The 54,626-nt window shown below is 74.2% G+C and carries 58 protein-coding genes (2 of these 58 running past the window's edge); 40 read left to right on the forward strand and 18 right to left on the reverse strand.

The window, feature by feature from the left end:
• Positions 1-1,657, forward strand: the 3' portion of a protein-coding gene (locus ACZ5GH_RS05840; RefSeq protein ID WP_464333637.1) for a protein kinase domain-containing protein. 131 nt of this gene lie to the left of the window's left edge; the window shows 1,657 of its 1,788 coding nt (coding positions 132-1,788); its start codon lies off the left edge, out of view; its stop codon occupies positions 1,655-1,657.
• Between the two features lie 206 nt (positions 1,658-1,863).
• Here the strand turns inward: ACZ5GH_RS05840 and ACZ5GH_RS05845 are convergent, their stop codons facing one another.
• The gene (locus tag ACZ5GH_RS05845; protein WP_387751358.1) at positions 1,864-4,107 is read right to left on the reverse strand and encodes a heavy metal translocating P-type ATPase; all 2,244 of its coding nucleotides are present in this window, start codon (positions 4,105-4,107) and stop codon (positions 1,864-1,866) included.
• A 246-nt stretch (positions 4,108-4,353) separates the two neighbouring features.
• On the opposite strand from ACZ5GH_RS05845, the gene ACZ5GH_RS05850 reads away from it, so the two are divergent.
• The 3 genes from ACZ5GH_RS05850 to ACZ5GH_RS05860 all read left to right on the forward strand — a co-directional run bounded on the left by ACZ5GH_RS05850 (position 4,354) and on the right by ACZ5GH_RS05860 (position 6,359).
• Complete coding sequence (locus ACZ5GH_RS05850) at positions 4,354-4,635, forward strand: metal-sensitive transcriptional regulator (protein ID WP_387751355.1); 282 nt, start codon at positions 4,354-4,356, stop codon at positions 4,633-4,635.
• Between the two features lie 57 nt (positions 4,636-4,692).
• Positions 4,693-5,643 carry a hypothetical protein gene (locus ACZ5GH_RS05855; RefSeq protein WP_464333638.1) on the forward strand — a complete coding sequence of 317 codons (951 nt, stop codon included), beginning with the start codon at positions 4,693-4,695 and terminating at the stop codon, positions 5,641-5,643.
• 80 nt (positions 5,644-5,723) lie between these two features.
• Positions 5,724-6,359, forward strand: coding sequence for an NUDIX hydrolase (locus ACZ5GH_RS05860; protein WP_387751350.1), 636 nt, complete (start codon positions 5,724-5,726; stop codon positions 6,357-6,359).
• A gap of 160 nt (positions 6,360-6,519) precedes the next feature.
• Here ACZ5GH_RS05860 and ACZ5GH_RS05865 read toward each other — a convergent pair whose 3' ends face one another.
• On the reverse strand, positions 6,520-6,681 hold the full coding sequence (locus ACZ5GH_RS05865; protein WP_387751348.1) for a hypothetical protein: 162 nt from the start codon (positions 6,679-6,681) through the stop codon (positions 6,520-6,522).
• Between the two features lie 147 nt (positions 6,682-6,828).
• A complete protein-coding gene (locus ACZ5GH_RS05870; RefSeq protein ID WP_464333639.1) occupies positions 6,829-8,262 on the reverse strand; it encodes an MFS transporter in 1,434 nt (477 codons plus the stop codon).
• 322 nt (positions 8,263-8,584) lie between these two features.
• Here ACZ5GH_RS05870 and ACZ5GH_RS05875 point away from each other — a divergent pair, with 322 nt between their 5' ends.
• Entirely contained in the window at positions 8,585-9,490 is a 906-nt protein-coding gene (locus tag ACZ5GH_RS05875; RefSeq protein ID WP_464333640.1) for an NADP-dependent oxidoreductase, read from the forward strand.
• Positions 9,491-9,554: 64 nt separating this feature from the next.
• Here the strand turns inward: ACZ5GH_RS05875 and ACZ5GH_RS05880 are convergent, their stop codons facing one another.
• Together ACZ5GH_RS05880 and ACZ5GH_RS05885 are read right to left on the reverse strand one after the other, a co-directional pair.
• The gene (locus ACZ5GH_RS05880; RefSeq protein WP_464333641.1) at positions 9,555-10,589 is read right to left on the reverse strand and encodes a CU044_5270 family protein; all 1,035 of its coding nucleotides are present in this window, start codon (positions 10,587-10,589) and stop codon (positions 9,555-9,557) included.
• Entirely contained in the window at positions 10,586-11,287 is a 702-nt protein-coding gene (locus ACZ5GH_RS05885) for an RNA polymerase sigma factor (protein ID WP_464333642.1), read from the reverse strand. The genes ACZ5GH_RS05880 and ACZ5GH_RS05885 overlap by 4 nt, the downstream gene beginning before the upstream one ends.
• A gap of 132 nt (positions 11,288-11,419) precedes the next feature.
• Between ACZ5GH_RS05885 and ACZ5GH_RS05890 the strand changes: the two genes are divergently transcribed.
• Positions 11,420-12,997: a serine protease gene (locus ACZ5GH_RS05890; protein WP_464333643.1), complete on the forward strand. Its 1,578-nt coding sequence runs from the start codon at positions 11,420-11,422 to the stop codon at positions 12,995-12,997.
• A gap of 178 nt (positions 12,998-13,175) precedes the next feature.
• Here ACZ5GH_RS05890 and ACZ5GH_RS05895 read toward each other — a convergent pair whose 3' ends face one another.
• Positions 13,176-13,895, reverse strand: coding sequence for an SDR family oxidoreductase (locus tag ACZ5GH_RS05895; RefSeq protein ID WP_464333644.1), 720 nt, complete (start codon positions 13,893-13,895; stop codon positions 13,176-13,178).
• Positions 13,896-14,009: 114 nt separating this feature from the next.
• Between ACZ5GH_RS05895 and ACZ5GH_RS05900 the strand changes: the two genes are divergently transcribed.
• From ACZ5GH_RS05900 to ACZ5GH_RS05920, 5 genes are all read left to right on the forward strand, one after another.
• Positions 14,010-14,582 (forward strand): TetR/AcrR family transcriptional regulator, encoded by a 573-nt coding sequence (locus ACZ5GH_RS05900; RefSeq protein ID WP_387751329.1) that lies wholly within the window; start codon positions 14,010-14,012, stop codon positions 14,580-14,582.
• A complete protein-coding gene (locus tag ACZ5GH_RS05905) occupies positions 14,579-15,412 on the forward strand; it encodes an SDR family NAD(P)-dependent oxidoreductase (protein ID WP_387751326.1) in 834 nt (277 codons plus the stop codon). Before ACZ5GH_RS05900 ends, ACZ5GH_RS05905 begins: the two co-directional genes overlap by 4 nt.
• Before the next feature lie 164 nt (positions 15,413-15,576).
• A complete protein-coding gene (locus tag ACZ5GH_RS05910; protein ID WP_464333645.1) occupies positions 15,577-15,894 on the forward strand; it encodes a heavy-metal-associated domain-containing protein in 318 nt (105 codons plus the stop codon).
• Between the two features lie 74 nt (positions 15,895-15,968).
• Positions 15,969-16,289 carry a metal-sensitive transcriptional regulator gene (locus tag ACZ5GH_RS05915; RefSeq protein WP_464333646.1) on the forward strand — a complete coding sequence of 107 codons (321 nt, stop codon included), beginning with the start codon at positions 15,969-15,971 and terminating at the stop codon, positions 16,287-16,289.
• A 247-nt stretch (positions 16,290-16,536) separates the two neighbouring features.
• On the forward strand, positions 16,537-16,830 hold the full coding sequence (locus ACZ5GH_RS05920; RefSeq protein WP_464333647.1) for a hypothetical protein: 294 nt from the start codon (positions 16,537-16,539) through the stop codon (positions 16,828-16,830).
• Positions 16,831-16,836: 6 nt separating this feature from the next.
• Here the strand turns inward: ACZ5GH_RS05920 and ACZ5GH_RS05925 are convergent, their stop codons facing one another.
• Both ACZ5GH_RS05925 and ACZ5GH_RS05930 read right to left on the reverse strand, forming a co-directional pair.
• The gene (locus ACZ5GH_RS05925) at positions 16,837-17,379 is read right to left on the reverse strand and encodes an MOSC domain-containing protein (RefSeq protein ID WP_387751318.1); all 543 of its coding nucleotides are present in this window, start codon (positions 17,377-17,379) and stop codon (positions 16,837-16,839) included.
• A gap of 141 nt (positions 17,380-17,520) precedes the next feature.
• Entirely contained in the window at positions 17,521-17,985 is a 465-nt protein-coding gene (locus ACZ5GH_RS05930) for a DUF4345 domain-containing protein (RefSeq protein ID WP_387751315.1), read from the reverse strand.
• A 111-nt stretch (positions 17,986-18,096) separates the two neighbouring features.
• On the opposite strand from ACZ5GH_RS05930, the gene ACZ5GH_RS05935 reads away from it, so the two are divergent.
• Together ACZ5GH_RS05935 and ACZ5GH_RS05940 are read left to right on the forward strand one after the other, a co-directional pair.
• A complete protein-coding gene (locus ACZ5GH_RS05935) occupies positions 18,097-18,735 on the forward strand; it encodes a TetR/AcrR family transcriptional regulator (RefSeq protein ID WP_387751312.1) in 639 nt (212 codons plus the stop codon).
• 101 nt (positions 18,736-18,836) lie between these two features.
• A complete protein-coding gene (locus ACZ5GH_RS05940) occupies positions 18,837-20,093 on the forward strand; it encodes a cytochrome P450 (RefSeq protein ID WP_464333648.1) in 1,257 nt (418 codons plus the stop codon).
• Between the two features lie 210 nt (positions 20,094-20,303).
• On the opposite strand, the gene ACZ5GH_RS05945 is transcribed toward ACZ5GH_RS05940, so the two are convergent.
• Complete coding sequence (locus ACZ5GH_RS05945; RefSeq protein WP_464333649.1) at positions 20,304-21,467, reverse strand: Dyp-type peroxidase; 1,164 nt, start codon at positions 21,465-21,467, stop codon at positions 20,304-20,306.
• A 97-nt stretch (positions 21,468-21,564) separates the two neighbouring features.
• On the opposite strand from ACZ5GH_RS05945, the gene ACZ5GH_RS05950 reads away from it, so the two are divergent.
• The 3 genes from ACZ5GH_RS05950 (at position 21,565) to ACZ5GH_RS05960 (ending at position 25,158) form a co-directional block, all read left to right on the forward strand.
• On the forward strand, positions 21,565-22,917 hold the full coding sequence (locus ACZ5GH_RS05950; RefSeq protein WP_387751304.1) for a right-handed parallel beta-helix repeat-containing protein: 1,353 nt from the start codon (positions 21,565-21,567) through the stop codon (positions 22,915-22,917).
• 269 nt (positions 22,918-23,186) lie between these two features.
• A complete protein-coding gene (locus ACZ5GH_RS05955) occupies positions 23,187-24,455 on the forward strand; it encodes an MFS transporter (protein WP_464333650.1) in 1,269 nt (422 codons plus the stop codon).
• A gap of 124 nt (positions 24,456-24,579) precedes the next feature.
• Entirely contained in the window at positions 24,580-25,158 is a 579-nt protein-coding gene (locus ACZ5GH_RS05960) for a hypothetical protein (RefSeq protein ID WP_387751298.1), read from the forward strand.
• Positions 25,159-25,243: 85 nt separating this feature from the next.
• Here the strand turns inward: ACZ5GH_RS05960 and ACZ5GH_RS05965 are convergent, their stop codons facing one another.
• Positions 25,244-25,672, reverse strand: a complete 429-nt coding sequence (locus ACZ5GH_RS05965; protein WP_464333651.1) for a hypothetical protein — start codon at positions 25,670-25,672, stop codon at positions 25,244-25,246.
• Between the two features lie 302 nt (positions 25,673-25,974).
• On the opposite strand from ACZ5GH_RS05965, the gene ACZ5GH_RS05970 reads away from it, so the two are divergent.
• Positions 25,975-26,193, forward strand: a complete 219-nt coding sequence (locus ACZ5GH_RS05970) for an MbtH family protein (RefSeq protein ID WP_387751293.1) — start codon at positions 25,975-25,977, stop codon at positions 26,191-26,193.
• 102 nt (positions 26,194-26,295) lie between these two features.
• A complete protein-coding gene (locus ACZ5GH_RS05975) occupies positions 26,296-27,294 on the forward strand; it encodes an ArsR family transcriptional regulator (protein ID WP_464333652.1) in 999 nt (332 codons plus the stop codon).
• A 96-nt stretch (positions 27,295-27,390) separates the two neighbouring features.
• On the opposite strand, the gene ACZ5GH_RS05980 is transcribed toward ACZ5GH_RS05975, so the two are convergent.
• The 3 genes from ACZ5GH_RS05980 to ACZ5GH_RS05990 are packed head-to-tail and all read right to left on the reverse strand — an operon-like array spanning position 27,391 to position 30,878.
• The gene (locus tag ACZ5GH_RS05980) at positions 27,391-27,951 is read right to left on the reverse strand and encodes a flavin reductase family protein (protein ID WP_387751288.1); all 561 of its coding nucleotides are present in this window, start codon (positions 27,949-27,951) and stop codon (positions 27,391-27,393) included.
• Positions 27,948-29,297 carry a cation:proton antiporter gene (locus ACZ5GH_RS05985; protein WP_464333653.1) on the reverse strand — a complete coding sequence of 450 codons (1,350 nt, stop codon included), beginning with the start codon at positions 29,295-29,297 and terminating at the stop codon, positions 27,948-27,950. Before ACZ5GH_RS05985 ends, ACZ5GH_RS05980 begins: the two co-directional genes overlap by 4 nt.
• Positions 29,298-29,327: 30 nt before the next feature.
• Complete coding sequence (locus ACZ5GH_RS05990) at positions 29,328-30,878, reverse strand: tryptophan halogenase family protein (protein WP_387751282.1); 1,551 nt, start codon at positions 30,876-30,878, stop codon at positions 29,328-29,330.
• A 293-nt stretch (positions 30,879-31,171) separates the two neighbouring features.
• Between ACZ5GH_RS05990 and ACZ5GH_RS05995 the strand changes: the two genes are divergently transcribed.
• The 3 genes from ACZ5GH_RS05995 to ACZ5GH_RS06005 all read left to right on the forward strand — a co-directional run bounded on the left by ACZ5GH_RS05995 (position 31,172) and on the right by ACZ5GH_RS06005 (position 34,741).
• Positions 31,172-32,299, forward strand: coding sequence for a 2,3-diaminopropionate biosynthesis protein SbnB (locus ACZ5GH_RS05995; protein WP_387751279.1), 1,128 nt, complete (start codon positions 31,172-31,174; stop codon positions 32,297-32,299).
• Positions 32,300-32,607: 308 nt separating this feature from the next.
• The gene (locus ACZ5GH_RS06000) at positions 32,608-33,408 is read left to right on the forward strand and encodes an AfsR/SARP family transcriptional regulator (protein ID WP_387751276.1); all 801 of its coding nucleotides are present in this window, start codon (positions 32,608-32,610) and stop codon (positions 33,406-33,408) included.
• 217 nt (positions 33,409-33,625) lie between these two features.
• Entirely contained in the window at positions 33,626-34,741 is a 1,116-nt protein-coding gene (locus tag ACZ5GH_RS06005) for a LysR family transcriptional regulator (protein WP_387751273.1), read from the forward strand.
• Here ACZ5GH_RS06005 and ACZ5GH_RS06010 read toward each other — a convergent pair.
• The 4 genes from ACZ5GH_RS06010 to ACZ5GH_RS06025 are packed head-to-tail and all read right to left on the reverse strand — an operon-like array spanning position 34,633 to position 37,454.
• Positions 34,633-35,991, reverse strand: coding sequence for an ABC transporter permease (locus tag ACZ5GH_RS06010; protein WP_387751271.1), 1,359 nt, complete (start codon positions 35,989-35,991; stop codon positions 34,633-34,635). The two genes, ACZ5GH_RS06005 and ACZ5GH_RS06010, sit on opposite strands and share 109 nt — an antisense overlap.
• Positions 35,991-36,806 (reverse strand): ABC transporter ATP-binding protein, encoded by an 816-nt coding sequence (locus ACZ5GH_RS06015; RefSeq protein WP_464333654.1) that lies wholly within the window; start codon positions 36,804-36,806, stop codon positions 35,991-35,993. Before ACZ5GH_RS06015 ends, ACZ5GH_RS06010 begins: the two co-directional genes overlap by 1 nt.
• A gap of 29 nt (positions 36,807-36,835) precedes the next feature.
• Entirely contained in the window at positions 36,836-37,075 is a 240-nt protein-coding gene (locus ACZ5GH_RS06020) for a hypothetical protein (RefSeq protein WP_387751265.1), read from the reverse strand.
• A gap of 55 nt (positions 37,076-37,130) precedes the next feature.
• On the reverse strand, positions 37,131-37,454 hold the full coding sequence (locus tag ACZ5GH_RS06025; protein WP_387751924.1) for an ArsR/SmtB family transcription factor: 324 nt from the start codon (positions 37,452-37,454) through the stop codon (positions 37,131-37,133).
• 163 nt (positions 37,455-37,617) lie between these two features.
• Here ACZ5GH_RS06025 and ACZ5GH_RS06030 point away from each other — a divergent pair, with 163 nt between their 5' ends.
• Genes ACZ5GH_RS06030 through ACZ5GH_RS06070 form a run of 9 tightly spaced genes read left to right on the forward strand, consistent with a single transcriptional unit; the run spans position 37,618 to position 44,457 of the window.
• Positions 37,618-37,878, forward strand: a complete 261-nt coding sequence (locus ACZ5GH_RS06030; RefSeq protein ID WP_387751263.1) for an acyl carrier protein — start codon at positions 37,618-37,620, stop codon at positions 37,876-37,878.
• Between the two features lie 37 nt (positions 37,879-37,915).
• Positions 37,916-39,187 (forward strand): beta-ketoacyl-[acyl-carrier-protein] synthase family protein, encoded by a 1,272-nt coding sequence (locus tag ACZ5GH_RS06035; protein ID WP_464333655.1) that lies wholly within the window; start codon positions 37,916-37,918, stop codon positions 39,185-39,187.
• Positions 39,184-39,987: an alpha/beta fold hydrolase gene (locus ACZ5GH_RS06040; RefSeq protein ID WP_464333656.1), complete on the forward strand. Its 804-nt coding sequence runs from the start codon at positions 39,184-39,186 to the stop codon at positions 39,985-39,987. The genes ACZ5GH_RS06035 and ACZ5GH_RS06040 overlap by 4 nt, the downstream gene beginning before the upstream one ends.
• The gene (locus ACZ5GH_RS06045; protein ID WP_464333657.1) at positions 39,984-40,946 is read left to right on the forward strand and encodes a hypothetical protein; all 963 of its coding nucleotides are present in this window, start codon (positions 39,984-39,986) and stop codon (positions 40,944-40,946) included. Before ACZ5GH_RS06040 ends, ACZ5GH_RS06045 begins: the two co-directional genes overlap by 4 nt.
• Entirely contained in the window at positions 40,943-42,064 is a 1,122-nt protein-coding gene (locus ACZ5GH_RS06050; RefSeq protein ID WP_387751252.1) for a beta-ketoacyl synthase N-terminal-like domain-containing protein, read from the forward strand. The genes ACZ5GH_RS06045 and ACZ5GH_RS06050 overlap by 4 nt, the downstream gene beginning before the upstream one ends.
• 53 nt (positions 42,065-42,117) lie before the next feature.
• Positions 42,118-42,513, forward strand: coding sequence for a hypothetical protein (locus ACZ5GH_RS06055; RefSeq protein ID WP_387751250.1), 396 nt, complete (start codon positions 42,118-42,120; stop codon positions 42,511-42,513).
• On the forward strand, positions 42,510-43,007 hold the full coding sequence (locus ACZ5GH_RS06060) for a 3-hydroxyacyl-ACP dehydratase FabZ family protein (protein WP_387751247.1): 498 nt from the start codon (positions 42,510-42,512) through the stop codon (positions 43,005-43,007). Before ACZ5GH_RS06055 ends, ACZ5GH_RS06060 begins: the two co-directional genes overlap by 4 nt.
• Complete coding sequence (gene fabG, locus ACZ5GH_RS06065) at positions 43,007-43,747, forward strand: 3-oxoacyl-[acyl-carrier-protein] reductase (RefSeq protein ID WP_387751245.1); 741 nt, start codon at positions 43,007-43,009, stop codon at positions 43,745-43,747. The genes ACZ5GH_RS06060 and fabG overlap by 1 nt, the downstream gene beginning before the upstream one ends.
• On the forward strand, positions 43,744-44,457 hold the full coding sequence (locus tag ACZ5GH_RS06070) for a DsbA family protein (RefSeq protein ID WP_464333658.1): 714 nt from the start codon (positions 43,744-43,746) through the stop codon (positions 44,455-44,457). Before fabG ends, ACZ5GH_RS06070 begins: the two co-directional genes overlap by 4 nt.
• 93 nt (positions 44,458-44,550) lie before the next feature.
• On the opposite strand, the gene ACZ5GH_RS06075 is transcribed toward ACZ5GH_RS06070, so the two are convergent.
• Positions 44,551-45,279 (reverse strand): aspartate/glutamate racemase family protein, encoded by a 729-nt coding sequence (locus ACZ5GH_RS06075; RefSeq protein ID WP_387751239.1) that lies wholly within the window; start codon positions 45,277-45,279, stop codon positions 44,551-44,553.
• A gap of 188 nt (positions 45,280-45,467) precedes the next feature.
• Between ACZ5GH_RS06075 and ACZ5GH_RS06080 the strand changes: the two genes are divergently transcribed.
• The 10 genes from ACZ5GH_RS06080 to ACZ5GH_RS06125 all read left to right on the forward strand — a co-directional run.
• Positions 45,468-46,196, forward strand: coding sequence for a DUF4097 family beta strand repeat-containing protein (locus ACZ5GH_RS06080; RefSeq protein ID WP_387751236.1), 729 nt, complete (start codon positions 45,468-45,470; stop codon positions 46,194-46,196).
• A 111-nt stretch (positions 46,197-46,307) separates the two neighbouring features.
• Positions 46,308-47,237, forward strand: a complete 930-nt coding sequence (locus ACZ5GH_RS06085; protein WP_387751233.1) for a 3-oxoacyl-[acyl-carrier-protein] synthase III C-terminal domain-containing protein — start codon at positions 46,308-46,310, stop codon at positions 47,235-47,237.
• Positions 47,237-48,628 (forward strand): preATP grasp domain-containing protein, encoded by a 1,392-nt coding sequence (locus ACZ5GH_RS06090; RefSeq protein ID WP_387751231.1) that lies wholly within the window; start codon positions 47,237-47,239, stop codon positions 48,626-48,628. The genes ACZ5GH_RS06085 and ACZ5GH_RS06090 overlap by 1 nt, the downstream gene beginning before the upstream one ends.
• Positions 48,625-49,908, forward strand: coding sequence for a type III PLP-dependent enzyme (locus ACZ5GH_RS06095; RefSeq protein WP_387751229.1), 1,284 nt, complete (start codon positions 48,625-48,627; stop codon positions 49,906-49,908). Before ACZ5GH_RS06090 ends, ACZ5GH_RS06095 begins: the two co-directional genes overlap by 4 nt.
• Before the next feature lie 50 nt (positions 49,909-49,958).
• Positions 49,959-50,228, forward strand: coding sequence for an acyl carrier protein (locus ACZ5GH_RS06100; RefSeq protein WP_387751226.1), 270 nt, complete (start codon positions 49,959-49,961; stop codon positions 50,226-50,228).
• A gap of 2 nt (positions 50,229-50,230) precedes the next feature.
• Positions 50,231-51,145 (forward strand): hypothetical protein, encoded by a 915-nt coding sequence (locus ACZ5GH_RS06105; RefSeq protein WP_387751223.1) that lies wholly within the window; start codon positions 50,231-50,233, stop codon positions 51,143-51,145.
• Positions 51,142-51,840, forward strand: a complete 699-nt coding sequence (locus ACZ5GH_RS06110) for a hypothetical protein (RefSeq protein ID WP_387751220.1) — start codon at positions 51,142-51,144, stop codon at positions 51,838-51,840. The genes ACZ5GH_RS06105 and ACZ5GH_RS06110 overlap by 4 nt, the downstream gene beginning before the upstream one ends.
• Positions 51,837-53,015 carry an acyl-CoA dehydrogenase family protein gene (locus ACZ5GH_RS06115; protein ID WP_387751217.1) on the forward strand — a complete coding sequence of 393 codons (1,179 nt, stop codon included), beginning with the start codon at positions 51,837-51,839 and terminating at the stop codon, positions 53,013-53,015. The genes ACZ5GH_RS06110 and ACZ5GH_RS06115 overlap by 4 nt, the downstream gene beginning before the upstream one ends.
• 131 nt (positions 53,016-53,146) lie before the next feature.
• Positions 53,147-54,166: a 2,3-diaminopropionate biosynthesis protein SbnA gene (sbnA, locus tag ACZ5GH_RS06120; protein WP_387751214.1), complete on the forward strand. Its 1,020-nt coding sequence runs from the start codon at positions 53,147-53,149 to the stop codon at positions 54,164-54,166.
• A protein-coding gene (locus ACZ5GH_RS06125; RefSeq protein ID WP_464333659.1) for a non-ribosomal peptide synthetase crosses the window boundary here: on the forward strand, positions 54,166-54,626 show its 5' portion. Its footprint extends 14,512 nt past the window's final position; 461 of the gene's 14,973 nt are visible here — the first part of the coding sequence; the start codon lies at positions 54,166-54,168; its stop codon lies beyond the right edge, outside the window. Before sbnA ends, ACZ5GH_RS06125 begins: the two co-directional genes overlap by 1 nt.

The following is a 54,626-nucleotide window of genomic DNA, read 5'->3' on the forward strand; positions in this document are numbered from 1 at the left end:
CGGGCGCAAGGAGCTGGTCGCCGCGAAGATCATGCTGGAGCGCGACCCGGCCGAGGTGCGGCGCTGGCTCGGCCGCTGGGACGACGTCTCGCACAACGCGCACCGGTTGGGCGTCACCGACCTGGTGGTGCCCAGCTTCCTGCTCGGCCCCTCCCCGCACCGGCCCGGCACCCCGCCCGGCGGCGCGCTGCTCGGCTACCAGATCTCGCCCTGGGTCGAGGGCGTACCGCTGCACACCTGGGCGCGCGGCCAGCGCGGCGGCCCGCCGGCGGTGGCCGAGGTGCTGAGCCGGCTCTGCCGGATCGTCGACGAGCTGCACCGCAAGCGCTGGGTGCACCGCGACATCTCCCCCGCCAACGTCCTGGTGGACGGCCAGGGGCAGGTCAAGCTGATCGACCTGACCTTCCTCGCCCCGCTGGACCACACCCTGACCGTCGCGGTGTTCACCCCCGGGCACGTCCCGCCGGAGGCCGAGCAGGTGGGCGGCTTCCCGACCACCGCCAAGGACCTGTTCGCGGTCGGCACCCTCGCCCGCATCCTGCTGCTGCCCGACCACGGCCGGCTGGACCACCGGCTGGCCGCCGAGCAGGCCCGCGCCGAGCTGCTGGCGGCGGGCTACAGCGAGGAGTTGGCGCGCTGGGCCTGCGAGCCGCTGGCCCGCGAGCCGGACCGCCGCCCCTCCCCGCTCGGGCCGTGGGCCGCCCGGGGACGTGAACTGCTGCGCGCCCACCGGCCGGTGGCCCGGACCGCGGGCCTGGCCGTGCTGCCCGACCCGACCGGTCGGCCGCTGGTGGTCACCGGCGGCGCCGACGGCACCGCGCTGGCCGGTCCCGGCCACCTCGGCCGACGGCTCCCGTCCGGCCAGGGCCCTTCCGCCGTCCGCGAGTTGACGGCCGGCTGGGCCGGGCCCCAGGGCGAGCTGGTGGTCTGCGCCGAGGACCGCGGCGGCACCCTGTGGGTCGGTACGGCGGGCGGCTGGTGGGAGGCGGCACGCGGGGTCAACGGCCTGGCGGGCGCGGCCGGTTCGGCCGGGGAGATGACCGTCTGGACGGCGGCCGGCGGCGCGCTGCGCTCCTACCGCTGGGCGCCCGGTCGCACCCTCACCGGCCAGGAGCACCCCGGCTGCCCGGCCGACCGGGTGCTCGCCGCCGAGGAGGAACGGCCCGGCGCCTGGCTGCTGCTGGTCGAGCACCGCGAGCGGGTGCTCAGCTGGCGGCCCGGAGCATCCGGACGGCCCCTCCCGGTGGGCCCGCCCGGCCCGCTGCGCGCCGGGGCGCTGGCCCGCACGTCCGCCGGGACGCAGGCCGCCACACTGCGGCCGGACGGATCGGTCCAGCTGCACACCCTCGGCGCGGCCGGGGCGGGGACCGAGATCGGCGACGGCGAGCCCTCGCTCGGCATCGCCATGGTCGGCCACCGCGGCGGCCCGACCCTCGCACTGGCCGGCGCGGGCGGCGTACGGCTGCGGCTGCCGGCCGGCGGCGCCTCCCGGCGGCCGCGCTGGTGGCGGCCGACGCTGCGCCCGGCCACCCGGGTCGCGCTGGCCATGGGCGACGACTGGCGGCTGTGCCTGGCGGCGGTGGTGGAGGGCGAGTTGCAGGTGTGGCAGGAGGACGCGGCGTACCGCTGGCAGGCGGTGGAGCTGCCGGAGGGGTGAATCCGCGGACGCCGAGGAGACCGCGGAGGCCGCGGAGGCGGGCGCCGACGGACCCGGACACGCCGAGGCCCCGGAACCCTGACGGGGGTTCCGGGGCCTCGGCCCGGCGGTGGGGAGTGGCTCGGTTCCGCGTCCACCGGTTCGCCGGTACCCGGTCACGCGGTCACTCGGCTGCTCGGCTGCTCGGCGCCCTCGCTGCCGGCCGCTCAGCGGAAGCGGCGCAGCCGCAGGCTGTTGCCGACCACGAAGACCGAGGAGAAGGCCATCGCGGCCCCCGCGATCATCGGGTTGAGCAGGCCGGCGGCGGCCAGCGGCAGGGCGGCGACGTTGTAGCCGAAGGCCCAGAACAGGTTGCTCTTGATGGTGCTCAGGGTCTTGCGGGAGAGCCGGATGGCGTCCGCCGCGGCCAGCAGGTCGCCGCGGACCAGGGTGAGGTCGCCGGCCTCGATCGCGGCGTCGGTGCCGGTGCCCATCGCCAGGCCCAGGTCGGCCTGGGCGAGCGCGGCCGCGTCGTTGACGCCGTCGCCGACCATCGCCACGACCTTGCCCTCGGCCTGCAGCCGCTTGACCGTGTCGACCTTGTCCTGCGGCATGACCTCGGCGATCACGTGCTCCGGCCTGATGCCGACCTCGGCCGCCACGGCCTCGGCGACCAGCCGGTTGTCGCCGGTCAGCAGCACCGGGGTCAGGCCCAGGGCGCGCAGCCTGCCGATCGCCTCGGCGCTGGTCGGCTTGACGGCGTCGGCGACCTCCAGCACGGCCCGGGCCTCGCCGTCCCAGCCGACCGCGATCGCGGTCCGGCCGGCCGCCTCGGCGGTGCGCTTGGCCTCGGCCAGCGCCTCGGGCAGCCGCTGCGACCACTCGTTCAGCAGGGCCTCCCGGCCGGCCACCACGGCGTGGCCGTCCACCACGCCCTGGACACCGAGGCCCGGGACGTTCTCGAAGCCCTCGACGGCGGGCAGTTCGCCGGCCTTGGCGGCGGCGGTGGCGATCGCCCGGGCGATCGGGTGCTCGGAGGCGTGCTCCAGGGCGCCGGCCAGGCGCAGCACCTCGGCCTCGGCCACGCCCTCGGCGGTGTGCACCGCGAGCAGGGTCATCTGGCCGGTGGTGACGGTGCCGGTCTTGTCCAGCACGATGGTGTCGACCTTGCGGGTGGACTCCAGGACCTCCGGGCCCTTGATCAGGACGCCCAGCTGGGCGCCGCGGCCGGTGCCGACCAGCAGGGCGGTCGGGGTGGCCAGGCCCAGCGCGCACGGGCAGGCGATGATCAGCACGGCCACCGCCGCGGTGAAGGCGGCGGTCCAGCCCTCGCCGGTGCCCAGCCAGTAGCCGAGGGTGGCCACCGCGAGGGTGATCACGATCGGCACGAAGACCGCGGAGATCCGGTCCGCGAGGCGCTGCGCGGCGGCCTTGCCGTTCTGCGCGTCCTCGACCAGCTTGGCCATCCGGGACAGCTGGGTGTCCGCGCCGACCCGGGTGGCCTCGACCACCAGGCGTCCGCCCGCGTTGACGGTGGCGCCGGTGACGCCGTCCCCGACCCCGACCTCGACCGGGACGGACTCGCCGGTCAGCATCGAGGCGTCCACCGCCGAGGCGCCCTCGACCACCACGCCGTCGGTGGCGATCTTCTCTCCCGGCCGGACCACGAAGCGGTCGCCCACGGCGAGGTCCGCGATCGGGATGCGCACCTCGGCGCCGCCGCGCAGCACCGTCACGTCCTTGGCGCCCAGTTCCAGCAGCGCCTTGAGCGCGGCCCCGGCGGTGCGCTTGGAGCGCGCCTCGAAGTAGCGGCCGGCCAGGATGAAGGCGGTGACGCCGGCCGCCGCCTCCAGGTAGATGTTGGACGAGCCGTCGGTGCGGGCGATGGTGAACTCGAAGCCGTGCCGCATGCCCGGCATCCCGGCGTCGCCGAAGAACAGCGCCCACAGCGACCAGAGGAACGCGGCGACGGTGCCGAGCGACACCAGGGTGTCCATGGTCGCGGCGCCGTGCCGGGCGTTGGTGAACGCGGCCCGGTGGAACGGCCAGGCGGCGTAGGTGACGACCGGCGCGGCGAGGGTCAGCGAGAGCCACTGCCAGTTGTCGAACTGGAGGGCCGGCACCATCGCCATCGCGATCACCGGCAGCGCGAGCCCCACCGCGGTGAACAGCCGCTGGCGCAGCGGGGCCAGTTCGTCGGCCGGCTCGGCCGGCTCGCCGCCCGCCCCCTCGGTGACCGGGGGCTTGGGCGGCGCCGCGGTGTAGCCGGTGGCCTCGACCGTCGCGATCAGGTCGGCGACCTCGACACCGCCCTCGAAGGAGACCTTCGCCTTCTCGGTGGCGTAGTTGACGCTGGCCGTGACCCCGTCCATCCGGTTGAGCTTCTTCTCGATCCGGGCCGCGCAGGAGGCGCACGTCATGCCGCCGATCGAGAGTTCCACCTCCGCCGAGGCGGGTGCCTGCGTAGTCATCGTCGCTCCTCGTGAACGTCAATCGTGCGGTTGCCGTGCGGTACGTTCGGCGGCCGGGCCTTCATACCGCGGAGGGGTATCGGGCGGTGCCGGGTTCAGTTATACCCCCAAGGGGTATCAGCCGCAAGCCTTGGCGATACCCCCGCTAGGTATTTTCTCGAAGGAACGATCCGCTTGACTTGATACCCCCGTGGGGTATTCACTCATGGCACACCGAGCCCCGCCGGACTCCTGAGGAGGGCCCCCATGGCCGGCTACCGCACCGACAAGGACCAGCTCCTGCGCCGACTGCGCCGCGTCGAGGGCCAGATCCGCGGCCTCCAGCGCATGGTCGACACCGACACCTACTGCATCGACACGCTGACCCAGGTCTCGGCCGCCACCAAGGCCCTCCAGTCCGTCGCCCTGCAGCTGCTCGACTCCCACCTCGCCCACTGCGTCCACGACGCCATCGCGGGCGGCGGCGCCGAGGCGGACGCCAAGGTCGCCGAGGCCGGCCAGGCCATCGCCCGGCTCATGCGGGCCTGAGCACCCGCCGCCCCTTCCCATCCGCCGCCCGCTCCGCGTCACGAGGAGAACCCCGCCATGAACACCCCGCTGCGCATCACCGCCTTCGCCGCCGGACTCGCCGCCGCCTTCGGCCTCGCCCTCGGCGTCGGCAACGCCACCGGCAGCGGCCCGTCCCCCAGGCCCGCCACCGCCGGGCACGCGGGGCACACCGCCGACCCCGGCCGGGCGGCCGGGACCGCACCCGCCGCCGAGCACCTGCCCGGCGGGCTGCAGGTCTCCGAACGCGGCTACACGCTCAGCGTCGACACCCCCTTCGTGAACGCCGGCTCCCCCACCGACCTGCGGTTCCGCATCCTCGGCGCGGACGGCAGGCCCGTCACCGCCTACCAGCCGCAGCACGAGAAGGACCTGCACCTGATCGTCGCCCCGCGCGACCTGTCGACCTTCCAGCACCTGCACCCGACGCTGGCCGCCGACGGCACCTGGAGCGCCCCGACCGCCGTCCCCGCCGCCGGGGAGTACCGGGTCTTCGCGGACTTCACCCCGGCCGGCCAGAGCGAGGGCCTCACCCTCGGCGCCGACCTCCACTCCGCGGGTGACCTGCGGCCCGCCCCGCTCCCGGAGACCGGACGGACCGTCACCGTCGACGGCTACACCGTCACCCTGGGCGGCGACCTCACCCCCGGGCGCAGCGGCCGGCTCGCCCTGAGCGTCAGCAAGGACGGCAGGCCGGTCACCGACCTCCAGCCCTACCTCGGCGCGTACGGCCACCTCGTCGCGCTGCGCGCCGGCGACCTCGCCTACCTGCACGTCCACCCGGACATCACCGTCCCGGGCCCGGAGATCGGCTTCACCACCACCGCCCCGAGCAACGGCGCCTACCGGCTCTTCCTGGACTTCAAGCACGGGGACACCGTCCGCACCGCGGCGTTCACCCTGACCACCGACGGCACCACCGCCCCCGCGGCCCCGGCCGCCGCTCCCACCGCCCACCCGACCGGCGAGACGGGCGGCCACCAGCACTGAACAGGCGCGACAGCAGAGAGGTGCCGGGCGGTCCCGCAGAGGGATCGCCCGGCACTTCTCTGCTGTCGTCGTCCGTACGTATGCTGGAGCGGCTTGCCGGAGCATCCCGGGTCCTGACGCTGCGCCATCCGCTGGGACTGCCGTCCGGCGACATCGCTGCGGCGCCCGCTTCGAGAACGGCCACCTCATCGAACGGCCCGAAGCCGCAGCAGCGTGATCACGGAGCGCCACCCGACAACATGGAGGGACATCCGGTGCAACCCGCGCGCGTGCGAACAGCCGCCTACGTGACCCGCAACGTCCCGGGCGGCCGGGAACTGCTCGTCTTCGATCACCGCGATCACCCCGAGGCCGGTACGCAGGTGCCGGCGGGTGGCGTGAATCCCGGGGAGCGTCTCACCGATGCCGTCCTCAGGGAGATCGCGGAGGAAACCGGCGTCACCGCCGTCGTGCTCGACACCGCCCTGGCCGTGCAGCAGCGCCGGCACCCTCACACCGGCCGGCCCCGGGTCACCGTGTTCTTCCACGCACAGACCACCGAGACCCGCGACACCTGGATGCACACCGTTGCGGGACAGCAAGGAGACCAGGACCACGGCATGGTCTTCCGCTGCTACTTCCTCCCGGTGCACCAGGCCGCCGGTCTACTGGCCGACCACCAGAGCGAGTTCATCCCCTTCGTGGAGCAGCACGACGCCCCCACGACCAGCCGGTGATCACGGTCCACAGGTCTTGACCACGACTCGACCTGATCACCGGCGGCTCCAAGACCGTCGAGGTCCGGGTCGCCGACGCGTCGATGAAGCGGATCAGGGTCGGGGACCCGCTCGACCTCACCTGTCGGTCGCCGGGCGGGGGTGCGACGGACGGCGCCGGTCAGCGCCCCGGGCAGCCGCGGGCGGTGGCGGGCCTGGCCGGCTCGGCGGCGGCTGCCGCGGCGGCGCCGGCCAGGCAGGCGATCAGGCAGCGGGTGACGGGGTGGCGTACGGCCCGCAGCAGCGCGGGCGGCAGGGTGGCGGGGGTTTCGCGGGGCCTCATCGGACGCTCCTTCGCGGGGGAGGGCGGACGGAACGGGGACGGCGGTGCACGGCCGCCGGGGGCCGCGTCGGTCGACGCGGCCCCCGGCGGGGCGGGCGGGGCGGGCGCCGGTTCCGGGCCCGCCCCGCGGTGGGGTGGTGGACGGCCTCACGCGGCCGTCGCCGACCGCGCCTCGCGGGCCGCGCCCTCGGGGCGCGGGGTGCGCAGGGTGGCCATCGCGAGCAGGCCGCCGACCACCGCGATCGCCGCGGCGCCGACGAAGGCGGCCGAGAAGCCCGAGGTCAGGCCCTCGACGGTGGCGTCCGGGGTCCGGGCGCCGGCCAGCGCGGTCATCGCGGCCAGGCCGAGCGCCGAGCCGACCTGGTAGCCGGTGTTGACGATGCCGGAGGCGAGGCCGCCGTCCTGCGGGGGCGTGCTGGAGATCGCGGTGCCGAGCGAGGGGATGAAGGCGAGCGCCATGCCGATCGCGGCGAGCAGCGAGGCGGGCAGCACGTCGGTCCAGAAGTTGCCGTCCGGGCGGGCCAGTGAGAGCCCGAACAGGCCGGCGCCGAGGGCCAGCATGCCGGTGACGACCAGCGCCTTGGGGCCGAAGCGGGCGATGAGCCTGGGCGCCGCGGTGATCATGATGGCCATGATGGCGACGGTCATCGGCAGCAGGGCCGCGCCGCTGGCGAAGGCACCGAGGTGCAGCACCTGCTGGAGGTAGAGGTTGAGGAAGAACCACATCGGCACCCAGGCCGCGGCCAGCAGGAACTGGGCGAGGTTGGCGGCGCCGAGGTTCGGCACCCGGAAGATGCTCAGCCGCATCAGCGGCTCGCGGCGCCTGCCCTGGATGACCAGGAAGGCGATCAGCAGCACGGCCGCGCCGGCCAGCGTCAGCAGGGTGGACGCCGAGGCCCAGCCCTCCTCCGGGGCACGGACGACGGCGTACACCGCGGCGGCCAGGCCGCCGGTGACGGTGAGCGCGCCGAGGACGTCGATGCCGCCGCTGCGCCGGGGCGCGGAGGGCATCAGCGCGGGGGCGGCGAGCAGCGCGACCACGGCCACCGGGATGTTGACGTAGAACACCCAGGGCCAGCTGATGTACTGGGTGATCAGGCCGCCGAGGAAGACGCCCGCGGTACCGCCGGCCGGCGCCGCCGCGCCGTACAGGGCGAAGGCCTTGGTGAGTTCCTTCGGGTTGCCGCCGAAGAGCGTCATCAGCAGGGTGAGCGCCGAGGGGGCGATCAGCGCGGCGCCGAGGCCCTGGACGCCGCGGCCGGCCAGCTCGGTCGGGACGTTCTGGGCGAGCCCGGCGAGCAGCGAGCCGGCGCCGAGGACGGCCCAGCCGGCGCTGAACAGGCGGCGGGCGCCGAGCAGGTCGGAGAGCCGTCCGCCGAGCAGGAGCAGGCCGCCGAAGGCGACCACGTACGCGTTGAACACCCAGGACAGGTCCTCCTGGCCGAAGCCGAGGTCGTCCTTCATCTTGGGCAGGGCCACCCCGATGATCGAGGTGTCCATGATCACGACGAACTGCGCGGCGGCGATCAGCGCCAAGGCGCGCCACCTCCGGGGGTTCGGCCCGGTGTTGTCGGTTGCCATTTCTCTTGCTCCTTACCCGTTGGGGGTATCTAGCCATCGCCGCGGCCGGGGCATCGGAGCGCGGCCGGAAAGTGCCAACTCGCAGTAAGGGCGAGGCGGGCACTCCGGCCGGCGGCTCCGGCGGGGACGTCGATGAACATACCCTAGGGGGGTACGGTTTATCTACGGAAGGCAGCGGGGGAATCCGGCGCCATGGGGGCAGGGGGTATACCGTCGGGCGGGGGCGGGTGCGGGTGCGAGAACCGGTGACTGGCGCGGGAATCCCGTGATCTCCGTCGCGGTTCCACGAAGCGTCAGCAGGCCTCAGGACGAGAGGACTTCCGTGCGCGCCATCCGCATCGACCGTTTCGGCTCCCCCGAGGTCCTCGACCTCGTCGAGGACCGGCGGCCCCTGCCCGGGCCCGGGGAGGTGCTGGTGCGGACCGTCGCGACCGGCATCAACCCCGTGGACGACAAGACCCGGGAGGGGGCCATCGGCGAGGGGACTCCCCCGCTGCCGCTGACGCTCGGCTGGGACCTGGCCGGGGTGGTGGTCGACGGCGGCGCGAGCCCGCTGCGGGCGGGGGACCGGGTGTTCGCGATGTCGCACCAGCTCGACACCGCCCGGGGCACCTGGGCCGACCTGGTCGCCCTTCCGGCGGAGGCGGTGGCCGTCGCACCGCGCACGGTCAGCCTGGTCGAGGCCGCCACGCTGCCGCTGCCCGGCCTGACGGCGCTGCAGACCCTGGACTGGCTCGCGGTGTCCGCCGGCGAGCGGCTGCTCGTCGCCGGCGCCGCCGGTGCGGTCGGCGGCCTGGCCCTGCAGATCGCCCGGGCGCGCGGCGCCGAGGTGGACGCCCTGGTCTCCCGGGACGGCCAGGCCGCCTTCGTCCGCGAGCACGGCGCGGGCCTGGTCTCCACCGATCCCGCCGCCTTCGGGGGCCGCCGCTACGACGCCGTCTTCGACACCTTCGGGGCCTTCGTCACGGAGGCGGTCGCGGACGGCGGCCGGTACGCGTCCATCGCCACCCAGGCCGGCCCGGTACCCGACCTCTCCGCCCGGGGCGTGCGCACCGCCGTCCACCAGGTCCGCGAGGACGGCGCCGGGCTGGCCGAACTGGCCCGGCTCGTGGACGAGGGCGCGCTGCACCCGCGCGTGCACGCCACCTACGGGCTCCACCGGATCCGGGCCGCGCACGAGCGGTTCCGGGAGGGCGGGCTGACCGGGAAGATCGTCGTCACCTTCTGAGACCGTCCGGCCGTCCCGGCCGGGCGCGGGCCGGGGCCCTCGCCCGGCTCAGCGCGTCAGCGGATCACCGCGCTGCTGACGGAAGTTCACCGGCCCGGTCGGCCGCGCCCTTGGCGAGGACGGCCGAGGTGCCGACCACCGTCCCGGTCGGGCCCGCGTCGCCGTCCCCGTCGAGAACCGTGCGCTCGCCGAGGAACGCGTAGGTGGTCCGGTCGAAGACCCACTGGGTCTGCCGTCCGTGCGCCGTACGGGCCACGGCGACACCCTCGCGCCCGGCGGCGTCGACGGCCGACGGGACGACGGTGACGCCGGGAATCCGCTCGGCGGCCCGGTAGAGCGCGGCGCTGACCCGCGGCGGAGCCCAGGTCTCGGCCAGCAGATCGCCGATCGCGGCGAAGGCCCGCTGGTTCGGGTCCTGGCCGGGGTCACCGTCCCTGATCAGCTCCAGCAGGGCGTCCGGGTCGGTGGGCAGCGAGGCGACGTACGTGTGGGTCGGCGCGTCGATCGACGGTCCGCTTCCGCGCGGGGTGTCGAGCCGGCTGTCGGGCCCGCCCTCCTCGCGCAGCAGGCCGGGGCGGCTGCCGTCGGCGGACAGCCAGACCTGTCGGGTGTGCGCGGGAGCCATCGTCACGGGACCGCCGGCGGCGCTCTGCGCCGCGTAGGCGACTCGGCTCTCGATGTAGACGAACTGGTCGGCGCGGACCGGCGGCTGCTCCGGCCCGTCGGCGGCGGCGAGCGCGATGCGGTCGAGGAGGAGCACCGCCTCGGCCGTTACGGTGGCGGCAGCGCCCTCGGTCACCGCCGCGCGGTCGCGCCCGGCCGTACCTCCGAGGTCCACCGCCAGGGCGCCGGCAACGGCCAGCGCGCAGGCGAGCGCCGGCATGGCGATCCGGAACCGGACCGGACGCCGGGTGGCGCGCCGCCGCCGCGGCTCGCCGGACGCGGTATCGCGCAACAGACGTTCCCGCAGCAGCAGTTGACGATCCTCCCGCAGGTCCGGCACCGCCGGCGGGGGCAGCAGCTCGGCGAGTCCGCGGCGCTCGGACTCCTCGGACTCCTCCGACTGGCAGTGCGGACCGCGCCGTGGGGCGGCGTTCATCCGTGGCTCTCCTGGGTCGACGGCCGGAGCGCGGGGACGCGACCCGGTACGGGCAGGGCGGTGACGGCGGAGCGGGCCCCGGCACCGGCCGCCGCCCTGGCTTCGGCCCTGGCTCGCGCTTTCGCCCCGGCCTTCGCTGCGACCCTGGATCGCGCCTTCGCCTCGGCCCTCGCCTCGGCCTCGGTCAGCTCGCGCAGCCGGGCCCGCGCCCGGGACAGCCGGGAACGGACGGTGCCGACCGGCGTGCCGAGCGCCTCGGCCGCGCTCGCGTAGTCCAGCCCGGCCCACACCACGAGGGTGAACACCTCCCGGTCGCGGCGCCGGAGCCGGCCGAGCGCACGGCGCGCGGCGCACAGCTGGTCCACGTCCGCGAGGTGCGCGACCAGGTCGTCGGCGAAGTCCGGGACGGAGCCGCGCTCCGGGAGCCGGGCGAGCGCGAGGTCGCGGCGCCGGCGGGCACGGGCGTTGCGGCGCATGACGTTGGTCGCGATCCCCAGCAGCCACGGCCGCAGGCCGTCGCCGTCGGGGTGCAGCCGCTCCCGGCTCCGCCACGCCTCCAGGAAGGTCGTCGAGACGACGTCCTCGGCCTCCGCCCAGTCGCCCGTCACGCGCAGGGCGTAGCGGTACAACACCTGGGCGTGCTCGTCGTACAGCTCGCCCAGGACGTCGGGGTCGCCGCGGCGAAGACGCGTTCTCATGAGTGCTTCCACACTCTGCCCTGCCCGGCCCGTTGCGCGGGTTCCGGTGACATGTGTCACAGGCGGATCGCGGGAACTCCCCCGTCCGTCCGAGCAGTACGGAGCATGAGCGCACCTTCCGATCCCCGTTCCGTGCCCCGTCGGAACGCCCTCCGGGCCCTGGCCGTCACCGTCGCGCTGGCCGGCACCTCGGCGGCCGGCCTCTCGGCTCCCGCCTTCGGCGGCCCGGCCTTCGCCGCCGGGCCGCCGACGTACACCCTCACGATCAGGCACCTGGACCGCGCCGGCCATCCGGTCCGGCCGTACCGCACCCATGTCGCCGGGATCTTCGAGGCCGGGCCCGAGCAGGTCGTCGAGGAATCCGACGCGTCCGGCGTCACCACCGTCCGCCTGCCCAGGGGCCGGTACCTGCTGGACAGCACCCTGAGCTCGGGCGGCCCGGGTACCGGGTCCCCGTACTGGACGGACTGGATCGTCCAGCCGCGCCTGGACCTCGACCGGGACACCACCGTCACCGTCGACGCGCGGACCACCGCCCCCGTCGACGTCCGGCCCCCGGACGGCTCCGCGCGCTTCCGGCAGAGCACGATGTCCGTCGAGGTCACCCACGGCGGTGTCAGCAGGACGGCCCACGTCGGCAACGGATCGACGAACCTGCGCGTGGCCCACCTGGGGCCCGACACCGAACCCGGCGCGCTGAGGCAGTGGTTCGACTCCCACTGGGAGACCGACGGCGGAGGCTACGTGCTCGGCCCGACCTTCTCGGGCACCCGCGCCCTCACCGGCCTCACCCGGCACTACTCCGCACCGGAGCTGGCCACCGTGAACATCCGCGGCGCCGCCGGGCCGGGCGGTACCGGGTTCGGCCTGTACAACCTCCAGCCGACCGACGGCCAGACCATCGGCGCCTCCAACAGCATGAGGACGCCGGGCACCGCCACCTTCCACGTCACGCCCGAGCGCGGCACCTGGGACATCGGCTACACCGCCCCCGGCCCGGAGGGCACGGCGCCGCGCCACTACTCCGCCGACCGCGTCGCCGTACGGGCCGGGAGCACGACCGGCCACACCTTCGACGGCCCGGTCTTCGGCCCCGCGCTCACCGACCGCCCCGCCGTCGTCCGCGACGGCGACCGGATCACCGCCGACGTCCCGCTGCTCGCCGACGGCGACGGCCACGTGCCGTCGACCCCGTCGTTCGACACCGCCTACACCTCGCTCCACCGCGACGGCGTACTGGTCGGCGCCGCGTCCGGCACGCCCGGACGCGGCGAGTTCACCGTGGCGCCGGGCCGGGCGTCCTACCGACTGGCCGCCACGGCGACCCGCAGGGCCGCGGCCGGCGCGACCACCCGGGTGACCGCGTCCTGGACCTTCGCCTCGGCCGCCACCGCCGGAGCGACCGCGCTCCCGGTGAGCGTCGTGCGGTTCTCCCCCGAGCTCACCCCGGCCGGCACCGCGGCGGCCGGCCGCCCCCTCCGCATCCCGGTGACCGTCCAGGGCGCCGCCGCCGACGGCCGCACCCGCTCGCTGACCGTCTCGGCCTCCACCGACGCCGGCGCCTCGTGGACCCGCCTCCCACTCGCGGACGGCGCCGTCACCGTCCACAACCCGCCCCCGGGCACCGGCGTCTCCCTGCGCGCCGAACTCACCGACACCGACGGCAACACCCTCGACCAGACCATCGCCGACGCCTACCGCACGGCGTGAACTCGCCCGCACCGTCACTGTCCTGAGTTTCACTCAGATTTCCGTCCTCGCGTTGGGTCCACCGGGGGGCCGGACCATGCGCCGGCCCGGCCGGGGGTCACCCCGGCGTTGGGTGTCGGCGTCCTGCCCCTGCCGAGGTGAGGCGGCAGGAGCAGGACGCCACGGCGCGGTGGGCAGGTCAGCCGAGCGAGACCAGACGCGCGCCCCCGTCGGTCTCGATGATGGTGCCCGTGAGGTTGGCATTGGTGGCGGCCAGGGCCACGACCTCGGCGATCTCCTGGGCCGAGGCGATGTGGCGGACCGGCAGGGTGGCGGCCGCCTGTGCGAAGTACTCGCGCTTGGCGTCCTCCGGCAGGCCGTTCCACCAGGGCGTGTCGACGAACCCGGGAGAGACGGCGTTCACCCGTATCGGAGCGAGTTCCGCGGCCAGCGGCCTGATCAGGGCCTCGACGGCGCCGTTGATGGCGGCGATGCCGGCGGTTCCCGGCATGCCGGTCCGCGCGGTGATGGCGCCGAGCAGGGTGATGGACCCGTCCGGCGTGAGGTGCGGTAGGACCGCCTGGATCGTGGTGACGTGGGGCCAGAACTTCGCCTCGAACGCGCGTCGCAGCATCGTCAGGTCGAGATCGGCCACCGGCCCCGGCCCTTCGCTTCCGCCGGCCGCCAGGACCAGCCAGTCGATGCCGCCGGTCGCCTCGGCGAGGGCGCTCATCTCGTCAGGGTTTCCGGCGTCGGCCCGGTGCCCGACCAGTTCGGCGTCCGTGACGGCAAGGGCGTCAAGGCGCTCCTTGCTGCGGCCGGCGATGTGCACCGTGGCGCCACGAGCCTGGAGCAGGCGGGCCGTTGCGAGCCCGATGCCGGACGTTCCCCCGACCACGAGGGCAGTGCGCTGGGACATGACGTCTCCTTATTTCGAACCGCTGCGTCTCGAATTAAGCTAGCCTCCATGGTCATGGACGATCAACCCCCCTTGGAGTCACGCCCGGGACGCAAGCGCAGCGAGGAGAGCCGGATGGCGATCCTGGTCGCGGCGTTCGAACTGGTCGGCGAGGTCGGATACGCGGGCCTGACGATCGAAGGAATCGCCAACCGCGCCGGATGCGGCAAACAGACGATCTACCGCTGGTGGCCCTCCAAGGCCCACGTTCTCCTCGAAGCACTCGCGGTGAAAGCCGATCTGTACGTCACGAACGCCGACCACGGCTCCTATGCCGACGACCTACGGGCCTTCCTCGGGGACACCTTCCGGCTCGGCCGCCAGCAGCTTGTCGTCGACATCCTGCGCGTCCTGATGGCGGAGGCCCAGATCAACGAGGAGTTCGGCCGACTCTTCCGCAGTGCCTTCCTGCAGCGCCGGCGCGACGCGCTCCAGGCAGTCCTCGACCGGGCCCGGACACGGGGCGACCTGCCGCCCCGCCCTGCTCCGTCCACCGTCCTGGACATCGTGTTCGGCACCCTGTGGTACCGCCTCCTGGCCACGCGCCGGCCCATGGGCGACGACCTCGTCGAGGACCTCACGGCCACCCTCACGCAGACCGCCCAACCCCCGACCGGCACGGTGATCGACCGGGGGGACCGGCAATGACCCCTCGCCGCACCATCCTCGTCACGGGGGCCACCGACGGCCTCGGCCTGGCCTTGGCCGAACGCCTGGCAGCCGACGGCGCCGACCTGATCCTGCACGGCCGCGACCAGGCCAAACTCGACCGCGTCGCAGACCGGTTCGCGGCCCGCGGCGCATCCGGGCCCCGGACCGTGACCGCGGACCTCGCCGACCTCGGCCAGGTCCGCCGCATGGCCGCCGAGATCCGGGCGTCGGTGGACCGACTCGACGTCCTGGTGAACAACGCCGGCATCGGCGCCGGGCAACCGGACGGCCGCACCCGCCGCACCAGCGCCGACGGCCACGAGCTGCGCTTCGCCGTCAACCACCTCGCCGGCTTCCTGCTCACCCTCGAACTCCTGCCGCTGCTGCGCGCGTCAGCGCCGGCCCGCATCGTCAACGTCGCTTCCATCGGCCAGCACCCGCTCGACTTCGAGAACCTGATGCTGGAGCGCGACTACGACGGCACCCGGGCCTACGGCCAGAGCAAGCTCGCCCAGATCGCGTCCGGCTTCGAGCTCGCCGCACGCCTGCCCGCCGACGAGGTCACGGTCAACAGCCTGCACCCCGCGACCTACATGCCGACCAAGATCGTCCTCGCCGAGATCGGACACAGCATCGACACGCTGGAAGAAGGAGTGACCGCCACCCGCCGGCTCGTCACCGACCCGGCACTCGCCGGTACCACCGGACGCTTCTACGACCGCACCCGCGACGCACGCGCCCACTCCCAGGCCTACGACAGCGCGGCCCGACTGCGCCTGTGGCAGGCGAGCCTGCGACTCACCGAAGCCGAGAACCCCCTGGGTTGAGCGCCTCCGAGGGCAACAGCACTGCCACAGCGTGGTGTTGGCGGCTTCGGGCGCGGCTCCCGGCGAGCCCCTTCATTACCCTAGGGGGGTATGGTACCTTCGAAATGAAGCAGCCGCCCGGGCAGTCCGGGTCGGCGCCGGGCACCCACGACAGGAGCACACCCATGAGCGAGACCACCGTCACCGTCGAGTCCGCCGCCGAGACCTCCTCCTGCTGCGGCTCGTGCGGCACCAACGCCGGTGCGGCCCCCGCCGCCGAGTCCGCCCGGACCTCGGTCTTCCAGGTCCAGGGCATGACCTGCGGTCACTGCGTCTCCTCGGTGACCGCCGAGCTGAAGAAGCTCGACGGCGTCGAGGACGTCGCCGTGGACCTCGCCACCGGCCAGGTCACCGTCGGCAGCACCAAGCCGCTCGCCGACTCCGACGTGGCCGCCGCCGTGGACGAGGCCGGTTACGAGCTGGTCGGCCGCGTCCAGGGCTGACCCACCGTCGTCGGCCCGGGCGGGCACCACCCCGCCCGTCCGGGCCGGCTCCACCCCACCGCGCCCCCGGTAGAGTGAGACCACTCCTCACCGCACAGGAACCGGAGACGGCCATGGCCAGCTACAGCTCCCACAAGGACGACTTCCTCAAGCGGCTCCGCCGCGTCGAGGGCCAGATCCGTGGCCTCCAGCGCATGGTCGAACAGGACACCTACTGCATCGACGTCCTCACCCAGGTGTCCGCCGCCAGTCGCGCGCTCCAGTCCTTCGCCCTCCAACTCCTGGACGAGCACATCGAATGCTGCGTCCGCGACGCCATCGCCGAGGGCGGCCAGGAGGCGAGCACCAAGATCCGCGAGGCCAACCAGGCCATCGCCCGCCTGGTCCGCTCCTGAGGCCCGCACGGGCAGATCGCGGGGAGGCACAGCACAGGACAGGACGCCCTCCGGCGCACCTGCCGGCCGGAGGGCGTCCTGTTGCATATCGGTACCCGGTAGGGGTAACTCCTCGCCGCGAGCTGGGCGTGCGGTCCGTGTTGGAGGGCATGAACGCGCGGCTCCCGACGGCTCCGGGTGATCCGGACGCTGCGACGGCGCCGGTCGCCGCCGCGGCGGCGCGGTCGAACAGAGGGAGGAGCCCACCGTGTCCATCGAGTTCGTCCGCCGGCTGGACGGCCTGGTGTACCGCTTCGACCCGGACGGCGTCTTCCACGGCCGACCGTCGTACCGGCGGCAGGACCTGGACCTGTGGTGCCGGTGGCTGCCGGAGCGGGGCTGGTGCGTGGTCGACGCCGCGGGGGTGCCCAACTCCGGTCCGCTGCTGGGCGAGGACCGGCACCGGGCGCTTCCGCCGGCCGGGCCGTGGCGCAGTTGGAAGGCGGGCCGGTCGTACCTCTACGACCTGCGCCACCTCGGCGGGGAAGCGACCGGTGCCTGACGGTCCTCAGACCCGGTCGAGCGGGCGGTGCGGGCCGTCCGGGAGGTCGACCTCGACGGTGTCGCCGGGCCGGACGGGGCCGCCGGTGCGGACGACGCCCATGACTCCGGCGCGGCGCACGATCGTGCCGTCCTCGGCGCGGCCGACGACCTGCTTGAGCAGACCGGGCCGGTAGCCGTCGATCTGGGCGCACGGGTTGCGCAGGCCGGTGATCTCCACCTCCGCCTCCGGGCCGATCCGCAGCACCGCGCCGACCGGCAGGCCGAGCAGGTCGACACCTTCGGTGGTGATGTTCTCGCCGAGCGCGCCCGGCGCCACGTCGAAGCCGGACTCGCCGAGTTCGGCGAGCAGTTCGCGGTGGATCAGGTGGACCTGGCGCAGGTTGGGCGCGGTCGGGTCCTGGGCCATCCGGGAACGGTGCTTGACCGTCACCCCGGCGTGCACGTCCCCCTCGACGCCCAGCCCGGCGAGCAGTGTGATGCCGTCCCGGTTCGGTTTGGTGAACGCGTACTCGGCGTTGCTGCTGACTGCCACCACGGTGCCGCTCATCTTCCGGGCTCCCCTCTCGGACGGGCGTTCGGTCGGTGCGGAAGCATAGTCGCCCGGTGCGGCCGGCCCGCCGAGGGCGCCCGCGGCAGTGGCGACGCCGTACCCGTCCAGGACGGCCGGGTACGGCGTCGCGCCGCCGGGCTACGCCCTGGTGGGCCCGGCTCCGGCGGGCCCGGCCCCGACGGCTTGGCCCTCGGCAGGCCGGCCCCCGCCGGGCCGGCCCCCGCCGCGTGCCCGCTCGTCCGCGTCGGCGAGCCACCAGTAGACCGGTGGGAGCCCGAATTCGACGGCCATCAGCACCAGTTGGAACCAGTGCGGCCGGCCGTCCGCCGCGATCGACAGCACCCGCGCGAGGCCGCCCAGCAGCAGCACCGCAGCCAGCCACCGCACCGCCCGGGCGGGCACCGGCGCCTGCCGGGCGGCCTGGATCCAGGCCGCGCCGTACCCGGCGAAGACCGCGCCCATGAAGCGGCCGAAGCTGTCGACCGTCGGGCCGGCGTCCGCGATCCCGGGGATCGCGGCGTTCCCCAGCAGCAGGTGGAAGAAGCCGATCGCCACGCAGGCGACCCCCATCGTCCACACGAGCACCCGTAATGCCCTGGCCATGACCCACCCACCCGTCACAGAGGTCCGGTCGACACAGTTGACACGTGTCTACTAAGCGTGCGGCACCAGGCTAGCGCCGCCAAGTAGACACGTGTCAAGTAACCTGCCCGCATGCCAGTCCACGAACGCCGCCGCCGGCTCGCCCCCGCCGAGCGACGCGCCCAGCTGCTCTCCGTCAGTGCCCGGCTGTTCGCCGAACGGCCGTACGAGGAGGTGCTGATGGAGGAGGTCGCCGAGCGGGCCGGGGTCTCCCGCGCGCTGCTCTACCGGCACTTCCCGAGCAAGCACGAGCTCTTCGCCGCCGTCTACCGGGAGGCCGCCGACGACCTGCTCGCCAGGAGCCGGTTCGACCCGGCCGACACCCTGGTCGAGCAGCTGGTCGAGGGCATGGACGCCCACCTGGACTACTTCGTCGCCAACCGGCACGCCGTGCTCGCGGCCAACCGCGTGCTGGCCGGGGACCAGGTGATCCAGACCATCATCGCCGAGGAGCTCGACGCCCTGCGCGACCGGCTGCTCGGCGTCCTCCCGCTCGCGGACGAGCGGGCGCGGCAGGCGGTGTCCCAAGTCCTGCGCGGCTGGCTGGTGTTCGTCCGGGTACTGGTCCTCGACTGGCTGACCGAGGAGACCTGCACCCGCACCGAGCTGCGGGACACCTGCATCGGCGCCGTACTGGGCGCGCTCCGGCCGCTGCTGCCCGTCGATCCGGCACCCGGCTGGGAGCGCCGAGGGCATACCATCGGGGCGTAACGGGAGAATCGCCGCAAGCGTCCAAGTCCCTATGAATATATGACAATTGGATGCTCCGACTCCCCCGACCTGCCGGACCTCCGAACTCCGCGAAGGGACCCATGGACTCCGCCGCAGCCGACACCCGGACCACCCTGCCCCCGCTCCACCGGCTCCCCACCACCCCGGCCCAGCCGCCCCACCCCACCACCCTCCCGGACGGCACCCCCGCGTGGCTGATCACCCGCTACCACGACGTCCGCCAGGTCCTCGGCGACCCCCGGGTCACCCGGGCCGACCTGCATGACGTCGGCACCGCGGGCGCCACCGCCGACGTGGCCGCCAACCCGGCGTCCCTGTTCAACCAGGACGGGCCCGCCCACCGCCGGCTGCGCGGCACCGTCCAACGGGCCTTCACCCCGCGCGCCATCGCCGGCTGGCAGCCGTGGGTCGCGGCCGCCGTCCAGCAGTCCGTGGACCGGCTGGTCGCCGCCGGCCCGCCGGCCGATCTGGTCCCCGCGTTCGCCCGGCCGGTGCCGTTCGCCGTCACCACCCGGCTGATGGGGCTCGACGGGGACGGGCCGGACCACCTGGACGAGGAGCGGCTGCACCGCTGGACCGTCGCCCTGCTCGCCCAGGGCGACGAACAGGGCGACGGGCAGGGCGGCGAACAGGGCGACGGGTCGACCGGCGCCGAGGGGGCCGACGGGGCCGACCACGGCGACACCCTCGCCGAATTCGGCGCCTTCATGGGCGAGTTGGTCGCCCGCCGGCGCCGCGAGCCCAGCGACGACCTGGTCAGCCGACTGGTCCGGGCCGCCGACCAGGACGGCGGCGTCCCCGAGGAGTCACTCGTCTTCCTCACCGCCGGGCTCACCGCCAGCGGCAACGAGAGCGTTGCCGGGGCACTCGCCAACGCCCTGGTCTACGTGCTCGGCGAACGCCCCGAGCACTGGCCGCGCCTCGCCGACCCGGACGTCGCCGAGCGCACCGCCGAACGGCTGCTGCACTACATCCCGCTCGGCGACGACGAGGCGACCATCCGCCGCACCACCGCGCCGATCGAGGTCGGCGGCGTCACCGTGCCGGCCGGCGCGGTCGTCGCCGTCAGCCTCGGCAGCGCCAACCGCGACCCGGCCGTCTACCCCGACGGCCTCGACGCCGACCTCGGCCTGCCGCTGCCCGCCCCCACCCTCGCCTTCAGTGCCGGCCCGCACTACTGCATCGGCGCCTGGCGGGTCCGGCTGGAGATGCGCGAGTCCCTGCACCGCCTCGCCACCGCCCTGCCGGGCCTGCGCCTCACCGTCCCGGTCGCGGAGCTCGCCTGGCAGCTCGGCGGCACCACCCGGAGCCCGGCCCGCCTCCCGGTGGACTGGTAGCCGCCCGGTGGACCGGTAGGGCCCGGGGCGCCGCGTCGGAGCGGCGCCCCGCTCGGCGCCACCCGTCGAGCAGGGCGCCGACCACCGCTCCCGAGGGCGCCGGCGCGCCGGGCTTCCCCTCGCCACTCCGCGCACGGCCGGGCCGCCGCTCCGACGCCGGTACCGGTACCGGTGAAGTCCCGCCGGACAGCGACCGTTCCCCCGCACGGCTCAGCCGAACAGCCCGTCCCCCAGCGTCCCGCCCGCCGGGGCGCCCGGCAGCACGTAGGCCACCGCCGAGGCCGTGTGCTCGACGAAGGCGTTGAGCGCGTCGCGCGCGGCCAGCCGGTTCTGGACCCGGGTGAACTGGGCCGGGTCGCGTACGAAGGCGCAGAACAGCAGGCCGCGGTCGCCCGGGCCGTCGTCGTAGCTGTAGCCCCGGCGCAGCATCCGGGCGCCGCCGTCCAGCCGGGGGCTGGAGAGCCGGACGTGCGCGGTGGCGGGGATGACGTACGAGCCGTCCGGGTTCTTGGCGTAGATGTCCGGCTCGTCGTGCTCCGCCGTACCGGTGAGCGGGGCGCCGTCGCCGGCCCGACGGCCCATCACCTGCTCCTGGCGGTCCCCGGGGAGGGCGGCGAAGGCGGCGGTGTCCATCCGGATCCGGCGGTAGACCAGTACCGTCCCGTGCTCGTACGGCCCCGGCGGGCCCCAGACCCACTGCCCGGCGTCCGTGCCGTCCGGGTTCGCCGTGCCGTCCTTGAAGCCGAACAGGTTGCGCGGGGTGGCGCCGGCGGCCGTCCGGGCCAGGAAGCCGGACTGCGTCCAGCGCACCGTGGCGCCGGCCGCCCGGGCCGTCGCGCCCACCTGCTCGGCGACGACGGACAGCGGCCAGCGGTCCTCCGCGCACAGCTGGACCACCAGGTCGCCGCCGCCGCGCGCCGGGTCGAGCCGGTCCCCGGGGAAGTCGGGCAGCCCGGCCAGCAGGGCGGGCGGAACGTCCAGCCCCAACCGGGCGGCGAGACCGGGGCCGACCCCCACCAGGCTGCTCAGCCGGGCCGGTCGGCCGCCCCGCAGCCGCGAGTCCGCCGGTTCGTCGCCCGCCGCCTCGGCCAGCACCCGGGTCAACCCGCCGAGCAGGCCGCGCAGGGCGGCCCGGCCGTCCGAGGTCGCGGCGGGCGCCAGGTCGAGGGCCAGCAGCTCGGTGGCCGGCTGCTGCGGGGCGGTCACCCCGGACTGCCGTTCGCCGTGGAAGGGCACCGCCGACGGCTCCGGCGCCGCCGCCGTCCGGCCGCGGCCGTCCCGGGCGTTCCCGCCGCCCAGCGCCAGCGCCGTGACCCCCGCGCCGAGCCCGGCGGCCACCGCCGCCCCGCCCGCGAGCAGCCCCCTTCGATCCACGCCGCCGCTTCTGACGGTCGGTGGCTGGTCCTGCGCCTTTCCGGTTTCGGCATGCATGGGCGACATTGGAGACGATAGAACACGCCGTATGCAACTTTTGACCACACGTCACCTGCGCTCCGGCACAACCCCCTCGCCCGGGGCCCGAACCGCCAGGCGCCTGCCGGCGCTGCTCGCCGCCGCCGTCCTCGCCCTCGCCGGCTGCTCCTCGGGCGGCTCGTCCTCCTCCGACGCCAAGCACCCGGACGGCACGGTCGTCCGGGTCCCGCAGCACTTCCCGACCATCCAGCAGGCGGTGGACGTCGCCCGCGAAGGGGACACCGTGCTGGTCGACCCGGGCACCTACCGGGAGAGCGTGCGCCTGACCAAGCCGCGGATCGTGCTGCGCGGCACCGACCGCGGCACCGTGGTCCTGGACGGCGGGCTGCGGCTGGTCAACGGCATCACGGCGACCGGCCCCGGCTCGGTGGTGGAGAACCTCACCGTCCACGGATACCTCGCCAACGGCGTGCTGTTCACCGGCGTCACCGACGAGAAGCTCCAGCAGCGCGGCGCCGGCGGCTCCGCCTACGACCCGCTGGACACCGCCCGCTTCCCGGTCGTCGAGGGCTTCCGGGCGAGCAACGTCACCTCGTACAACAACGGCCTGTACGGCATCTACGCCTTCGACGCCCGCGGCGGCGTCATCGAGGACTCGTACGCCTCCGGGCAGGCCGACTCGGGCATCTACGTCGGCCAGTGCAAGCCCTGCGACACCCTGGTGCGCGGCAACACCGTCGAGCGCAACGCCGTCGGCATCGAGCTCACCAACGCCTCCGACGGGGTCACCATCGTCGGCAACCGGATCAACGGCAACCGGGTCGGCGTCACCGTCAACTCCAACGACCTGGAGGCCCTCGCCCCGCAGCACGGCGCGGTGATCGCGGGCAACGTCGTCACCGACAACAACGCCTCCGACACCCCCCAACAGGCCGACGGCGCCTGGGGGATCGGCATCGGGATCGGCGGCGGCACGGCCAACCAGGTGCAGCGCAACCTGGTCCGGGGCAACCGCGCGGCCGGCATCGTGGTCACCGACCCGCCCGGGCACCCCGCGAGCGGCAACCGGGTCGAGGACAACCGGGCCACCGGCAACGGCACCGACCTCGTCCTGGCCTCCGTCGACCCGGCCAACTGCTTCAGCGGCAACCAGCCGGCCGTGCAGAGCCCGGACGGCCTGGAGACGCTGGCGGGGTGCGCCGTCCAGGGCCGCACCGCCCCGCCGTTCGGCCGCAGCACCCCGGTCCAGGCGCCGCCCGGCATCCCGTTCAGCCAGGTTCCGGCGCCGCCCGCCCAGCCCTCGCTGCCCGACCCGACCGCGCCCGGCCGCCCGGCCACCGGCCTCCCGGGCCCGGTCGACCCGGGCGCCTACCCGCTGCCGGAGTCCGCGGACGCCGTCCCGAAGCACTGACCCCCGCCAGGTCCGGGCGCGTGCCCGCCCGCGGGCCCGCGCCCGCCGGCCGGGAAGCGGTCGGGCGGTCGGGCGGTCGGGCCCAGCGGCCCCCGCCCGGGACCCTGCCGCGACCGCCGGGAGCCGCCCGCCCCGCCGACCGCTCCGCCCGGACACTCCGGACACCCCGGGATGAGCCCGACGCCCTTGCCGACACGGACAGTTCGGGACACCTCAGGCAGTTCGGAAACCACCCGGGAAGTCCTCCGCGGACATGACATACTGCCTCGGTGACCTCAGCTGACCTGGCCGCGAAGCCGTCCAAGAGCCGTCCCCGACTGGGCCGGAAGTTCAATCTGCTGTGGTCCGCGTCGGCGATCTCCTCGGTCGGCGACGGCATGCGGGACTCCGCCCTGCCGCTGCTGGCGGTGGCCGTCTCCGACTCCCCCAGCGCGGTCTCCGTGGTCTCGGTCGCCGCGTCGCTGCCCTTCCTGGTGATGTCCCTGTACGGCGGGGTGCTCGCCGACCGGGCCGACCGGCGGCGGCTGATGTGGACGATCGACGCCGCCCGCGCCGCGGTCGTCCTGGGCTTCGCCTGCTGGGTGCTGGTCGCCGACCCTCCGCTGGTGGCGCTGGCCGCGCTGGCCTTCCTGCTCGGCTGCGGCGAGACGGTCTTCTCCAACGCCGCCACCTCCGCCGTCCCCGAGCTGGTCCGCCCCGACCAACTCGACGCCGCCAACGGCCGGTTGCAGGCCAACATGCTGGTCGGCGGCAACCTGGTCGGCCCGCTGGTCGGCTCCGCGCTGTTCGCCGTGGCCGTCGCCTCGCCCTTCACGGTGGACGGCATATCCTTCGCGCTCGCCGCCGTCCTGGTCGCCGCCACCGGCCGCTCCACCGCCCCGCGCACCCGGGCCGACCGCCGCCCGGTGCTCACCGAGATCCGCGAGGGCGTCGACTGGCTGCTGCACCACCGCGACGTGCGGATGCTCGCCGTGCTCTCCACCCTCGGCGCGCTGGCCTGCTTCACGGGCACCACCATGGTGGTCCTGATGGTCACCAAGGTCATCCACGCCCCCGCCGCCGCCTACGGCATCGTCCTCGCGGCCGGCGCCATCGGCGGCACCGCCGCCAGCACTCTGGCCGGCCGGCTCAGCCGGCTGCTCGGCCGGGGCACCCGGATCGCCCTCGCCTTCCTGCTGATGGGCGTCTCGCTGATCCTGATCGGCCTGAGCACCACGGTGGCCGAAGTGGCCGCGCTGTACGCCGTGATCGGCTTCGGGATGGTCACCTGGAACATCCAGGCGATCTCGCTGCGCCAGCAGGCCGTGCCGAAGGAGCTGCTCGGCCGGGTCAACAGCTGCTACATGCTGCTGAGCCGACTCGGCATCATGGCCGGTGCCGCCCTGAGCGGTTGGATCGCCTCCACCGTCGGCGTCCGCACCCCGCTCCTGGTCGGCGGCGGCCTGCTGCTGGCCCTGCTGGTCGCGGTGCTGCTCCTGCTGCCGCGGATGACCGCGATGGAGGGCGCCCCGGCCGCCGCCGCCCCGGACGCCGAGTAGCCCACCCGTCGGGGGGCCTTTCGCGTTCTCCCGCCCGACGGCCCCCACCGGCCGATATGGTGACCCACGGGGTGGGCCGGCGAGTCCGACCGGCGAACAGCTGCCGCATGACCCGAGGAGAGCCGTGAACGCCAACCACCCCACCCCCGCGGACCGGTCGACCCCCTCCGACGCCCCCGGTGTCCACGTGCCGCCGGTCGGCCTCGGCCCGCTGGTGCGGACCGACGGCGGCTGGTTCATCGGAGACCACCGGAGCAGGGCCCACCTCGCCGTCCTCCCCGAGGGGTTCGAGCACCGCGTCACCGGCCAGGAGCCGTTCCTGGTGCCGTGGGACCGCCTGATGAGCCTGGAACTCGGGGTCACCAGCGGACGCTTCTTCAGCACCCCGGCCGGCGGCCTCCTGACCAGGCACGACGGGATCGGCGCCCACGGCTCCTGGCTGGACACCATGGTCCGGCGCCCCTATGACGTGTGGCGGCCCCGGTTCGTCCACCACCGCCACTGGTACCCGATGCCCGAGATCACCGTGCTGCGCCAGCTGCTCGGGAACGTCGTCGACCTCGGCCGGGTGCACCGGCTCGGCGACGACGCCTGGCTGACCTCGGTCGTCGAGGCGCTGGCGGCGGACCGCCTGCTGCGGCGGTGGCGGACGAGCAGGGCCGTCGCGGACGGCGTGAAGGAGATCATCCTCCACGGCGCCTGACGCCGCCCCGGGCCCCCGGGCCGGCAGCCACCGGCCCGGAGTACGCCGCATCGGTCCCGTACAGGAAGTCGGCGGGGCCGACTTCTCATGCCGGCCCGCGGCGCCGGCCACGGGCCGCGCCGAGGACGCGGCGCACCAGCGGCCGGATCCGGGGCGGCCCCAGCAGCGGCGCCCGGACCACGCACAGGGCGAAGAGGAGCTGGCCCAGGAGGGGGACGGGCAGGAGCGGCGGGAAGAACAGCAGGAACCAGAGCGGCAGGAGCAGCAGCCCGGCCAACCGGCCCCGGAACGCCGTGCCCGTACGGGTGCTGAACAACGAGTGGAGGGCGCAGATCGCCACGGACGGGATCCCGACGAGGACCACGAACCCCCGCACGTCGCTCGCCGCGAAGCCGCCGCCCGCCGCCGACGCCACCAGGAGCACCGCCGCGAAGGTGAGGGCGTAGCGGACCGCCAGGTCGGCGAGCCGCAGCCCGATGAGCCCCAGGTTCCGCCACGGCGTGCTCGGGTCCACGGCAGGCTCCTTCGTTCCGCGTCGGCGGTGGCCGGCGCGGAAGATCATGCCAGGAATACTGAACGCGTTCAATTGCCATCTCGCGCACGGCGCTCCGGAGCGCCGGCCGGAGCCGCGCGGGACGTCGGGAACGAGGCGGATGCCACGCCGCGTCAGCCGTGGACGAGGCGGTTTCACCGGGCACCGCGTCCCGGTGAGCCGCGCCGGGGCTCCATCAGCACCATGTCAGCGAGCCGAGGGAGCATGTGCGGAGCGGGTGTGCCCGGTGTCCCCGCGCCCCGACCCGGAACGGAGTGTGCGACATGTCGAACCCCTTTGACGACGCGGACGGGACCTTCCTGGTGCTGGTGAACGACGAGGGCCAGCACTCCCTGTGGCCCGCGTTCGCCGAACGGCCGGACGGCTGGACGGTGGCCCTGGCCGAGGGGCCGCGCGAGGACGCGCTGGCCTACGTCGAGGCCAACTGGACGGACATGCGCCCGCGCAGCCTGCGCGAGGCCTCCACCGCCCGGGCCTCGTAGGCCCGGTCCGATCCCACCCGAGGAAGGGCCCGGTCCACCCGCGCGGGTACGGCCGGGCCGCGTCGATTTCCCCCTCATCGACACGGAACGGGGACCCTCATCGTGCAAAGGATCCACTTCACCGCCGCCGACCTCGCCAGAACCCGTCTGAAGAGCACCCTGGGCCCGCTCGCGGAGTCGGCCTTCGCCCGCGACCTGCTGGACCGCGGCGTGAACGCGCCGTACGCCCGGTGGCGAAAACAGGTGAACGAGCGCCTGCCCCGCCGACCGGCGGCCCGCCCGCACGGCCGGCCGGAGCACGACGTGGAGGCGCTGCTGCGGCAGGCGCTCCGGTACGCCGGGGAGCCCGACGCGCCGCCCGGCGCGGCCGAGCCGCCGGAGCACCCGGGGGCGGGCGTGGACGCCTGCCTGCTGGAGGCCTGGCGGCTGGCCGTGGCGCCGTTCTGGCAGCACCTGCACGCCTACCTGGTGGCCGAGTGCGAGGCGCGCGGCCGGATCGTGATGGCCGGTGGGGTGGAGCTGCTGCTGTCCACCGCGCACCCCCGGATGACCTGGCGGGCGCCGGTGCTGGAGATCCCCGGCGGGCCGGACCAGGACATCCGGCTGGGCGGCCGGGGCCTGGTGCTCACGCCCTCGGTCTTCCTCAACCACCGGCCGGGCGTGGCGATCGACGCCGAGGGTCCGGACGAGCAGGTGGTGCTGGTCTTCGCGGCCCCGCCGCACGCCCTCAAGGGCGCGCAGCTGTGGCAGGAGCGGGACCGCAGCTCGCGGCCGCTCGGCGCGCTGGTCGGCCAGACCCGGGCGGCCGCCCTCCGGGCCCTGCGGGCGAGTTGTACGACCAGTCAGCTCGCCGACCGGCTGGGCATCTCGGCGGCCAGTGCCAGTCAGCACGCGGCGGTGCTGCGGCAGACCGGGCTGATCACCACCCGCCGGGTGCGCAACACCGTGCTGCACTCGGTGACGCCGCTCGGCATGGCGCTGCTGGACGGCGGTCCGGTGCGGCCGGTGCCCGCGGTCGGGAACCGCGACCGGGCCGACCGGGCCGACCGGCCGGGTTGCGGCGTCCGGCCCCGGAGCACCTCGCGCCTCCTCGCGTCCTAGCCGGCCGCCGGCCCCACCGCCGTGGCCCCCGGCGCCCCCGGCACCCGTCCCGTGCCGGGGGTGCCGGGGGTCCACGACCGTCCCGGCCCGCCGGGATCAGCTCCGCGGCCAGGCCCGGAACTGGCGCAGCCCGTACAGCAGCGGCCGCTGGTGGTGGCGCCGTACGACCCGGCGGACCTCGCCGTACACGGTGACGTGGTCGCCCACCCGCTGGGTCAGCACCACGCCGCAGTCGGCCACCGTGTGGGCGTCGCGCACCAGGTGCGGCCCGGCCGCGTCCGGGGTCTGCTCCCAGGGGAGCAGTTGGAACCGGTCCGGGTCGCCGGAGGCGAACAGTTCGGCGGTCCCCTGGGCGTCCTCGTGCAGCAGGTTGACCGCGAACAGGCCGCTGTCGGTGACGGCTTCGAGCGTGGGGCTGCCCTCGCGCAGGCAGACCAGGAGGGTCGGCGGGTCGAGTGAGACGCTGCACACGGCGGAGCAGGTCATGCCCCTCGGGAGGCCGTCGGGGTCGGTGGCGGACACCACGCTCACGCCCGTGGGGAACCCGCTCATCATGGTCCGGAACTCGTCGGGAGCGGCCCCGGCCGTCTTCACGGCCCCTGCCGTCCCCACCGCCCCGGTCCGCGCGCGGACCGGTTCACCGGCGTACTCGGTCATCTCGCACCGCTTTCTGTGTCGACGGACTCCCTCGGCGCCACGGCCGTCGCGCTGATCGCTTCCACCTCGGAGGCCGCCTCCGCCTCCGAGGGCGCCTCCGCGGCGGCCGGGCGGCCCTCCATCCGGTCGAACAGTTCCAGCAGCGGCCCGGTGGCCGCCGTGGTGGCCAGCGCCATCACCACCAGCGCCAGGACCATCGGCGCGGGCAGCACCCCGGAGGCGTAGCCGGCCTGGAGGACGATCAGCTCGGTGAGGCCGCGGGTGTTCATCAGCGCGCCGATCCGCCGGGCGGCGGGCGGCCGCTGGCCGCCCAGCCGGGCCCCGAGGTAGCCGCCGAGGCCCTTGCCGAGGAAGCCGAGCAGGACCGTGGCCGCGATCAGCACCGCGGAGGTGGCGGAGAAGGCGCGGGTGAGCACGGTGACCCCGGTGACCACGAAGAAGGCGGGGGTCAGGAACTGCCCGGACCGGGAGACCGTGGACACCACGCGGGTCCACGGTCCGCCGTCGTCGTGCGGCACCGCCAGCCCGGCCAGTGCGGCGCCGAGGATCGACGTCATGCCGAGGTGCTCCATGGCGAAGGCCACCGCGAGGGCGGCCGCCGCGACCAGGACGGCCATCCCCCGGGGCGAGCGGCCGCACAGCCGGGAGGCGGCGCGGGTGCCCAGCGCGTAGCGGATGGCCAGGGCGCAGAGCACGCCGACGGCCAGGGCGCGCAGCGAGTGCAGCGAGCGCGCCAGGTCCCCGGCGCCGAGGCTGATCGCCACCGAGAGCAGCAGCCAGCCGAACGCGTCGATGACGACGGCCGAGGCCAGCGAGAGCCGGCCCGGCACGGTGTCGCCCATCCGGCGGTCGGCCAGGATGCGGGCCATCACCGGGACGGCGGTGATGGACATGGTGACGGCGACCATCAGGAGGTAGGCCGGCAGCGGGGCGCTGCCGCGGGCCGCCCGGTCGCCGGTGAGCGCGATCAGTCCGACCAGCACGCAGCCGGTGGCCAGCGGCGGCACCAGGGCCCCGGCGGTGATCCAGGTGGTGGCGCGCCGGGGCAGGCGGTCCCGGCCCCGGCGCAGCTTGTGGGCGAGGCCGACCAGGAAGAGCACCAGGGCGGCCTCGGCGACGTTCTTGACGAGGTCGAACACCGGCCCCGGCAGCACGTCGTCGAAGGCGGGCCGGCCGACCAGGGCGATCACGGCGGGCCCGGCCAGCAGGCCCCCCGTGATCTCCCCGATCACCTCCGGCTGCCTCAGACGGCGCGCGACTCTCCTCCCCGCCACGGCGATCAGCAGCACGACGCCGAGGACGGCGGCCGCGTGCGCGACGTGGATCAGGAACTGGAGGACGTCCATGATGAACGGGCCCCTTCCCGGGGATCGGGGTCAGCGCATCCGGGCGAAGTAGTCGTACGCCTTGGGCAGGGTCGCCACGAGCCGCTCGGTCTTCTCCCGGATCTGGGCGAACTCCCGTTCCGCGGCGGCGCCGTCGGACAGGTCCAGGGCCGGCGAGTGCGCCACGTCGATGCCGCCCATGCCCAGCAGGACGCACATGTAGGAGTACGGCGGCAGGCCGTGGTAGTACGGGAAGACCGTCTCGGAGTCGGGGAGCCGGGACTTCCAGAGTTCGAGCCGCTCGGCCAGCGAGTCGGGGATGCTCCGGGTCTTGGTGTCCCGCCAGTACTGGGTGTCGGTGCGCTTGGCCGCGACGTAGTGCAGCACCAGGAACTCGCGCACCCCGTCCATGACGTGGGCGACGGCCCGGTTGTAGAGGTCGCGCGGGACCGGGTTCCAGTCCTCCGCCGGGAAGTACTTGACCAGTTGCTCGATGGCGTGGTGGATGAAGAAGATCCCGGTCGACTCCAGCGGCTCGACGAAACCGCTGGCGAGGCCGATGGCCACGCAGTTGCGGGACCAGGAGTTGCGGCTGCGGCCGATCCGCATCCTGATGTGGTTGGCCTCGACGTCGGCGGCGGCGGGGCCGACGAAGGAGCGCAGGGTCCGCTCGGCCTCCTCCGGGGAGAGGTAGTCCTTCGCGTAGACGTACCCGGTGCCGACCCGGCCCATCAGCGGGATCGTCCAGATCCAGCCGGCGTCCTGGGCGGTGGCGGTGGTGCACGGCAGCATGCCGCGCTTCTCCATGTCCATCGGCACCTGGAGGGCGACCGCGCTGTCGTTGGGCAGGGTGTCCTGGTAGGAGATGAACGGCTCCTCCAGCGCCTGGTTGAGCAGCACGCCGCGGAAGCCGGTGCAGTCGACGAAGAGGTCGCCGGTGAGCTCGCCGTGCTCGGCGGTGCGCAGTCCGCTGATCCAGCCGCGCTCGTCGAGCTTCACCTCCTGGACGTCGTCGACGATGCGCCTGACCCCTCTGTCGGTCGCGTACTGCGTCAGGTACTTGGCGAGCAGCGCGGCCTCGAACTGGTAGGCGTACGGGAACTGGGTCTTGCCCTGGTGCTCGGACATGGTGAGGCCCTGCATCTCGTCCGCGCCCTCGTCGAAGGGCTGGTCGATGAGGGTGCCGTCGAGGTGGCGCGGGCTGAGGCCGGCGTCGATGACCGAGGCCATCACGAAGCAGTCCTTGTCGAACCGGCCGGTGGGGCGCTGCTTGAGCCACCAGTCGGTGAGCGGGAAGCCGTTGACCGAGCGCATCTGCTCGAACGGGTGGTAGAAGTAGTGGCCGGGCTCGCGCCAGTTCTCGAACCGCACGGCGAGCTTGTACGTGGCGTTGCAGGCCGGCATCCAGTCCTTCTCCTTGAGCCCGAGGAACTCGAAGAAGTGGCGGATGTCGCTGAAGGTGGCCTCGCCGACGCCCACGGTGGAGACGTTGCCGGACTCCACGAGGGTGATGTCCACCCGGTCCTCGAACGCGGCCTTCAGGTACGAAGCCGTCATCCATCCCGCTGTTCCGCCGCCTACGATCACAACCCGGTCGAGCACTGGTGACTCCTCTTCGGTGGTCCACGTGTTCCGGCAGGGGTGGTGCCGGATACCGGCAGCGGTGGCACCGTCGGTCGTCACCCCGCTGGAAGAAGCTGAGGGCGGCGCCACCAGAGAGTGACTCTAGGCAACGGCGTAAGGTCCGACCAGGTCATTTGGCACTGGCCGAAAGTCGCAGGTCGGGTTGATCCGTACCTGTCGACGAATCGAACACCTGACGGTTCGTCAGCGCGGTGTCAGCGCAGGTCAGCGACACTGCTGTGGCCAGATCTCCCCCCGAGACGGAGCCAGCCATGACCCAGCAGAGGCCGATCCCGCAGTTCGCCGTGATCCCCGGCGCGCAGGTGCACAGCGTGCTGTCCGGCAACGAGAAGCACACCCTCGACCTGGTCGCGGCGACCTACCGGGTGCACGGCGAGGGCGGCACGGTCAACCCGCCCTCGTACTTCCTGCGCTTCCCGGACCGGCCCTCCTCGCGCATCATCGCGCTGCCGGCCTCGGTGGGCGGCGACACCCCGGTCGACGGGATCAAGTGGATCTCCAGCTTCCCGGAGAACGTGGCCTCCGGCCTGCCCCGGGCCTCCGCGGTGCTGGTGCTCAACGACCCCGCGACCGGCTACCCGATCGCCTGCCTGGAGAGCTCGATCATCAGCGCCGCCCGCACCGCCGCCTCGGCCGCGCTGGCGGCCGACCTGCTCTGCGCCGGCCGGCCCCGGCCGCGGCGGGTCGGCTTCATCGGCACCGGCCTGATCGCCCGGCACATCCACACCTACCTCGCCCGCACCGGCTGGGAGTTCGACGAGGTCGGGGTGCACGACCTGTCCGCCGAGCACGCGGCCGGCTTCCGCGCCTACCTCGAACGCGCGGACCCGGAACGCCCGGACGCGGAAGGCGCGGAGCCGGAAGGCGAAGGCCCGGCGGGCGCCGGCGAGGCGGGCGCCGGCGCCGCGCCGCGGATCACCGTGCACGCGAGCGCCGAGGAGCTGGTCCGCTCCTCGGACCTGGTGGTCCTGGCCACCGTCGCCGCCGCGCCGCACCTCACCGAGCCCTCGTGGTTCTCCCACAACCCGGTGGTGCTCAACGTCTCGCTGCGCGACCTGGCACCCGAGGTGCTGCTCGCCTCGGCCAACGTGCTGGACGACGTCGAGCACTGCCTGAAGGCCGACACCTCCCCGCACCTGACGGAACAGCTCACCGGCAACCGGGACTTCGTCGACGGCACGCTCCACGAGGTGATGGCCGGGCGGGTGGCGGTGCCGACCGACCGCCCGGTGGTGTTCTCCCCGTTCGGGCTCGGCGTTCTCGACCTCGCGGTCGGCAGGTTCGTCTACGATGAACTGGCGGCACGGGGCGAACTCGCCGTGGTGGAGGGCTTCTTCCACGAGCTGGACCGCTACGGCCGGAACACCCGGCAGCCGTAGCCGCCGCCCCGACTCCCCATGGACAGCTCAACCCGTCACCTGTAGCATTCTTCTGACAGGTCGACAGATCAGGACCCGCCGTCACGGTGCGTCCCCATCGACCTGTTCCGGGCGGTGCGGCGAGGCCGCGCCCCCGCCTCCGAGCAGGGCGCCGGATCGCTCCCCCGTCGATCCGGCGCCCCCCGGCTGTCATGGACAGCGCGTGTCATACCACCCGTCCGCGGCTCCGCCGCCCGGCTGGTATCTCCCGCTCCGCACCGGCGTCGCGCAGACTCGCCTGGACGGCTCGGAAATTGGGGGATGCTGTTTTGGAAATCAAGCTTCTCGGCCCGCTGCTCCTGTCGCACGAGAACGCGCACTACACCATGGCGTCGAAGCGGACCAGCGTCGTGCTGGCCCTGCTGGCGACCTCCCCGGGGATACCCGTCCCGTTCGACGAGATCGTGGACGAGTTATGGGGTGACCAGCCGATGGCCAATGCCCGCAACGCCCTCCAGGCGAATGTCGGCCGGCTGCGCCGGCTGCTGGAATCCGTGACCGGCCGCAAGGGCGACGAAACCCTCCGCACCGCCAACGGCGGCTACCTCCTCGACGTCCCGCCGGACGCCATCGACGCCCACCGCTTCCTGCGGCTCTCCGACGAGGGCGGCGACCTCGTCCGCCGGGACCCGGCCCGGGCCATCGCGGCCCTGGAGCAGGCGCTCGCCCTGTGGCGCGGCGGAGCGCTGATGGACTCCTGCGACGGCCTGCGCTGCCGGATCCGGGCGGACCACCTGGAGGAGCGCAGGATCAGCGCGTACGAGGACCTGACCGCCGCCAAGCTCGCCGTGGACTCGGCCCGCGTCCCGGTGTCCGAACTGCGGCAGCTCGCCGACGAGCACTCCGAACGGGAGCGCCTGAGCGAGCTGTTGATGCTGGCGCTCTACCGCGACGGCCGGCAGGCCGAGGCGCTGGAGGTCTTCCACAGCACCCGCCGGCGCCTCGCCGACGACCTGGGGCTGGAGCCCGGCCGGGCGCTGCACCACGCGTACCAGGCGATCCTGCGGCAGGCCGACCTGCTCGGCGAGCCGCGGCGGGCGCTGGACTTCGCCGGACCCGTACCGGCCTGATTCCGTTTGGCATATGCCCGTTCCGGAATCCCTGGAACGGCGCTCACCGTTCGTGCCGTTTCCGGGCCCGCAACCACCGCCCGATTTCACCCCGTTCGCGCCTGTCCGGCTGTGGACGCTCCAGGATCGCTCTGTTAGCGTGGCGACCGCCTTGGAATTTTCCTGGTGGTTGCGCGAGGAAGTGGAAATCGCGGACGGGGGCCCAGTGGACGTCGAGTTGAGGCATGCCAAGATCGTCACCACCATCGACCGGCTGGGCAGCATTTCCAGAGCCGCCGCCCAATTGAGCCTCCCGCAATCGAGTCTCACCGCGCAATTGAAGCGGATCGAAAGGGCGGTGGGCGGCGAACTGTTCGTGCGGACCAGGACCGGAATCATTCCGACCGCCTTGGGCGAGCGGATCATCCCGATGCTGGCCGAACTGGTCCGGCACGCCGACCGGGTGATCGCCGAGGCGACCGCGCACTTCACGGAGGTGTTCCGGTTCGGGAACGCCGAGTGGACGCCGCCGTCGCTGCGCAGCGCGCTCAAGTCCGCCCTGCCGGTCAAGGAGGTGCAGACCGAGACGCTCAGCCCCGACGCGGCCATCGCCCAGGTGTCCCGCGGCGCCCTGCACGCCGCGATGGTGCCCGGAGTCGCGCTGGCCGCCTCGACCGAGGCGGACGAACTCGCCCTGGCCAGTACGGTGATCGTGCGGGAGCCCGTCTGGGTGGCGCTCCCGCACGACCACTGCCTGGTCGGCCAGGACGCCGTGAGCCCGGCGCAGCTCGCCTCGCTGCGGTGGGTCCGCTACACCCGCGACCACTGGTTCCACCCGATCGAGAAGCAGCTGTTCGCCTCCGTCGGCCACGCCGAGCTGGAGGTGCTCCACTACGTCGACGGCCACCACGAGGCGATGAACTGGGTCCGGGACGCCCGGGCCGCCGCGCTGACGCCTCCCACCGGCGCCACCCGAGAGGTGCGGCTGGTCCCGATCTCCGTCGCCGAGGGCACCGACATGCTGCTGGTGTGGCGCAGCGACTCGGTGACCTGCGACATCCAGCGAAGACTCCTGAACACGCTCCGCCGCTACTACTGCGAGTACGCCCGCACGATCCCCTGGTACTGGTCGTGGGTCACCCAACACCCCGACGAGTTCACGGAGTTGGAGTCGTTCCTGCCGCCCCGGGCGCCGTTCGTCCCGCCCGGCCGGCCGGGCCCGGACCGCTCCGGGCCCGGGGCCGGTCACAGGGTGGCGAGCGCCTCGGCCGGCGGCGTCCGCAGGGCCGCCCCGGTGGCCGAGACACTGGCCAGGGCGGTCAGCGCCCCGACGAACCCGACGATCGAGAGGTAGATCCAGACCGGTCCGCGGGGCATCCAGGAACCGTCCAGCGCCATCCCGAAGGGCGCGAGCGTCGCGCCGGCGACGAAGGTGCCGAGCACCGTGCCGACGGTGGTGACCAGCACCGACTCGATGCCGGTCATCGCCAGGATCTGGCCGGGGGTGGCGCCGACGAGCCGTTGCAGGGCGAACTCCCGGCGGCGCTCGGAGGCCGCCACCACCAGGGTGTTGACCAGCGAGATCACCGCGTACGCGATGATGCTGCCGGCCAGCAGGTAGTCCACCCAGGCGCCGACCCCGTCGCCGCCCTGCGCGGCGGACAGCGTGGTCTGGAGGTAGATCAGCGCGGTGGACAGCCCGGTGGCCAGCATCACGGGGCTGACCGCGCCCGCGATCCGGATCCGCCGGGCCCGGGCGTTGTCCATCGCCAGGTCCCCGGTCAGCCCGAACAGCGCGCGCAGCGGGCGGTGGAACACCGCGGTGAGCGCCTTGGTCAGCCCGGGGCTGAGCAGGGCGATCCCGCCGGCCCAGAGCATCGCCGAGGGGCCGGCGGTGCTGGCGGCGACCTCGCCGTTCATCACCGTCCCGGTGACCACGGCCAGGGCGGTGCCGCCGGCCAGGCAGAACACCGCGAAGGCCAGCCGCGGGCCGCTCAGCCAGCGGTGCTGGAGGCGGGACTCCGCGAGCGCGTCGGCGGGCCGGGACAGCGCCGCCCGGCGGGAGGCGATGAAGGCCGCGCTCAGCGCGGCGAGCAGCGAGGTGCCGCCCGCGGTGAGCATCGGGATCCAGCCGGCGGTGTAGTCGATCCCCTTGGGCACCACCCCGCTGGCCGCGATCTGCTCCAGCATCCACTCGCCGGCGAGGTAGCCCGGCGCCAGGGCGAGGCCGACGGCGACCAGCGCGACCGCCAGGGTCTCCACCACGATCATCCGGCGGAGCTGTCCCGGCAGGGTGCCGATGGCGCGCAGCAGCGCCATCTCGCCGAGCCGCTGCTGGACCACCAGGGCCAGCGTGGAGCCGACGATGAAGACGGTGACCATCGCGGCGATGCCGCCGAACACCGCGGACATCGAGATCAGCCGGCTGGCCGCCTGCTGGGTGCCCGGCGGAACGTCCGCGAACGGCGGCACCCGGTGGCGGATGCCGGTCTCCATCAGGCCGCCGCAGGCGGTGAGGATCACCGCGCCGAAGAACAGCGCGACGGTGGAGGCGACGAAGCTCGTCCGGCGGAACCGCAGGGTCTGCAGGGCCAGGGTGAACATCAGCGGGCCGCCTCTCCGCCGCGGGTGACGCGGGTGACGGGGACGTCGGGGCCGGGACTGTCGCCCCAGGCGCCGAGCCGGGTCATCCGCTCGGCGATGGTGTCGGCCGAGGCGCCGCTCAGCTCGTCGACGATCCGTCCGTCGGCCAGGAACAGCACCCGGTCGGCGTAGGAGGCGGCGACCGGGTCGTGGGTGACCATGACGGCGGTCTGCCCGTCGCCGTGGACGGCCTGGCGCAGCAGCCGCAGGATCTCCACCGCGGTGCGGGTGTCCAGCGCGCCGGTCGGCTCGTCGCCGAAGAGCACCGCGGGCCGGGTGATCAGGGCCCGGGCGATGGCGACCCGCTGCTGCTGGCCGCCGGACAGTTCGCCGGGCCGGCGGTCGCCGCGGTCGCCGAGGCCGACCTGCTCCAGCACCCGCTCGACGCTCTCCCGTGCGGGCCGGCGCCCGGCCAGCCGCAGTGGCAGGGCCACGTTGTCGGCCACGCTGAGCGCGGGCAGCAGGTTGAAGGCCTGGAAGATGAAGCCGATCCGGTCCCTGCGGAGCCTGGTGAGCTCCTTCTCGCCGAGCCCGGCGAGTTCCAGGCCGTCCAGCGAGACCGAGCCGGAGTCCGGCCGGTCCAGCCCGGCGGCGCACTGCAGCAGCGTGGTCTTGCCCGATCCGGACGGTCCCATCACGGCGGTGAAGGTGCTGCGGCCGAAGCCCACCGACACGTCGTCGAGGGCGACGACCCGGTTGCGCTCGTTGCCGTAGCGGCGGCAGACGTTCCTCAGTCGCACGGCATCGGCGATGCCGTGCACGGTTGCGGTGGTCATGGGCATCTCCTGAGTGACCGGGCCGGATATCAGTGTTCGTCGACGCTTCGCAGCAGGTCCTCGACCGACGCCAATCTGGCGGTCAGCGCCCGCAGTTCACCCCGGAGCAGCTTCTGGCCGGCCAGGGTGTCCTCGGCCAGCCGCCGGTAGGCGGCCATCGCCGCGGCGTCCGCGCGGTGCCGCTGGAGGGTGAAGTACGAGACGATGCTGACGCTGATCCCGCCGATGACGATCAGTGTGATGACGATGGCGATCACGCCGCCACTCATGAGGGTCCCTTCTGTTCCTTCGCGCGCCGTGCTTCCTTCCGACGCCGGGTCTCCTTCAGGCGTCGTGCTGGGTCCGCTCGACCTGCGCCCGGTCCTCCCGGAGGGCGGCGATGACGGTGTCGACCGTGACGTGGATGTCGAACGGGGTGAGTTCGAAGAACTTCATGGCCTTCCCGTCACCGGAGAGCTCCAGCGCGCCGGCCACCAGGCCGGCGTGTTCGAGCCGCTCCAGGTGCATGTAGAGCAGCGGCCTGGACATGCCGAGCCGTCGGGCCAGTTCGCTGACGTGGACCCGGCCCTGCGCCAGTTCGCCGATGATCCGCAGGCGCTGGGTGTGCCCGACGGCGGCCAGCAGGGCCAGTAGCTCCGCGCTTGTCAGCACCCCCACCCTCTTCCTCCTACCTGAAAGTTGAGACTGACAGGTGTGAGCAAGCACTGTCAAGCCGACCAACGACCGTCAGCTGTACGTCAGTTGCCCGTCAGCGCGGCCGAGAAGAATTCAGATCATCAATCTGTCGCACCCACCCTCACCGGGAGGCGAAATGCCCAGCACCGCGGTCGTCACCGCCGAACAGCGCGCCCAGATCAAGGACATCGTCTGCGACATCCTCGAACTGGAGGCCGACGAGGTCACCGACACCAGCCGCTTCAAGGAGGACCACAACGCCGACTCGCTCGGCGCCATCGAGATCCTCTCCTCGCTGGAGCGCACCTTCGGGATCGAGATCGACCAGGCCGAGCTGATCCGGATGGTCAACCTCGACGGCGTCGTCGCCGTCGTCCAGGAGAGCCTGTCCAAGTAGCCCGCCACAGCGCCGAGTCGACAGAACGGAGTCAGCAATGGCGAGCAGCGGGCACCGGCCACCGCGCCGGGTCGTCATCACCGGGCTGGGAGCGGTCACCAGCATCGGCACCGGGGCGGCCGAGTTCCTCGGCGGACTCCGCAGCGGCCGCAGCGGCGTCAAACCGATCACGTCCTTCGACACGACGGGCTACGCGCACGCGAACGGCTGCGAGATCGACGACTTCGACCCGGCCCAGTGGATCGAGCACGGCGATCCCGAAGAACTGGGCCGGGCCAGCCAGTTCTCCGTCGCGGCGGCGAGGATGGCGGTGGCCGACGCGGGGCTCGCCCTGGAGGAGCTGCGCGCCCGGCGGGTCCTGGTCTCGGTCGGCACCACCGACGGCGAGTCCCGCGACCTCGACGCCCTGACCGAACGCCAGCTCCACCAGGGGCCCGAGGACCTGCCCGCGGTGGTGGCCCGCCGCTCCTCGGCCGGCCTGCTGTCCAGCAGCGTGGTGCGCGAGCTGGAACTGGTCGACGTGGAGGCCGTCACCATCGCCACCGCCTGCGCCGCGGGCAACTACGCCATCGGCTCCGGCTTCGACGCCATCCGATCGGGCGAGGCGGACGTGGCCCTGTCCGGCGGCGCCGACGCGGTCTGCCGCAAGACCTTCACCGGCTTCTACCGGCTCGGCACCATCGCCCCGGAGGTGAGCCAGCCCTTCGACGTCGACCGCAAGGGCATCCTCACCGGCGAGGGCGCCGGCGTCCTGCTGATGGAGAGCCTGGAGTCGGCGCTCGCCCGCGGCGCGGACATCTACGCCGAGGTGCTCGGGTACGGGCTGAACTGCGACGCCCACCACCCGGTCGCCCCGGACCAGGACAGCCTGGCCGCCTGCATCGAACTGGCCCACCGCAACGCCGGGGTGAAGCCGGAGGACATCGACTTCATCTCCGCCCACGGCACCGGCACCAAGGCCAACGACGTGACGGAGGCCGGCGCGATCCGGCAGGTGTTCGCCACCCCGCCGCCGACCGTCTCCATCAAGTCGATGCTCGGCCACACCATGGGCGCGGCCAGCGCCCTCGCCTCCGCCGCCTGCGCCCTGGCGATCAAGGAGGGCTTCATCCCGCCGACGATCAACCACCGCCGGACCGACCCGGAGTGCGGCCTCGACCCCGTCCCCAACCGGGCCCGCACCGCCGAGGTGCGCATCGTGCAGAACAACGCGCTGGCCTTCGCCGGCAACAACGCGGTGCTCATCCTCGGCGCGTACCGGGACGACCCGCGGGCGGGGCGGGCGGACCCGCGGCAGCCGGACGCATGAGCGCGCCGATCCCCCGGCTGCGCAGGGCCGCCGAGGACCCCGACCCGATCCGGGTGCTGCTGCTGCACGGCCTGGGCGGCAAGCCCTCGGTGTGGAGCCCGCTGGTGCGGCGGGCCGGGGCCGCCTTCGAGCTGTGGGACGTCGAACTGCCGTGGCGCGCCCAGTCCGAGGGCGACGGCTGGGGCGCCCGGCCCGATCCGGGCCGCTTCCTGGTCGAACTGCTGGACGAGCGGTTCGACGCCGTCGTGGCCCACTCGTACGCGGCGAACCTGGTCGTCGAGGCGACCGCGGCCGGCCGGACCGCACCCCGGCCCACCGTCCTGATCAGCCCGTTCTACCGGCCCAGCCCCAAGGACTTCGACTGGTCGGTGATCTCGTACTACCTGAACGACTTCCACCGCGTCTTCGAGGAGGCGCTGGAGGTCGGCGAGACCGCGCGCTTCGCCCGCTCCCACCGCGACTGGATGGCGCGCCAACTGCGCGACCAGGTCGGGCCGTACGGCTGGATGCGGTTCTTCGAGGCCTACCTGCGCTCCCCCACGCTCGACCTCGGCGCGGTCCGCTCGCCGCTGCTCGTGCTCTCCGGGCAGCAGGACGCCGCCGCCCGGCCCGAGGACGGCCGGGCGCTCGCCGCCCGGGTGCCCCGGGCGCGGTACGAACCCCTGCCGGGCTGCCGGCACTTCCCGATGGTCGAGCGGCCCGACCTGGTCGCCCGGCTGGTGTGCGACTTCCTGCGCACCGCCGTGGCCGGGGCGCCGCCCGCCGACGCCACCACCCTCTCATCCCTGGAGTCGCCATGACCAGCAGTGCCCCGGCCGCCGACCCGACCACCCGGGTCGAGCTCCGCCCGCGCTACGAGGGCTCGAACATCTGCACCTGGATCGGGTTCAAGCACGTCAACTACCTGGTCGAGGAGGCCGTCTACGACCACGCCCGGCAGCACGGGTTCCCGCCCGGGGAGCTGTTCGAGCGGTACGGCCTGGGCGTCGACCTCACCGACCTCGACACCAAGATCCTCACCGCGCTGCACATCGACGACGTCGTGACGGCCACCGTGCGCCGGCTGCCCGCCCAGGACGACGGACTGCGCCTGGGCGTGGAGCTGACCGTGGAGCGCTCCGGCGAGACCGTGAAGGCCGTCGCCGCCAAGGTCACCCTCCACCTGCGGTCCGACCCGCGCGGCCACGCCGTCGCCGAGCGGCCCGCCGAGCTCGCCGCCCTGACCGTCGACCGGCTGGGCGCGGGCGGCGCGCCCGTCCCGCTGGAGCCCGGCGCCGACCCGCTCGAACAGCTGACCGCGGGGCGCAACGCCTTCGGCTGGGCGTGGCGGATGCCGTACTTCTACTGCCACTTCACCGAGCGGGTCCAGATGTCCGGCTACCTGCGGCAGATGGAGGAGGTCGTCGACCTCTTCCTGGCCGACCGCGGCGTCTCCATCAAGACCCTGCTGGACGAGCAGGACTGGATCCCGGTCGTCCCGCACTCCCGGATCACCGTCCTGGACGAGGCGCTGATGGAGGAGACCCTCTACACCGTCTACACCGTCGAGAGCGTCTTCAAGCGGCTGACCTACACCGCCCGGATGGACGCCTACGTGCTGCGCGACGGCGTCCTGGTGCCGACCGCCACCGGCCGGATCACCCACGGCTGGGCGGTGATCGAGAACCGCCGCGACTGGAGCCTGGTCGACTTCGACGACCGGCTGACCGACGCCCTGACCGGCAAGGCGGGCAGGGCCCTCGGCCGGGGCCGGGTATGACGGCCACCGACAGTCCGGCCCGGGCCCGGCCGGCCGACGGCGCGCCCGCGGTGCGCGAGCCGGTGTTCTCCGCCTGGTCGGCGGTCTCCCCGTTCGGGGTCGGCGCGCGGGCCTTCGGCGCCGGGCTGCGGTCGGGCGCCGGCGCCGTCACCGCCCTGGACCGCACCGCCTACCCGGGCCCGTACGAACAGGCCGCCCTGGTACCGGACTTCAGCGCCGCCGGCGCCCTGGGCCGCAAGGGCACCAGGACCATGGACCGGGTCACCGCGCTCGCCGTGCACACCTTCGGCACCCTGCTCGACGGCTGCGGGCCCGGCCTGCTGGAGCGCCCCGAGCGGGTCGCCCTGGTGCTGGGCACCGGCTCGGGCAGCGTGCAGAGCATCATGGACTTCACCAGGGACTCGCTGACCGGCGACCGCCCCTACCTGGTCGACCCGGCCAGGTTCCCCAACACCGTGATGAACCGGGCCGCCGGCCAGTGCGCGATCTGGCACGGCATCAAGGGCCCCAACAGCACCATCGCGGGCGGCTGGTCGGCCGGTCTGCTCGCCCTCGGCTACGCCGCCCGGCTTTTCCGCGGCGGCCACTGCGACCGGGTGCTGTGCGGCGCCGCCGAGGAGTACTCGGTCCAGCGCGCCTGGCTGGAGTGGCACAGCGCGGACGAGGACGCCCGGACCCCGCTCGGCGAGGGCGGCGTGGCCTGGCTGCTGGAGTCCGCCGACCAGGCCCGGGCGGCCGGCCGCCCGGTGCTGGCGCGGCTGCTCGGCACCCGCTTCCGCGCCTACCACCGGCCCGGACAGGCCGCCGCGGCGCTGACCGAGTGCGTGCGCGCGGTGCTCGCCGAGGCCGGTGCGGACGGCCGGGACGTACGCCTGGCGGCCCCGCTCGGGGCCCCCGGCGAGGAGGCGGCGGTCCGCGCGGCCCTGCCGGCCGGCGCGGACCCGGAGTGGATCCGGTGCCGGCCGCTGCTCGGCGACGCCTCGGCGGCCGCGACCGGCCTCCAGCTGGCGGCGGTGCTGGCCGCGGCCGACGAGGGCCGGCTGCCCACGGCCGGGCTGGCGCTGGTGACCTGCGTCGACCGGGACGGCACGGTCGGCTGCGCGCTCCTGGGCGGCTGAACCCGGCGGCCGTCCCGGTGGGGGCCGTCCACGTGACAGAGGAGGGACAGACCATGATGCTCAGAGCGTTGACCGTGGTGGAGCCGGAAGGCCGCCCCGAGCCCGGCGGCACGGCCGGCGAGCCGGTGGCCCGGCACGTCCGGGGCACCGTCGTGCTGAGCGCGGACGAACCGTTCCTGCGCGGGCACTACCCCGGCCTGCCGGTGGTCCCCGGCTTCGGCCTGGTGCAGTACGTCCACGAGCTGGCGGCCGCGGCCGCCGTGCCCTGCCCCGGCCGGGCCGAACTCACCCGGGCCCGGTTCCTGAGCCCGGTGCGGCCCGGCGAGGAGGTCGCCGTCGACGCCCGGATCCAGCGCGACCACGACGGCGTCCGGGTTTCCGCCCAGGTCTCCGCCGACGACCGCCCCGCCGCCGAGATCGCCCTGTTCTACCCCCGGGAGGTCCTGTGAAGGACACCGCCGCCATCAAGTCGGTCGTCCCGCACCGCCACCCCGCGCTGCTGGTCGACCGGATCGCCGAGATCGAACCGGGCCGCCGGCTGGTCGCGTACAAGGCGGTCACCCTCGCCGAGCCCGCCTACCAGGACGTGCCCGACGACGCCCCCAACGAGGAGTACGACTACCCGCTGGGCCAGATGCTGGAGTCCTGGGCGCAGTGCGCGGTGCTGCTCGCCTGCTGGGAGAAGCCGAACGCCGACGTGCTGACCGGGCAGGTCGTGCTGCTGGCCAGGACCCGGGACGTCCGGGTGCTCGGCCCGGTCCGCCCCGGCTCGGTCATGGTGCACGAGGTCACCATGGTCCGCGACCTCGGCGACACCTTCATCACCTCCGGCCGCAGCACCGTGGACGGCCGGCCGGTGCTGGAGGTCGGCCAGTTGACCCTGGCGCTGCGCCCGGCCGAGGTGCTCCGGGCCCCTGGAACCACGACCGGCGGGAGGCCGTGATGTCCGCACGACGGGTCGCCCTGGTGACCGGCGGGTCCCGGGGCATCGGGCGCAGCGTGGTGGCGCGGCTCGCCGCCGACGGCTACGACGTGGCGTTCTGCTACCAGTCCCGGGAGGAGGCCGCGGCGGAGACCGCCAAGGAGGCCGAGGCGGCCGGCGCCCGGGTGCTGGCCCGCCGGGTCGACGTGGCCGACCGCGCGGAGGCCGAGGCCTTCGTCCGGGCGGCCGAGCACGAGCTGGGCCCGCTCCACGCGGTGGTCTCCTCGGCCGGCATCGTCCGGGACAACCCGCTGGTGCTGCTCACCGAGCAGGCCTGGCAGGACGTCATGCGGGTCAACCTGGACGGCACCTACCACGTCTGCCGGGCGGCGGTGTTCGCCATGATGAAGCGCCGCGCCGGTGCGCTGGTGACGATGTCCTCGGTGGCCGGCGTGTACGGCAACGCCACCCAGACCAACTACTCGGCGTCCAAGGCCGGGATCATCGGGTTCTCCAAGGCGCTGGCCAAGGAGGTCGCCCCGCGCGGCATCCGGGTCAACGCCGTGGCGCCCGGCTTCATCGAGACCGACATGACCTCCGGCCTGGCCGGGGACGTCGGCGGCGGCCTCGCCGCCCGGATCCCGCTGGGCCGCTTCGGCCGCCCCGAGGAGGTCGCCGACCTGGTGGCCTTCCTGCTGTCGGACCGCGCCTCGTACATCACCGGGCAGGTCTTCGGGGTCGACGGCGGGCTGGTGCTGTGAGCGGCTCCGGCAGGGCGCCGCGGTTCTACTTCTCGCTGCGCAGCCCGTACTCCTGGCTCGCCTACCGGGAGCTGCTGGAGCGGCACCCGGACGTGGCCGACGCGGTGGAGTGGCAACCGTTCTTCGAGCCCGACCCCACCAGCGAGCGGCTGCTGGCCGAGCTCGGCGGCACGTTCCCGTACACCGCGATGTCCCGCGCCAAGCACCTGTACGTCCTCCAGGACGTGCGGCGGCTCACCGCCGCGCGGGGGGTGGAGTTCCGCTGGCCGGTGGACCGCGACCCGGTGTGGGAGGTGCCCCACCTGGCCTACCTGCTGGCCGTGCGCGGGGGTCGCGGCCCGCAGTTCGTGGCGGCCGCCTACCGGGCCCGCTGGGAGGAGGGGCGGGACATCTGCGACCGTACGGTCGTCGCCGGGATCGCGGCCGGACTGGGCCTCGACCCGGTGGCGGCGGCGGGGGCGAGCGACGATCCCGAGCTGCGCCGGCAGGGGGCTCGGCTGCTCAAGGACATCTGCGACGACGGGGTGTTCGGCGTGCCGTTCTTCGTCCAGGGCTTCAGCCGCTTCTGGGGCCTGGACCGGCTGCCGGACTTCGTCGCCCACCTGCGGGCCCGGGCGGTGCCCGCCGGGGCGCTGCCGCCGCCGGCCGCGCCCGCGGTCGGACTCGGCGCCCGCTCCGTCGACGACGGCCACGCCGGCGGCTGCGGCTGACCGGCCCGCGAACGGCACGAACCGGAACGGAACGCTCGACGGAGAACGGCCCCGGCGCTGCTGCGCCGGGGCCGTTCTCCGTCGCGACAAGCTTCAGGTACGGACCGGCACGCTCCGGTAGAGTTCGGCGATGCACGCGCGGGAGAGCGCGGCCAGGCTGGAGACCATCAGCTCCGCCGGCAGGCCCGCGCTGCGGTAGGCGAGCGGCAGCTCGGTGCAGGCGGCCACCACCGGCAGCCGCCGGCGCCGCCACAGCCCTCCGACGGCGTCCCGGAAGGCGGCGCCGGCCTCCTCGACCCGTCCGGCCTTCACCCGTTCGGCGGCCCCGTGGACGGCCTGCTGCGTCCTGTCGTCCGGCAGCAGCAGCCGGTAGCCGCGGGCCGCGGCCCGCCGCTGGTAGAGGCCGCTGAGCACGGTCCCGGTGGTCGCCGTGAGCCAGCCGCCGTCCGGGCTCAGCCGGACGGCCTCGTCCAGGGTGGCGTCGACGATGTCGACCACCGGCACGGGCGAGGTGGCGGCGAAGCCGTCCAGGAAGACGTGCGCCGTGTTGCAGGGCACCGCCAGCAGGTCCGCGCCCCAGCCGACCAGCGTGCGCAGGCACTCCCGCACCCGCCGGGCCGGCTCCTCGTCGCCGCCGAGGATCGCGGCGGTGCGGTCCGGGATGCCCGGCTCGGACAGCAGCAGCAGCCGGGGGTGCTGCTGGTCCCGGGCGGCCGGCGCGTCGGCGGCGAGCAGCCGCAGGAACTCCGCGGTCGCCGCCGGGCCCATGCCGCCCAGTACGCCCAGGGTCCGCTCGGGGGCCCGTGCCGTCAGCGCTGTCATGGCTCGACTCTGGACGGGTGCGCTGACCTGGAACTGACATTCGCCTGACGTCCGCCGTTTGGGGGAACTCCCCATCGGGACAGGGGGGTTAGCCCCATGGTCCGCCGGTTTTCCGGCGCGCTAGCGTCGTGGGGTACGCCCCGCGACGGGGCCTTTTCCGGCAACGCCTTCCAGATCTGGGGAATGACATGCGCCAGCAGTCCGGCCGTCTCGCGTCCTTCGTCGTCCTCGCGGCCGCCGTGGGCGGTCTGAGCGCCTGCGGCTTAGCTCCCGACAACACCTTCGACGACGACGCCACGGTGGGCGACAGGATCACCGCGGTGAAGCTCGACACCACCTCCGGCGGGGTCACCCTGCGCGGCAAGGAGGGCCTCGACAAGATCTCCGTGCACCGGTCGGTCAGCTACAAGAACGACAAGCCGGGCGCGACGAGCCGGGTCGAGAACGGCGTCCTGGTGCTCGGCGGCTGCGGCCAGTACTGCTCGGTCACCTACACCGTCGAGGTCCCCGCCGGGCTGCCGGTCACCGGCCAGACCTCCTCCGGCTCGGTCAGCCTCACGCAGGTCGGCAGCGTGCAGGTCTCCACCCACTCCGGCGGGGTCAACCTGGACGGGGTGAACGGCAGCACGGAGGTGAAGACCACCAACGGCGCCATCAGCGGGCGCGGGCTGAACGGCGACCGGATCCGGGCCGAGACCCACAACGGCGCGATCAACATCACCTCGACCAAGCCGCAAGACGTCTCCGCGTCGACCTCCAACGGCGCCATCACCCTGGTCGTGCCGGCCGCCAAGTACAAGGTCTCCGCGAAGACCGGCAACGGCCACAAGGACATCGGGGTCTCCGACGACCCGTCCGGCCAGTACCAGCTCACCCTGAGCACCAGCAACGGACGCATCTCGGTCAAGCAGGCCTGACGCGACCACCGGCTGCCTGCCGTCCGGCGATCAGCCGGGCGTCAGCAGCCTGTCAGCGTTCCCGGCGACTCTGGTGGGGCTCCGATCCTTGTCGCGAGGAGGCCCCGTCGCATGACGTCGATAGAAGCGGTATCGAGCTACCTGCCACCGACGGTCTCGGTCGAACAGCTGCGGGAGCCGCTGGGGCTGACCGACCAGCAGGTGCGCCGGTTCACCAGGCTGTACGGCCTGGACCGGATCTGCCAGGCGCCCGACCAGTCCGAGGCGGAGCTGCTGACCACCGCGGCGGGCAAGCTGGACGCCCTCGCCGGGCAGGAGGACCGGATCCGGTACGTGGTGCGCGCCAAGGGGCTGCGCACCACCGCACCGTACCCGGTCAGCCCGCTGCGGACGGTCTGCGAGTCGCTCGGGCTGCGCCGGGCGAAGGTGTTCTCGGTGGCCGACCACGGGTGCGCGACCGGCCTGCTCGCGGTGGACGCGGCCGGCACCCTGCTGGCCGAGGACGGGGACCCGGACGCGCTCGCGCTGGTCCTGGCCGGCGACAAGACGCTCACCCCGTTCTCCCAGTGGGTCGAGGACGTGTCGATCATGGGCGAGGGCGTCACCGCCCTGCTGGTGGGGGCCGGCGGCGACCGCAACCGGGTGCTCGGCTACCACGCCCGGATCCACGGCCGCGAGGACGGCGTCATCGACCTCGACGCCGAGGGCGCCCGCGAGGCCAAGCGGATCTACCAGGACGCGATGGCCGAGGTCATCGACGGCGCCCTGGCCGCGGCCGGGCTGGCCGTCGGCGACCTCGACCTGGTGCTGCCGCACAACGTCAACCGGGTCTCCTGGACGGTCGCCGCCAACGCGCTCGGCATCCACCGGGACCGGATCTTCCTGGAGAACATCGCCCGGACCGGCCACTGCTTCTGCGCCGACCCGTTCATCAACTACCAGTCGGCGCTCGAACTCGGCCTGCTACGGCCCGGGGACACCTACCTGATGACCTCCGCCGGGCTCGGCCAGTCCTTCGCCGCGATGGTCGTGAGGCACTGATGGCCGCCCACCCGGGGCCCCCGGCCCAGGACTTCGCCGGCCGGCTGTCGCTCGCCCTGACCGGATCGCCGGACGCCCGCTTCCTCTTCCTGGGCAACTTCGAGGTGGAGCAGCAGTGGGCGCTGGGCGAGCACACCCTGCCCCGGCTGTCCGCCGCCGCCTCCAGCGCCGTGGTCAACCGGATGGACGAGTTCGCCCTGCTGCTGGCCGGCGGCCGCGACCACGTGGTGCTCAAGACCCACCCGGACCGGGACTACCTCGGGTACCTGGCCGGCCTCGGCCTGGAGCTGCCGCGCGTCCACGTCCCGGCCGTCCAGGACCCGCAGCGCACCGTCACCGAGGACGCCCTGGCCGACCCGGCGCTGCTCGCCGCGCTGGCGGGCCTGGCCGCCGAGGACTGCCGGATCGCCGTCCACGGCGTGTCCGAACCGGAGGAGCGCCTCGCCGCGGCCACCGGGCTGCCGCTCGCCGGGCCGGACGCGGCCACCTGCAAGGCCGTCAACAGCAAGGTGTACAGCCGCCGGATCGCCGACGAGCTGGGCCTGCGCCAGCCGAGGGGCTGGGCCTGCGAGACGCTCGCCGAACTCGCCGCCGCCTTCGCGGCGGTGGACGCCGAGCTCGGCGACGGCCGGGCCGTGGTGAAGGAGGCGTTCGGCGTCTCCGGCAAGGGCATCGCCCGGCTGACCAGCCGGCGCCGGGGCGAGCGCATCCTCGGGTTGGTCGCCAAGCAGGTCGAGGGCTCCGGCCGGGAGCGGATCGCCATGGTCGTCGAGGAGTGGGTCGACAAGGCCGCCGACCTCAACTACCAGTTCACCGTGGGCCTGGACGGCTCGGTGGCGTTCGACTTCGTCAAGGAGCAGCTGACCGAGGACGGCGTCCACAAGGGCCACCGGATGCCGGCCCGGCTCACCGCCGCCCAGGTCGACGAGCTGCGCACCGCCGCGGACCGGCTCGGCAAGCGGCTGGCCGCCGACGGCTTCCACGGCGTGGTGGGCGTGGACGCCATGGTGGACCCGGACGGCGGGCTCTACCCGGTCGTGGAGATCAACGCCCGCAACAACATGTCCACCTACCAGGTCCGTCTGCAGGAACGGTTCGTCAAGCCGGGACAGGTCGCCGTCGCCCGCCACTACCCGCTGCGGCTGACCGAACCCCTGGCCTTCGACGAACTGCGCCGGCTGCTCGACGGCCTGCTGCTCGACCCGGCCGGCGGCCGGGGCCTGCTGGTGAACAACTTCGCCACCGTCAACGCGGCGTTCACCGGCGCCGACGCCCCCGTCGACGGCCGGCTGTACGGGATCGTCGTCGCCGACTCGGCGGAGGAACTGACCACCATCGACGCGCAGATCGCCGTCCGCCTCGACGGACGGGAGAGGGGAGACCGGCCGTGAGCGGAGTCTTCGAGATCCAGGGCACACCCGTCACCGAGATCGCCGAGCGGTACGGCACCCCGCTCTTCCTCTACGACGGGGACGCCCTGACCGGGCGGATGCGCGAACTGCGCGAACAGCTGGACCCGCGCCTGCAGGTGTTCTTCTCGCTCAAGTCCAACCCCAACCTGGCCGTCTGCGCCCTGCTCCACGCCCACGGCGCCCGCGCCGAGGTCTCCTCGCTCACCGAGCTGCGCACCGCCCGGCGGGCCGGGGTGACCGGCCCGGACATCATCTTCCTGGGGCCCGGCAAGAGCCGGGAGGAGCTGGCCGCCTGCCTGGACGAGCGGATCGCGGCGATCGTCTGCGAGTCCTTCCAGGAACTGGCGCTGATCGACGAACTCGCCCGCGAGCGCGGGGTGGTGGCCCCGGTGGCGCTGCGGGTCAACCCGAGCTTCTCGGTCAAGGGCTCCGGCCTCACCATGGGCGGCAAGGCCCGCCAGTTCGGCATGGACGAGGCCCAACTGCTCGCCGATCCGGGGCTGGTGGCACGCCACCCGGCGGTGCGGGTGATGGGCGTGCAGGTCTACATGGGCACCCGCATCCTGGTCGAGGACACCGTCGTCGAGAACACCGAGCGGATCTTCGCGCTCGCCGAACGCCTCTCCGCCGCCCTGGACTTCCCGCTCGAGCTGGTGGACGTCGGCGGCGGGCTCGGCGTCGCCTACTTCGACGGCGAGCGGGACCTCGACCTGCCGAAGCTCGCCGCCGGGATCAACCCGCTGGTCGCCGGGTTCGCCGAACGCCACCCCGGCACCCGGCTGGTGATGGAACTCGGCCGCTACCTCACCGCGCTGGCCGGCACGTACGTCACCCGGATCCGGTACGTGAAGGAGTCGCTGGGCGAGCGCTTCGCGGTCGCCGACGGCGGCACCCACCACCACATGGCGGCGGTCGGCATCGGCTCCTTCGTCAAGCGCAACTTCCCGATGCGGCTGCTCAACCGGATCGACGAGCCCGCCACCGAGGTCTGGAACGTCACCGGCCCGCTCTGCACGCCCAACGACACGCTGGCCAAGAAGGCCGAGCTGCCGCCGGTGCGCCCGGGCGACCTGCTCGGAGTGCTGCGCTCCGGCGCGTACGGACCGACCGCCTCCCCCGTGCACTTCCTCAGCCACGGCTACCCGGCCGAGGTCCTGGTGCTCGACGGCGAGGCGCACCTGGTCCGCGAACCCGACCGGCCCGAGGACCTGCTGCGCCACCAGCGCCCGATCGCCCCCGAACTCCTCCGGCGCGCCTGAGAATCCGCGCCCGAGAACCCCCCGCCCACCCACCAGAAGGAGTGCTGACCATGACCGGAGCGACCGGCACGGACCGCGCGCGGATCGTCACCGAGATCTCCGCCGCCCTCGGCGAGGTGCTCGACTACGACCTGCCCGAACTCACCGAGGAGTCCCGGCTCTTCGACGAGCTCGGCCTCGACTCGACCGGCGTCTTCGAGCTGCTGATGCGGCTGGAGGAGTCACTGGACGTCGAGTTCGACACCGACTCCCTGGAGATGGCCCACTTCGCGAGCGTGCGCTCGCTGGCCGACTTCGTGGCCACGGAACTGGACGGCTGAGGATGCCGGTCCGGACCGCACCGACGAAGGGCCCCTGGGAGGCGCCCGCCGTCTTCCCGCTCGGGCTCGCCGCGATCACCCACCGGAGGTTCCCGCCGGGCCCGGCACGGATCGACGACGCCTTCTCCCGGCGCCACTTCGCCGACCTGACGGCGGCCTACGGCGTCGACCACCGGCCGGACCTGGTCCAGGACGCGGCCGGGAACACCTTCGCCGCGATGGCCGGGGAGCTGCTCGCCGGGCTCGGGCCGTCAGCCCCGCCAGCCCCGTCGGACCCCTCGGCCCCGCACGACGCCCGGAGCGCGCCGATCGACCTGGCGGTGGTCGCCCACGCCACCCCGGACCTGGACTGCCGGCTCGCCGCGGTCACCGCCCTGTCCGAGCTCGTCCCCGGCGGCCCGCTGTCCTTCACCGTCTCCGAGTGCGGCTCCAACGCCCCCTTCGCCGCGCTGCGGCTGGCCGCCGCCTACGCCCGGCGGCACGGCCACCGCCGGGTCGCGCTGTTCGTACTCGACCAGGCCACCTTCCCGTACCGGAGCGGACGGGAACTCGCCGGCGACGCGGGCCTCGCGCTGCTGCTGACCGACACCGGCTCCCTCGGCCGGCTCACCCTGTGGCAGCGCACCGCCACCGGCCCGGACGACGTGGCGGCGGCCGTCCGCACCGCCCTGGCCGACCTGGACGCCACCGGCTGCCCGGTGGTCGCCGGCGCCGCCGTCGACCCCGCGCGCGACCTGCCGGGCCACCCCGGCCGGATCGTGCGCACCCCGCCGGGCCACCCGGCCTCCGGCGCGCTCACCGCCCTCGCCGCCGACCCCGCCTGGTCGGCCGGCCGGGAGCAGCGGATCGTCGTCGTCGACCACGAGCCCGACACCGGCGACCTCGCCGTCTGCCTGATCGAACGGGGCGGTCGATGACCACCGTGACGCGGCAGGACGCGGGCCTGTGGACCCGCTGCCGGGACGCCGCCCGGCACCAGGGACTCGCCCCGGCGCTGCGGCTGCTCGGCTCCTCCCTGACGCCCGGCCTGCTGCCCTGCGGGCCCGGCGGGCACACCGTCGCCGACGCCGGGACCTTCGCCGCGGCCGACTGGCTCTGGGTCGACGGCACCACCCGGCCGCGCCGCCCCGGCGACGAGGCCGTGCTGTCGCGCACCCCGCTGCCCGGCGGCGAGGTGGTCGCCGCCGCCGTCACGACCGCCCCGCAGCCGGCCGGGCGCAGCGCGGCCGAACGGGACGCCGGCTCCGCCTTCGTCCTGGGCCTGGCCTGGGTGCGGCTCGGACTGTCGGAGTCGCTGCGCTCGGCGTGCCTGGACTACCTCGGCCGGCGCCGCAGCGGCGACACCTACCTGCTGCAGCAGCAGCTGGTGAAGGGCACCGTCGCCGAGGCGGTGGCCGACCACCTGGAGGTCGAGGCGGTGCTGTCCGGCGCCGGCCCCGGCGACCTGTCCGCCGCGGTGCTGGCGGACCTGCACGCCCGGATCACCGCGGCCGACCGCGAGCAGGTCCGGCTGCTGGGCGCCAGCGGCTACCTGCGGGACGGCCCCGGGATGCCCTGCTACCTGTCGGAGCTGGTGGCGGAGGTCTTCGTGACCGGGGAGGAGCCGCGGTGACCGGGCCGGACGGGCACCTGGCCGCGCTGCGCGCCCGGGCCCGCGAGTGGGGCGCCGACCTGCGCCCGCTCGCGCTGGAGATCGACCGCGACCCGGAGGCCATCCGGCACCACCTGGACCTCCCGGCCGTCCGCTACCTCGCGACGATGGGCATCCCGGCCGAGTACGGGAACGAGCCGGAGAAGATCGACGGGCACCGCCACTGCGGCGACTCGGCGCTGGAGCGCGCGGTCGTCATGGAGGAGCTCGCCCGCGCCGACGTCGGCTCGATGGTCGCCTCGCCGGGGCCGTTCCTGGCCGGCGTCGCGGTCGGCCTGTGCGCCGACGAGCGGCAGAAGCAGTGGTTCTACGGCCGGATGCTGAGCGAACCGCTGTGGACCTGCTTCGCGCTGACCGAACCGGACCGCGGCTCGGACGCGACGGCCCTGACCACCGCGCTGACCCCCGCCCCGGGCGGGGCGCTGCTGAACGGCGAGAAGCGCTACGTCGGCAACGCCTCGCGGGCCCGGCTCGCGGTGGTCTTCGCCCGCACCCGGCCCGGGCCGCTCGGCATCACCGCCGTGCTGGTCGACACCGCGACCCCCGGGTTCCACGCCGAACCGCTGGACATGCTGGGGCTGCGCGGCGCCCGGATCAGCTCGATCCGGCTGGACTCGGTGGCCGTCCCCGAGGAGCGGTTCCTCGGCCGCCACCTCCCGGCCAGCCGGCGCGGGGTGTGGGCCTTCGTCCAGACCTTCAACCTGCTGCGCCCCGGCGTCGCGGCGATCGCGGTGGGCATCGCCCGCGCGGCCCACGACTACGTGGCCGAGCACCGCGGCCCGCTGCGCACCGCCGAGCGGGAGCGGCTGGACGCGCTCGGCCGCCGGATCGACGCCGTCCGCCACCTGGTGCTGCGGGCCGCCGCGGCGGTCGACGCCCGGCCGGCCGACGGGCACCTCGCCTCGGCCGCCAAGCTGCGCGCCGCCCGGCTCGCGGAGGACGTGACGCTGGCGGCCTGCGGGTTCTTCGGGCCCGGCGCCCGGCTGGCGCACCCGGTGCTGGACAAACTCGCCCGCGACGCCCGGGCGATGGAGTTCCTCGAGGGCGCCGCCAACATCCACAGACTGAACCTCTTCCAGGGGCTGCTCACCGGGAAGGTCGGGCGCGCCCCGGGCGCGGCCGACGGCCGGCCCTGAGGCTCGGACCAGGGCTTTCGCCCCATCAGCTGCGGATCAGTGCGACGTCAGCGCGTTCGGAAACCATGGGGCCATCGCTTCGGACCGATTGGGCACCCGCTACCACGGAACGACCGGGTGGGAGTAGACGCATGCCAGTTATCACGACACCGCAGGAATTCGACGTCGAGGACCTGTACGTCGACCTCCGACGGATGGTCGGCCGTCCGCTGTACCTCAAGTGCGAGGGGTTCAACTTCGCCGGCTCGGTCAAGCTGCGGGCGGCGAGCGAGATGGTGGACTCCGCCCTCCGGTCCGGGCAGCTGCGGCCGGGGATGACGGTCGTGGAGAGCTCCTCCGGCAACCTCGGCGTGGCGCTCAGCCTCGTCGCGGCCAGCCGGGGGCTCACCTTCGTCTGCGTCACCGACTCCCGCTGCACCTCCGTCTCCCGGCGGCTGATGCAGCGCCTGGGCGCCGACGTGCGGGTGGTGACCGAGCCGGACCCGCAGCGCGGCCTGCTCGGCGCCCGGCTCGACCTGGTCGCCCGGCTGTGCGCCGAGCACCGGGACTTCCACTGGCTGAACCAGTACGCCAACCCGGGCAACTGGACCGCCCACTACCGCACCACCGGGCCGCAGATCGCCAAGGCCTTCCCGGAGCTGGACGTGCTGTTCGTCGGCGCCGGGACCACCGGCACCCTGATGGGCTGCGCCCGGTACTTCCGGGAGAACAACCCGGGGGTGACGATCGTCGCGATCGACGCCGTCGGCTCGGTCAACTTCGGCCACGAGCCGCGCGGCCGGCTGATCCCGGGCATCGGCACCAGCGTCCGGCCGCCGATCCTCGACGAGTCCTACGTGGACGACACCGTGCTGGTCCCGGAGACCGACACCGTCCGGGCCTGCCGCGCCCTGCTGCGCGAGGGCTTCCTGCTCGGCGGCTCGACCGGCACGGTGCTCAGCGGGGCCACCCGCTGGCTGCGCGCCAACCGGCCGGACGAGGAGCTGACGGCGGTGGCCATCGCGCCCGACCTCGGCGAACGCTACCTGGACACCGTCTACGACGACGCGTGGGTGCTGGACTCCTTCGGCCCGGACGCCCTGGACGGCGCGGCGCCGCCGCCCGGCTCCGGCCTCGCCTCGATCGGCCCGACCTCCGTGGGGAGCCTGTGATGACATCGGTCCTGGGGACCACGCTGCCGCTGACGGCCGGCCAGACCGAGATCTGGCTGGACGTCCAGGGGTCGGCCGGGAACAACGCGTACAACTCGGCCGGCTACCTGGACGTCCGCGGCCCGCTGGACCGGGCCCGCTTCCGCGCCGCGCTGGCCCGGCTGGTCGAGGAGGCGCAGTGCCTGCGCGCGCAGTTCCTCGACGTCGACGGCGAGCCCCGCCAGCGCCTGCGCGAGATCGCCGGACTCCCGCTCGACGAGGTGGACTTCAGCGCCGAGGCCGATCCGTCGGCGGCGGCGGCCGGCTGGATGGACGCGGACCTGGCGAAGCCGTACGACCCCGCCGGCTTCCCGCTGTTCCGGCTCGCCGTGCTCACCCTCGGCCCGGACCGGGCGTTCTTCTACCTCTCCGTCCACCACCTGCTGTGCGACGGCTTCAGCCAGGTGGTCCTCTGGCGCCG

The sequence above is a fragment of the Kitasatospora sp. Xyl93 genome, from assembly GCF_055383135.1.

Coding starts and splice junctions, on each gene's coding strand:
- ACZ5GH_RS05845 (WP_387751358.1), bottom strand. CDS start 4,107: ATGACTACGCAGGCACCCGCCTCGGCGGAGGTGGAACTCTCGATCGGC.
- ACZ5GH_RS05850 (WP_387751355.1), top strand. CDS start 4,354: ATGGCCGGCTACCGCACCGACAAGGACCAGCTCCTGCGCCGACTGCGC.
- ACZ5GH_RS05855 (WP_464333638.1), top strand. CDS start 4,693: ATGAACACCCCGCTGCGCATCACCGCCTTCGCCGCCGGACTCGCCGCC.
- ACZ5GH_RS05860 (WP_387751350.1), top strand. CDS start 5,724: ATGCTGGAGCGGCTTGCCGGAGCATCCCGGGTCCTGACGCTGCGCCAT.
- ACZ5GH_RS05865 (WP_387751348.1), bottom strand. CDS start 6,681: ATGAGGCCCCGCGAAACCCCCGCCACCCTGCCGCCCGCGCTGCTGCGG.
- ACZ5GH_RS05870 (WP_464333639.1), bottom strand. CDS start 8,262: ATGGCAACCGACAACACCGGGCCGAACCCCCGGAGGTGGCGCGCCTTG.
- ACZ5GH_RS05880 (WP_464333641.1), bottom strand. CDS start 10,589: ATGAACGCCGCCCCACGGCGCGGTCCGCACTGCCAGTCGGAGGAGTCC.
- ACZ5GH_RS05885 (WP_464333642.1), bottom strand. CDS start 11,287: ATGAGAACGCGTCTTCGCCGCGGCGACCCCGACGTCCTGGGCGAGCTG.
- ACZ5GH_RS05895 (WP_464333644.1), bottom strand. CDS start 13,895: ATGTCCCAGCGCACTGCCCTCGTGGTCGGGGGAACGTCCGGCATCGGG.
- ACZ5GH_RS05900 (WP_387751329.1), top strand. CDS start 14,010: ATGGCGATCCTGGTCGCGGCGTTCGAACTGGTCGGCGAGGTCGGATAC.
- ACZ5GH_RS05905 (WP_387751326.1), top strand. CDS start 14,579: ATGACCCCTCGCCGCACCATCCTCGTCACGGGGGCCACCGACGGCCTC.
- ACZ5GH_RS05910 (WP_464333645.1), top strand. CDS start 15,577: ATGAGCGAGACCACCGTCACCGTCGAGTCCGCCGCCGAGACCTCCTCC.
- ACZ5GH_RS05925 (WP_387751318.1), bottom strand. CDS start 17,379: ATGAGCGGCACCGTGGTGGCAGTCAGCAGCAACGCCGAGTACGCGTTC.
- ACZ5GH_RS05930 (WP_387751315.1), bottom strand. CDS start 17,985: ATGGCCAGGGCATTACGGGTGCTCGTGTGGACGATGGGGGTCGCCTGC.
- ACZ5GH_RS05935 (WP_387751312.1), top strand. CDS start 18,097: ATGCCAGTCCACGAACGCCGCCGCCGGCTCGCCCCCGCCGAGCGACGC.
- ACZ5GH_RS05940 (WP_464333648.1), top strand. CDS start 18,837: ATGGACTCCGCCGCAGCCGACACCCGGACCACCCTGCCCCCGCTCCAC.
- ACZ5GH_RS05970 (WP_387751293.1), top strand. CDS start 25,975: ATGTCGAACCCCTTTGACGACGCGGACGGGACCTTCCTGGTGCTGGTG.
- ACZ5GH_RS05980 (WP_387751288.1), bottom strand. CDS start 27,951: ATGACCGAGTACGCCGGTGAACCGGTCCGCGCGCGGACCGGGGCGGTG.
- ACZ5GH_RS05985 (WP_464333653.1), bottom strand. CDS start 29,297: ATGGACGTCCTCCAGTTCCTGATCCACGTCGCGCACGCGGCCGCCGTC.
- ACZ5GH_RS05995 (WP_387751279.1), top strand. CDS start 31,172: ATGACCCAGCAGAGGCCGATCCCGCAGTTCGCCGTGATCCCCGGCGCG.
- ACZ5GH_RS06010 (WP_387751271.1), bottom strand. CDS start 35,991: ATGTTCACCCTGGCCCTGCAGACCCTGCGGTTCCGCCGGACGAGCTTC.
- ACZ5GH_RS06015 (WP_464333654.1), bottom strand. CDS start 36,806: ATGACCACCGCAACCGTGCACGGCATCGCCGATGCCGTGCGACTGAGG.
- ACZ5GH_RS06020 (WP_387751265.1), bottom strand. CDS start 37,075: ATGAGTGGCGGCGTGATCGCCATCGTCATCACACTGATCGTCATCGGC.
- ACZ5GH_RS06030 (WP_387751263.1), top strand. CDS start 37,618: ATGCCCAGCACCGCGGTCGTCACCGCCGAACAGCGCGCCCAGATCAAG.
- ACZ5GH_RS06035 (WP_464333655.1), top strand. CDS start 37,916: ATGGCGAGCAGCGGGCACCGGCCACCGCGCCGGGTCGTCATCACCGGG.
- ACZ5GH_RS06040 (WP_464333656.1), top strand. CDS start 39,184: ATGAGCGCGCCGATCCCCCGGCTGCGCAGGGCCGCCGAGGACCCCGAC.
- ACZ5GH_RS06045 (WP_464333657.1), top strand. CDS start 39,984: ATGACCAGCAGTGCCCCGGCCGCCGACCCGACCACCCGGGTCGAGCTC.
- ACZ5GH_RS06050 (WP_387751252.1), top strand. CDS start 40,943: ATGACGGCCACCGACAGTCCGGCCCGGGCCCGGCCGGCCGACGGCGCG.
- ACZ5GH_RS06055 (WP_387751250.1), top strand. CDS start 42,118: ATGATGCTCAGAGCGTTGACCGTGGTGGAGCCGGAAGGCCGCCCCGAG.
- fabG (WP_387751245.1), top strand. CDS start 43,007: ATGTCCGCACGACGGGTCGCCCTGGTGACCGGCGGGTCCCGGGGCATC.
- ACZ5GH_RS06075 (WP_387751239.1), bottom strand. CDS start 45,279: ATGACAGCGCTGACGGCACGGGCCCCCGAGCGGACCCTGGGCGTACTG.
- ACZ5GH_RS06080 (WP_387751236.1), top strand. CDS start 45,468: ATGCGCCAGCAGTCCGGCCGTCTCGCGTCCTTCGTCGTCCTCGCGGCC.
- ACZ5GH_RS06085 (WP_387751233.1), top strand. CDS start 46,308: ATGACGTCGATAGAAGCGGTATCGAGCTACCTGCCACCGACGGTCTCG.
- ACZ5GH_RS06090 (WP_387751231.1), top strand. CDS start 47,237: ATGGCCGCCCACCCGGGGCCCCCGGCCCAGGACTTCGCCGGCCGGCTG.
- ACZ5GH_RS06100 (WP_387751226.1), top strand. CDS start 49,959: ATGACCGGAGCGACCGGCACGGACCGCGCGCGGATCGTCACCGAGATC.
- ACZ5GH_RS06105 (WP_387751223.1), top strand. CDS start 50,231: ATGCCGGTCCGGACCGCACCGACGAAGGGCCCCTGGGAGGCGCCCGCC.
- ACZ5GH_RS06110 (WP_387751220.1), top strand. CDS start 51,142: ATGACCACCGTGACGCGGCAGGACGCGGGCCTGTGGACCCGCTGCCGG.
- sbnA (WP_387751214.1), top strand. CDS start 53,147: ATGCCAGTTATCACGACACCGCAGGAATTCGACGTCGAGGACCTGTAC.